Origin of the sequence: Nonomuraea sp. LP-02 (assembly GCF_036289125.1) — a bacterium.
Classification (GTDB): domain Bacteria; phylum Actinomycetota; class Actinomycetes; order Streptosporangiales; family Streptosporangiaceae; genus Nonomuraea; species Nonomuraea bangladeshensis.
In genome coordinates this window covers 2,982,108-3,039,304 of record NZ_JAXCLK010000001.1, presented here as the reverse complement: position 1 = coordinate 3,039,304, position 57,197 = coordinate 2,982,108, and the positions used below count along the sequence as shown (strand labels likewise).

Sequence of the window (57,197 nt, the reverse complement as noted above, 5' to 3'; positions counted from 1 at the left end):
AGGAGGCCCGCGGCGTCGCCGTACGGCTGATCGAGGAGATCGCGGGGGAGGAGGGCCTGACCGTCCTCGGCTGGCGTGAGACGCCGGTCGACCGTGCGCTCCCCGGCCCGAGCGCCCGCGCGGTCATGCCGCACTTCGCCCAGCTGTTCGTCGCGAGCCCCGAGGGCCTTGAGGGGCTGGAGCTGGACCGGCTGGCGTTCTGCCTGCGCAAGCGGGCCGAGCACGAGGCGGACGTCTACTTCCCCTCGCTGTCGGCGCGCACGATCGTCTACAAGGGGATGCTCACCCCCGACCAGGTCGAGCCGTTCTTCCCCGACCTGTCCGACGAGCGCTACGAGAGCGCGATCGCCCTGGTGCACTCGCGTTTCTCCACCAACACGTTCCCGAGCTGGCCGCTCGCCCACCCCTACCGCTACATCGCCCACAACGGCGAGATCAACACGGTCAAGGGCAACCGCAACTGGATGCGCGCCCGCGAGGCGATGCTGGCCTCCCCGCACATCCCGGGCGACATCTCCCGCCTGTTCCCGATCTGCGACCCCGACGGCAGCGACACCGCGAGCTTCGACGAGGCCCTGGAGCTGCTGCACCTCGGCGGGCGGAGCCTGCCGCACGCGGTCCTCATGATGATCCCGGAGGCGTGGGAGAACCACACCGAGATGGACCCGGCCCGCCGGGCCTTCTACGAGTTCCACTCCTCGATGATGGAGGCCTGGGACGGCCCCGCCTCGATCACCTTCACCGACGGCACCCTCGCCGGCGCCGTGCTCGACCGCAACGGCCTGCGCCCCGGCCGCTTCTGGGTGACCGCGGACGGCCTGGTCGTGCTGGCCTCCGAGGCCGGCGTGCTCGACATCAGGCCCGAGGACGTCGTACGCAAGGGCCGCCTGCAGCCCGGCCGGATGTTCCTCATCGACACCGCCCGCGGCAAGATCATCGAGGACGACGAGATCAAGGCCGAGCTGGCCGCCGAGCTCCCCTACGCCGACTGGCTGCACGCCGGCCTGGTCCGCTTCGAGGAGCTGCCGTCCCGCGAGCGCGAGACCATCACCCACGAGGCGCTGGTCAAGCGGCAGCAGACCTTCGGCTACACCGAGGAGGAGCTGCGCATCATCCTGGCGCCGATGGCGAAGGCGGGCCAGGAGCCGATCGGCTCCATGGGCACCGACACGCCGGTGGCGGTCCTGAGCGAGAAGCCGCGGCTGCTGTTCGACTACTTCACGCAGCTGTTCGCCCAGGTCACCAACCCGCCGCTGGACGCCATCCGCGAGGAGCTGGTCACCTCGCTGGCCAGCACCATCGGCCCCGAGGGCAACCTGCTCGACCCGGGCCCGGCCTCGTGCCGGCAGCTCGTGCTGCCGTACCCGGTGATCGACAACGACGAGCTCGCCAAGATCATCCACATCAACGACGAGCACGACCTGCCCGGCTTCCAGCCGCGCGTCATCAGCGGCCTGTACGAGGTCGCCGGCGGCGGCCAGGCCCTGCTGCGCCGCCTGGAGGAGATCCGGGCCGAGGCGTCCCAGGCGATCGCCGACGGCGCGCGCATCCTCGTGCTGACCGACCGCGGCTCGTCCGACGCCCTCGCCCCGATCCCGTCGCTGCTGCTGACCGGCGCGGTGCACCACCACCTGATCCAGGAGAAGACCCGCACCAAGATCGGCCTGGTCGTGGAGACCGGCGAGGCCCGCGAGTGCCACCACATGGCGCTGCTCATCGGCTACGGCGCGGGCGCGATCAACCCCTACCTCGCGATCGAGACCGTCGAGGACCTCGTCGACACCGGCGCCCTGCCGCTCGACAAGCACAAGGCCGTACGCAACCTCATCAAGGCCTACGGCAAGGGCGTCATCAAGGTCATGTCCAAGATGGGCGTGTCCACCGTGGCCTCCTACACCGGCGCGCAGATCTTCGAGGCGCTCGGCCTGAGCCAGGAGGTCATCGACTCCTGCTTCACCGGCACCACCTCGCGCCTCGGCGGCGTCGGCTTCGACGTGCTGGCCGAGGAGGTCGCGCAGCGGCACCGCCACGCCTACCCGCGGGCCGAGAACGCCCACCGCAGGCTCCAGGTCGGCGGTGAATACCAGTGGCGGCGCGAGGGCGAGCCCCACCTGTTCAACCCCGAGACGGTCTTCAAGCTGCAGCACGCCACCAGGACGCGCCGCTACGAGATCTTCAAGGAGTACACGAACCTCGTGGACTCCCAGGCCGAGCGGCTGATGACGCTGCGCGGCCTGTTCAAGCTGCGCAAGGGCCGGCCGATCCCGATCGAGGAGGTCGAGCCGGTCTCGGAGATCGTCAAGCGCTTCTCCACCGGCGCGATGTCGTACGGCTCCATCTCCATGGAGGCGCACGAGACCCTCGCCATCGCCATGAACCGGCTGGGCGGCAAGTCCAACACCGGCGAGGGCGGCGAGGACCCCGAGCGGCTCTACGACCCGGCCCGCCGCTCGGCGATCAAGCAGGTGGCCTCCGGCCGCTTCGGCGTCACCAGCGAATACCTGGTCAACGCCGACGACCTGCAGATCAAGATGGCCCAGGGCGCCAAGCCCGGCGAGGGCGGCCAGCTCCCCGGCCACAAGGTCTACCCGTGGATCGCCAAGACCCGGCACTCCACGCCCGGCGTCGGCCTCATCTCGCCGCCGCCGCACCACGACATCTACTCGATCGAGGACCTCGCCCAGCTCATCCACGACCTGAAGAACTCCAACCCGGAGGCGCGGGTCCACGTGAAGCTGGTGGCCGAGGTCGGCGTCGGCACGGTGGCGGCGGGCGTGTCCAAGGCGCACGCCGACGTGGTGCTCATCTCCGGCCACGACGGCGGCACCGGCGCGTCCCCGCTGACGTCGCTGAAGCACGCCGGCGCGCCGTGGGAGCTCGGCCTTGCCGAGACCCAGCAGACGCTGCTGCTCAACGACCTGCGCGACCGCATCGTGGTCCAGGTCGACGGCCAGCTCAAGACCGGCCGCGACGTCGTCATCGCCGCGCTGCTCGGCGCCGAGGAGTACGGCTTCGCCACCGCGCCCCTCGTCGTCAGCGGCTGCGTCATGATGCGGGTCTGCCACCTCGACACCTGCCCCGTGGGCGTCGCCACGCAGAACCCCGAGCTGCGCAAGCGCTTCTCCGGCAAGCCGGAGTTCGTGGTCAACTTCTTCGAGTTCATCGCCGAGGAGATCCGCGAATACCTGGCCGAGCTGGGTTTCCGCTCGCTCGACGAGGCGATCGGGCACGTCGAGCTGCTCGACACCACGGCCGCCGAGGAGCACTGGAAGGCGAGCGGCCTGGACCTGTCGCCGATCCTGCACCGGCCGGAGCTGCCCGCGGGCACGCCGCTGCGCCGGGTCATCGGCCAGGACCACGGTCTGGCGCACGCGCTGGACAACACCCTGATCCAGCTCGCGGAGGGCGCGCTCGACAACGGCACCCCGGTCACGCTGGAGCTGCCCATCCGCAACGTCAACCGCACGGTCGGCACCATGCTCGGCTACCAGGTCACCAAGCGCTACGGCGGCCAGGGCCTGCCCGACAACACGATCGACATTGGCTTCACCGGCTCGGCGGGCAACTCCTTCGGCGCCTTCATGCCGCGCGGGATCACGCTCCGGCTGACCGGCGACGCCAACGACTACCTCGGCAAGGGCCTGTCCGGCGGCCGGATCACCCTCCGGCCGCACGAGGAGGCCCCGCTGGACGGCGACATCATCGCCGGCAACGTCGCGCTCTACGGGGCGACGTCCGGCGAGGTGTTCATCCGCGGCGTCGTCGGCGAGCGGTTCTGCGTGCGCAACTCCGGCGCCACGGCCGTCGTCGAAGGCGTGGGCGACCACGGCTGCGAGTACATGACCGGCGGCCGGGCCGTCGTGCTCGGCCCGACCGGGCGCAACTTCGCGGCCGGCATGTCGGGCGGCATCGCCTACCTGCTGGACCTCAAGCCGGAGCGGGTCAACCGCGAGATGGTCGCGGTCGAGGAGCTGTCCGCGGCGGACGCCGAGTTCCTCAAGGAGGTCGTCGAGAAGCACTTCGCGGAGACCGGCTCGCCGGTGGCCAAGGAGCTGCTGGCCGACTGGGAGGCGGCGCTCGGCAGGTTCGGCAAGATCATGCCGACCGACTACAAGCGGGTGCTGGCCGCCGCCGAGGCCGCCCGCATCGAAGGCAGGAACGTCGACGAGGCGGTCATGGCCGCCGCGGTTCAGGGTTAAGGGAGGCGTACCGAATGGCTGACCCGAAGGGTTTCCTCACGCACGACCGGGAGCTGCCTGCGCGCCGCCCCGTGGACGTCCGCATCAGCGACTGGCGCGAGGTCTATGAAGACTTCTCCCAGGAGAAGCTGACCAAGCAGGCGTCCCGCTGCATGGACTGCGGCATCCCGTTCTGTCACAACGGCTGCCCGCTCGGCAACCTCATCCCCGAGTGGAACGACCTCGTCCACCGCACCGACTGGCGGGAGGCCATCGAGCGGCTGCACGCCACCAACAACTTCCCCGAGTTCACCGGCAGGCTCTGCCCGGCTCCGTGCGAGGCGGCGTGCGTGCTCGGCATCAACGCGGACCCGGTGGCGATCAAGCGGGTCGAGGTCGAGATCATCGACCGGGCGTTCGCCGAGGGCTGGGTCACCCCGCGGCCCCCGGCGGCGCGGACCGGCAAGCGGGTCGCGGTCGTCGGCTCCGGGCCCGCGGGCCTCGCCGCCGCCCAGCAGCTCACCCGGGCCGGGCACGACGTGGTGGTGTTCGAGCGCGCCGACCGCGTCGGCGGCCTGCTGCGCTACGGCATCCCCGAGTTCAAGATGGAGAAGCGCCACATCGAGCGCCGCCTGGAGCAGATGCGGGCGGAGGGCACCGAGTTCCGCACCGGCGTGAACGTCGGCGTGGACATCACCGCGGCCGAGCTGCGCGAGCAGTTCGACGCCGTGGTGCTGTCCGGCGGCGCCACCCAGTGGCGCGACCTGCCGGTGCCCGGGCGCGAGCTCAAGGGCGTCTACCAGGCGATGGAGTACCTCCCGCTGTCCAACAAGGTCCAGGAGGGCGACTACGCGGTCTCGCCCGTCTCGGCCGAGGGCAAGCACGTGGTGGTGATCGGCGGCGGCGACACCGGCGCCGACTGCATCGGCACCGCGATCAGGCAGGGCGCGGCGTCGGTCACCCAGCTGGAGATCATGCCGGTCCCGCCGCGGGAGCGGCCGGCCGGGCAGCCGTGGCCCACCTTCCCGATCCTGTTCAAGATGGAGAGCGCCCACGAGGAGCTCGCCGACCGCGGCGGAGAGCGCGTGTACGCGGTCTCCACCACGGAGTTCGTCGGCGACGCCGACGGCAACGTGCGGGCGCTGCGCCTGGTCGAGGTCGAGGGGCCGCAGGCCGGTTTCAAGCCGATCCCCGGCACCGAGCGGGAGATCCCCGCCGAGCTGGTCACGCTGTCCATGGGCTTCCTCGGGCCGGAGAAGGGCGGGCTGCTGACCGACCTCGCCGAGGTCGCCGGCGGTGACGACTTCTTCGACAGGCGGGGCAACGTCGCTCGCGACAAGACGTACATGTCCAAGGTGGACGGCGTCTTCGTGGCTGGCGACATGGGCCGCGGGCAGTCGCTCATCGTGTGGGCGATCGCCGAGGGCCGCGCCGCCGCCTCCGGCGTCGACCGCTACCTGAGCGGGGAGACGGCGCTGCCGTACCCGATCCTGCCGACCGCGCGCCCGCTGGTCTGACCGCGGTTCCACCGCCTCGCGGAGCGGGCTCCCTCCGGGGAGCCCGCTCCGTCGCGTGTAGCCCTAATTTGGCTAGTTGGTGGCATCGACGGTTGACTGTCGGAAAGATGAGCATTCTTCGAGAGGCGGGCGGATGGAGGGAACGATGCGGCGAGTCGCCTCAGGGATGACGGCACTGGCCCTCCTCGGGCTCGCCGCCTGCGCCCCCGCCACCCCCGCCCAGCAGCGCCCCCAGAGCTCTCAGGCGCAGGCCGGCGGCCCGCAGGCCGACTACCTGGTCTTCTACGCCGAAGGCCGGCAGCGGCAGGCCCTGGACGCCGTCACGCGCGCCGGCGGCGCCAAGGTGAGCGAGGACACCAGGCTCGGCTACATCCTGGCCAAGGGCGGCCGCGACGGCTTCGCCGAGGCCGTGGGCGGCGACGCCGCCGTCGCCGGCGTCTCCCAGGACCGCAGCATCGGCCACGCCACCGCCGAGCCCGTCCGCTCCTTCCCCGACGCGGGGGTGCTCAAGAGCGGGCGCGCGGCGGGCGAGCCGCTCGCCGGCCGCCAGTGGGACATGCGCATGATCGGCGCCGACCGCGCCAACGCCAAGAACCCCGGCAGCAAGGACGTGCTGGTCGCCGTCATCGACACCGGCATCGACGGCAAGCACCCCGACATCGCCCCCAACTTCGACCGCGAGCTCAGCCGCAACTTCGTCACCGACAAGCCCAAGGACGAGAACGGCGAGACCCTCGACGGCCCCTGCGAGGTGGCCGGCTGCAAGGACCCCGTGGACCAGGACGACGACGGCCACGGCACCCACGTGGCCAGCACGATCGCCTCCCCGATCAACGGCATCGGCATCGCCGGCGTCGCGCCCGGCGTGCGGCTGGTCAACGTACGGGCCGGCCAGGACTCCGGTTTCTTCTTCCTCAAGCCGAGCCTCGACGCGCTCGCCTACGCCGGCGACATCGGCGTGGACGTGGCCAACCTCAGCTACTACGTCGATCCCTGGCTGTACAACTGCGCCCGCAACCCGGCCGACACCCGCAAGGAGCAGCTGGAGCAGCAGGCCATCGTCACCGGCATGCAGCGCGCCATCGACTACGCCCGCAAGAAGGGCGTCACGATCGTCTCGGCGCTCGGCAACGGCTCCACCGACCTCGGACGTCCCGCGGTCGACGACAAGAGCCCCGGCTACCCGGAGGGCAGCGAGAAGGTCCGCAAGGTGGACAACACCTGCCTCAACGTGCCCGCCGAGTCCGACGGCGTCATCTCCGTCTCCGCGCTCGGCCCGTCCGGGCGCAAGGCCGTCTACAGCGACTACGGGGTCGAGCAGACCGACGTGGCCGCGCCGGGCGGCGACACCACGGACGGCAAGGGCGCCAAGGCCACCCGCTCCATCCTGGCCGCCGCCCCCGGGCGCGCGCTGCGCGCCGCCGGCCGCATCGGCGCCGACGGCGCTCCCAAGGGCGCCGACGTCGTACGCGACTGCACCCGCGGCGCCTGCTCCTACTACCAGTATCTCGACGGCACCTCGATGGCCGCCCCGCACGCGACCGGCGTCGCCGCCCTGCTCGTGAGCCGCTTCGGCAAGCCCGCGCCCGGCGGCGGCCTGACGCTCGACCCGGCCACCGTCGAGAAGCTGCTCTACGCGAGCGCCGACCCCAAACCCTGCCCGACCCCCCGCCAGCACGTCTACCAGATCTACGGCCAGTCCCAGACGCACGTCTGCGAGGGCGACACGGCCGACAACGGCTTCTACGGCCACGGCCTGGTGGACGCCTGGAAGGCCGTCACCTTCGAGCCGTGATCCGCGGCGCGGGCTGCCGCCTCCGGGCCTCGGCGGCCAGTACATTGAAGGCGTCGTTGAACCGGAGCGGCACACGAACTTGACGCTTTCTGGGGCCGCCGTTCTCGTGCTGTTCTCCTTCGCGGGCTACCTTCTCCGTCGTCGGTGACTGCCAAGTGGTCTGTACCAATTAAGGTAGGACTCGTGACTCGTCGCGCGAAAATCGTCTGCACCCTAGGTCCGGCCACCTCCTCCGAGGAGCGTCTCCGTGAGCTCATCGCCGCGGGGATGGACGTGGCCCGGTTCAACCTCAGCCACGGAAACCACGATCTGCACCGGGAGGTCTACGACCGGGTGAGGCGGGTGGCGGCCGACCTCGGCCGCGGTGTAGGCGTGCTCGCCGACCTGCAGGGCCCCAAGATCCGCGTCGGCACGTTCGAGGAGGGCCCGGTCCGGCTGGGCTTCGGCGACGTCTTCGCCATCACCACCGAGGACGTCCCCGGCGACCGCGAGCAGGTCTCCACGACCTACAAGGGCCTGCCGAAGGACGTGCGGCCCGGCGACACGATCCTCGTCGACGACGGCCGGCTCGTGCTGGAGGCGACCAGGGTCGACGGCGACCGCATCATCACCCGCGTCGTCATCGGCGGCATGATCTCCGACAACAAGGGCCTCAACCTGCCCGGCGTCAACGTCAGCGCGCCCGCGCTCACCGACAAGGACGAATCCGACCTGCGCTGGGCGCTGCGCACCGGCTTCGACATGATCGCCCTGTCGTTCGTGCGCCGCCCGTCCGACGCCGACGTGGTGCGCAACATCATGGAGCAGGAGGCCGTGCGCCTGCCGCTGCTCGCCAAGATCGAGAAGCCGCAGGCCGTCGACCGGCTGCCCGAGATCGTCGAGGCGTTCGACGGCATCATGGTCGCCCGCGGCGACCTCGGCGTGGAGCTGCCGCTGGAGCAGGTGCCGATCGTGCAGCGGCGCATCATCGAGCTGTGCCGCGAGAAGGCCCGCCCGGTCATCGTCGCCACGCAGATGCTCGACTCCATGATGAACGCGCCCCGCCCGACCAGGGCCGAGGCCTCCGACGTGGCCTACGCCGTCATGGACGGCGCCGACGCGGTCATGCTGTCCGGCGAGACGTCTGTCGGCAACTACCCGATCGAGTCCGTCTCCACGATGGACCGCATCGCCTGCGCCGCCGAGAAGTCGTCCCTGCACGCCACCCACACGCTGGAGCGCATGCCCGAGACCACGGGCGGCGCCATCGCGCGGGCCGCGGCCGAGGTCGGCGCGATCGTGGGCGCCAAGGCGCTGGTGGCGTTCACCATGTCCGGCGAGACGGCGCGGCGGCTGGCCCGCTACCGCTCGCCGATCCCGCTGCTCGCCTTCACCTCGGCGCCGCACGTGCGCGGCCAGCTCTCGCTGACGTGGGGGGTGGAGACCTTCCACGTGCCGTTCGTGCACCACACCGACGACATGGTGCGGCAGGTCGAGGCGTCGCTGCTGTCGCTGGGGCGGCTGGAGAAGGGCGACAAGGTGGTCATCGTGGCGGGGTCGCCTCCCGGCACCCCCGGCTCCACCAACGCCCTGCGCGTCCACACCATCGGCTCGGCCGTCTCGCACGCCAACTGACCCCGTACGGCGCAGCCCCGGCCCCGCCACAGCGCGAGCCGGGGCGCCGGGGCGCTCAGTTGGCGTGCAGGGCGGCGTTGAGCTCGATGCCGGTGCCCGTGCGCGGCACCGCCTCGACCGCGCCCGTCCGCGAGTTGCGGCGCAGCAGGATGCCGTCGGCGCCCGACAGCTCGGCCGCCTTGACGACCTTCCCGTCCGGGAGGGCGACCTTGGTGCCCGCCGTCACGTAGAGGCCGGCCTCGACCACGCAGTCGTCGCCGAGCGAGATGCCGATGCCGGCGTTCGCGCCCAGCAGGCAGCGCTCGCCGACGGAGATGACGTGCTTGCCGCCGCCCGACAGCGTGCCCATGATCGAGGCGCCGCCGCCGACATCGGAGCCGTCGCCGACGACGACGCCGGCCGAGATCCGGCCCTCGACCATCGACGAGCCCAAAGTGCCGGCGTTGTAGTTGACGAAGCCCTCGTGCATGACCGTGGTGCCGCTCGCCAGGTGGGCGCCGAGGCGGACGCGGTCGGCGTCGGCGACGCGCACCCCGGACGGCAGCACGTAGTCGACCATGCGCGGAAACTTGTCCACCCCGTACACCGTGACCGGGCCACGGGCGCGCAGCCGCAGCCGGGTCCGCTCGAAGTCCGGCACCGGGCACGGGCCGTAGTTGGTCCACACGACGTTGGCCAGCAGGCCGAAGATGCCGTCCAGGTTGGCCCCGTGCGGCCGGATCAGGCGGCCGGACAGCAGGTGCAGGCGCAGGTAGACGTCGTGGGCGTCGGCCGGGGCCTCGGAGAGCTTGGCGATGCCGGTGCGCACCGCCACCACCTCCACGCCGCGCGCCGGGTCGGGGCCCGTCAGCGAGGCCAGTTCGCCGGCCTCGTCGTCGGACAGCCGCTCGGTGCCCGAGAACGGCGCCTCGCCCAGCGCGGGGGAGGGGAACCAGGTGTCGAGTACGGTGCCGTCGGCGGCGATGGTCGCGAGGCCGACGCCGTGGGCGCCGGTCGAGGTGGGATCGATAGCAGTCACAGGGCCAAAAATACCGGTTGGGCGGGCCGCGGGGCGGAGCCGCCTCAGGCGAGCGCCCCCAGGTCGGCCGCGAGCCAGCGCTCGGGCCGCATCCGGAACGTCACCAGCGCGTGCAGGTCGGAGCCGTGCACGTAGCCCGTCACGGCTTCGGGCGGCAGGTAGCGGGCCGAGATGCGGGTCAGGTCCTCCAGCGTGGACGGGCTGGACAGCACGATCGGGCCCTCGACGGAGACGTAGCGGTAGGTGGGGCTGCCGCGCTGCACCAGGAGGGAGAAGCGGCCCGCCTTCGCGATGAGCTTGGCCTTGACCGACTCGCCGTCGGTCAGGAAGCGGACGTCGCCTCCGGGGACGTAGTCGTACCAGACGGGGACCGTCAGCGGCGCCCGGCCCTCGCCCGCCTCGACGGCCAGGCTCGCGATGTGCGCCTCCGCCAGGAACTCCTCCCGTGCCGCCACGCTCAACGACATGTCGCCCACCCCCGTGCTGATCGTTCGTGCAACGGCTATTCCCGCCGCACGCCGCCGCGAATCAGGGGTGGGCGGGTCAGGGCAGTCGCGTCTGGGGTAGGCGTGGTGCCCGGGTGAGGGGCTGGCCCGGGGAGGGTGCCGGAAGCGGGATTCGAACCCGCACGCCCTTTCGAGCAGACGCTTTTGAGGCGTCCATGTCTGCCATTCCATCATTCCGGCCGAAAAATCCGGACTTGTCCGGATCGACGGTACATCCTACCGCCACAAGTTGATCAGCAGCAGGGGTGCCAGCGTGGATCTAATCTACCGGACGTCGGTACTCTTCTGCTCGTGAGTACGCAGCGGCGAGTAGTGATCGCGGAAGACGAGGCCCTGATCCGCCTCGACCTCAAGGAGATGCTCCAGGAGGACGGCTACGTCGTCGTGGGCGAGGCCGGCGACGGCGAGCAGGCGATCCGGCTGGCCGCCGAGCTGAAACCCGACCTGGTGATCCTCGACGTCAAGATGCCGGTGCTCGACGGCATCTCCGCGGCCGAGCGCATCGTCTCCGAGCGCATCGCGCCGTGCCTGATCCTGACCGCCTTCTCCCAGCGCGACCTGGTCGAGCGGGCCCGCGACGCGGGCGCGATGGCCTACCTGGTCAAGCCCTTCACCAAGGCCGACCTGGTGCCGGCCATCGAGATGGCGGTCAGCAGGCACGAGGAGATGGTGGCGCTGAGCGCCGAGGTCTCCAGCCTGTCCGAGCGCCTGGAGACCAGGAAGCTGGTGGAGCGGGCCAAGGGCCAGCTCATGGCGCAGCACGGCTGGACCGAGCCGCAGGCGTTCCGGTGGATCCAGAAGGCGTCGATGGACCGGCGGCTGAGCATGCGCGAGGTCGCCCAGATCGTCATCGACGACGCCGAGAAGCGCTGAACCGCGGAGCCCGCGAGTCACGCCTGACAGGAGCCGAAAGGGAACTCCCGACTTCCGGCCGTCCCCGGTTGCAACGTTTCGGACATCACAACTCTGCATAAAAGCCGCGTGAAAACTGCGCGAAGCGCCCAATCCGGGCATGCTGAGCTTGCAAAACGTCAACGGGGGACAAACCCCGCCGGCGCATACAGGGAGTACCTTTACATGATCCGCATCGCTCCAGCAGGCCGCGTCCTGGCCGTCGCGGCCGCGGCGAGCCTGGCCCTGACGGCTTGTGGCGGCGGCGGCGCCGACGACACCGCCGCGTCCCAGCAGACCGCGTCCTCGTCCGCGCCGGCGTCCTCGGCGCCGGCCGCCGCACAGGGCGACGGCACGCTGACGCTCGGCACCGTGCTGCCGCAGACCGGTTCACTCGCCTTCCTCGGCCCGCCCGAGTTCGCCGCGGTGGATCTGGCCGTCAAGGAGATCAACGAGGCCGGTGGCGTGCTCGGCAAGCCGGTGACGGCGATCCACACCGACTCCGGCGACACCACCACGAACATCGCCTCGCAGTCGGTGGACAAGCTGCTGGGCCAGAAGGCCGACGCCATCATCGGCGCCGCGTCGTCCTCGGTGTCGGAGTCGATCATCGACAAGATCACCGGCGCGGGCGTGGTGCAGTTCTCGCCCGCCAACACCTCCGACAAGTTCACCACGATCAACGACAACGGCCTGTACTTCCGCACCGCGCCCCCGGACAAGCTCCAGGGCCGCGTGCTCGGCGACCTCGTCGTGGCCGACGGCAGCGACACCGTGGGCATCCTCGCCATGCAGGACTCCTACGGCTCGGGCCTCGCCGACCAGATCGCCAAGACCGCCGAGGAGGGCGGCGCGACGGTCGTCGAGCGGGTGGACTACGACCCGAAGGCCGCCGACTTCTCGGCCGAGGTCGCCAAGATCAAGGCCAAGGGGCCCAAGGCCATCGTCCTGATCGGCTTCGAGGAGACCTCCAAGGTCGTCCAGGAGCTCGTCAAGCAGGGCCTGACGGCCGACAAGCACAAGTGGTACATGGTGGACGGCAACATGTCGAACACCAACTACCTGAAGATGCCCAAGGGCACCCTCAAGGGCGTCAAGGGCACCATCCCCGGCGCCGAGGCCCCGGACGCGTTCCGGGAGCGGCTCCTCACGGTCGACAAGGAGCTGGAGGACTACACCTACGCCGCGGAGTCGTACGACGCCGCCGTCCTCATCGCCCTGGCCGCCGAGGCAGCCAAGGACGACAGCGGCCGCTCCATCGCCGCCAAGCTGGCCGAGGTCAGCAAGGGCGGCGAGAAGTGCAAGAGCTTCAAGGAGTGCGCCGAGCTGCTGAAGGCGGGCAAGGACATCGACTACGACGGTCTCAGCGGACCGATCGAGTTCGACGACAACGGCGACCCCGCCGTGGCCACCATCGGCGTCTACCAGTACGGCGACGACAACAAGTACCCGGGCAAGGCCGAGGAGTACCGCACCGGCAACATCGCCGGCTGACGGTTACGAGCCGCCGCCCAGGCCGCACGTCTCGCGCGCCCACCGCGTGAGACGCTCCTGCAGCGGCTCGGGCGGCACCACGATGATCACGCGGGCCTCGCCACCGTCGAGCGAGGCCCGCACGGGGAACAGGAACGCCTTCTTGGCCTCGGCGAAGGCGTGCGGGTCGCAGCGGCCGGGCGAGAGGGTCACCCGCACCTCCAGCCGCGACGCGCCCGGCTCCAGCGTCCCCAGCGGCCGGTGCTCCGGTGTGACGATGTAGTGGGTCGTGCCGCCCATGTCGGTCAGCGTCACCTTGCCGGCGCCGCGCCGCGTGACCACGACGCTGCCGCGCATGGTCCCGTCCGACTCCGTCCACTCCGGGCCGAACGCGAGCTCGGCGACCTGCTTGATCAGGAACTCCGAGCACTCGTCGCGCAGCAGCCTGGCCAGCAGCGGGTCCGGGTGCGGCAGCGGGAAGACGACCGTGCGCAGCGGGCCGCCGCCGGTGCTGAGCCGCGCCACGACGGTCGCCGGCCGCACCTGGGGGAGCCCCTGGGGCGGGCAGTTGGCGGCGCCGTACGGGGCAGGCAGGTCCGTCCGTTCCGTACGGCCGAGCGTGGTGTCGGCCCTGGCCGGCGCCAAAGTCTTGAACGACGGCGTGACGAGCTGCACGTCGGCGAAGTGGACGGGCGTGTCCGTGGTGTTACGGACCGCGATCTGCAGCCGGTGCGCCGGCTCGTCGGACCGCCACTGGCCCAGCGACACCGACACCCCGGGGGGAGGTGTGGTGTCGGGTCGCGCCGGGGAGCCGCAGGCGGTCAGGGAGACCGCCAGAGCGAGGGAGAGCGTAATGCGCTTCACCTGCCGCACCTAAACACGCCTGACCAGCTTCGTAAGTTGAGGACTGATTACGACTCCGCATCCAAGTGCCGACAGTTGTTCGGCGCATCTGGTTCCGGCATGCGGCGGTTTTGTACGTTTCCAACATTCGATCGGGAACGCTCGGCCTGCTGACGAATCCCGGCCTGGAAATGAAGGAGACACTTCATGATCCGCATTGCTCCCGTGGGGCGGGCGCTGGCTGTCCTGGCTGCCACCAGCCTGACCCTGACAGCCTGCGGCGGTGGCGGCGGTGACACCGCCTCGGAGACCTCGCCGTCCTCGGCCGCTCCCGCCGCCTCGTCGTCTGCCCCGGCCGCGACGAAGGGTGACGGTACGCTGACGATCGGGACCCTGCTGCCCCAGACCGGGAACCTCGCGTTCCTCGGCCCGCCCGAGTTCGCGGGTGTCGATCTCGCCATCAAGGAGATCAACGAGGCGGGCGGCGTGCTGGGCAAGCCGGTCGCCAAGATCGACACCGACTCGGGCGACACGACGACCAACATCGCCTCGCAGTCGGTGGACAAGCTGCTGGCGCAGAAGGCCGACGCGATCGTCGGCGCCGCCTCCTCCTCGGTGTCGGAGTCGGTGGTCGACAAGATCACGGGTGCCGGCGTGGTGCAGTTCTCGCCCGCCAACACCTCTGACAAGTTCACCACGCTGAACGACCAGGGTCTGTACTTCCGCACCGCGCCCCCGGACAAGCTCCAGGGTCGCGTGCTCGGTGACCTGATCGTGGCCGACGGCAGCGACACGGTCGCCATCTTCGCCATGCAGGACTCCTACGGCACGGGTCTGGCCGACCAGGTCCAGAAGACCGTCACCGACGGCGGCGCCGAAGTGGTCGAGCGGGTGGACTACGACCCGAAGGCCGCCGACTTCTCGGCCGAGGTCACCAAGATCAAGGCCAAGAGTCCCAAGGCCATCGTCCTGATCGGCTTCGAGGAGACCTCCAAGGTCATCCAGGAGCTCGTCAAGCAGGGCCTGCCGGCCAGCAAGCACAAGTGGTACATGGTGGACGGCAACACGTCCAACACGAACTACCTGAAGATGCCCAAGGGCACCCTCAAGGGCGTCAAGGGCACCATCCCCGGCGCGGCCGCTCCCGAGGAGTTCCAGAAGAAGCTGCTCGAGGTCGACAAGGAGCTCGAGGACTTCAGCTACGCCCCCGAGTCCTACGACGCGGCGAACCTGATCGCGCTGGCCGCCGAGGCCGCCAAGAGCGACGCGGGTGTCGACATCGCCGCCAAGCTGGCCGAGGTCAGCAAGGGCGGCGAGAAGTGCAAGAGCTTCAAGGAGTGCGTCGACCTGCTGAAGGCCGGCAAGGACATCGACTACGACGGCGTCAGCGGCCCGGTCGAGTTCAACGACGCCGGTGACCCGGCCGTCGCCACGATCGGCATCTACGAGTACGGCGACGACAACAAGTACGGCAGCAAGGCGATCGAGTACCGCACCGGCAACATCGCCGGCTGATCACCAGCGCTGAGACGAAGGGCCCGGCCGCCACGGCCGGGCCCTTCCGCGTCCCTGGAGCCGCCCGTGAAGGGCGTCACCGGCAGCCGGCGACGATCCGGTCGGCCGCCGCGCGGTACTCCCTCAGCAGCGCAACCTGCCGCTCCCGCGGCACGTCGTTCCTGGCGAGCCCCGCGGTGGCCGACTCCAGCGCCGCCACGTCGCCCTTGAGCGAGGCGGGCAGCCGGGCGCCGAACTGCAGGGTGATGCCGCGGGCCTCGGCCAGGCGGCCGATCACGGCGTCCTCGAAGTGCTGCCGGTCCTCCTGGCCCTTCGGCTCCAGCAGCAGGCCGGCGTACCCGATGGCGGAGACCACGCGGGCGCAGGGGCTGTCGGTGGGGTCGCCGCCGGTGCTGTACTTCGGCGCCGAGGAGGCGTCGTCCTGGCAGCCCAGGAGCAGGACGGGCAGCATGAGCGCGACTGTCGCTAAGCGTTTCACACCGCCCATTAAAAAACGGCTGAGGGGCTCCGTGGGAGCTCCTCAGCCGTTCGGGGCGAATTACGCCTTGGCGAGCGTGCCGAGGTACAGCTCGATCACCTTCGGGTCGTTCGCGAGCTCCCTGCCGGTGCCGCTGTAGGCGTTGCGGCCCTGGTCCAGCACGTAGCCGCGGTGACAGATCTGCAGGCAGCGGCGGGCGTTCTGCTCGACCATGATGACCGTGACGCCGGCCTTGTTGATCTGCTGGGCCTGGATGAAGACCAGGTCCTGCAGCTTGGGCGACAGACCGGCCGACGGCTCGTCCAGCAGCAGCACCGACGGCTCGGTCATCAGGGCCCGCGCCATCGCCACCATCTGCCGCTCACCGCCGGACAGCGAGCCCGCGCGCTGCTTGCGCCGCTCCTTCAGCGCGGGGAACAGCTCGGCCACGAACTCGAAGCGCTCCTTGAACTTCCCCGGCACCTGGAAGGCGCCCATCTCCAGGTTCTCCTCGATGGTGAGGCTGGGGAAGACGTTGTTGGTCTGCGGGACGTAGCCGACGCCGCGCGAGACCAGCGCGTGCGCCTTCATGTTCGTGATGTCCTCGCCCTTCAGCAGCACCGTGCCGCTGCGGATGTTGACCAGCCCGAACATGGCCTTGAGCAGCGTCGACTTGCCGGCGCCGTTGGGGCCGATGATGCCGATGAGCTCGCCCTCACCCACGTAGAGGTCGGCGCCGTTGAGGATGTTGACGCCCGGCAGGTAGCCGGCGATCAGCTCGTCGCAGCGCAGGAGGGCGTTCTCGGCGCCCTCCAGGTGCGCGCCGCGGTCGGTGATGGCCGCCTTGGACTCGGCCGGCTCCGGGACGGCGTTCACTTCTGCGTCTCCTCTTCGATCTCGGCCTCCAGCTCAGCCTCGGCCTCGTGGAGCTGGGCCTGGAGCTCGGTGTCCGACAGCGGGGCGTCGTGGTGCGCGCCGAGGTAGGCGTCGATCACCCGCTCGTCCGACATGATCGTCGAGGGCGGGCCCTCGGCGATCACCGCGCCCTGGGCCATGACGATCACCCAGTCGCTGATGTCGCGGACCATGTCCATGTCGTGCTCGACGAACAGCACCGTCATGCCCTGCTCGCGCAGGTCCTTGACGTGGCCGAGCAGCGACTGCGTCAGCGCCGGGTTCACGCCCGCCATGGGCTCGTCCAGCATGACCAGCTCGGGGCCCACCATGAGCGCCCTCGCCATCTCCAGCAGCTTGCGCTGGCCGCCGGAGAGCGAGCCGGCGAAGTCGTCGCGCTTGGCGTCGAGCTTGAAGCGGACCAGCAGTTCCTCGGCCCGCTCGGTGATCTCCTGCTCCTGGGAGCGCCAGAAGCCGGGCACGAGGGCCCGCCAGAAGCTCTCGCCCTTCTGCTGCTGGGCGCCGAGGCGCATGTTCTCCATGACGGTCAGCCGGGAGAGCGCCTTGGTGAGCTGGAACGTGCGCACCATGCCGGCGCGGGCCACCTTGTGGGCGGGCACGCCGCTCATCGCGCGGCCGTTGAACGTCCAGCTGCCGGCGTCGGCGGTGTCGAACCCGGTGAGCTGGTTGAAGAACGTGGTCTTGCCCGCGCCGTTGGGGCCGATCAGCGCGGTGATGGAGCCGCGCTGGACCTCCACGTGCTCGACGTCGACCGCCGTGAGGCCGCCGAAGCGGCGCACGACCTTGTCCACGACGAGGATGGGGTCGGGCTTGGGCACGCCCGGTTCGCGGGCCATGTCCTTGAACGCCTCCAGGGCCGCGGCCTTGCGGCTGGCGGTCACGGCGCCGTCCTTGGACTCGTCAGTCGTCTCATCCATGGTGTCATCGCGCATTGATCGCGATCTCCCTCTTGTCACCGAAGATGCCCTGCGGCCGGACGATCAGCAACAGGATGAAGCCCAGACCGACCAGGGCGTAACGGATCGGGCCCACCTGGATGCTGGTCATGAACGGGATGTAGCCGTTGGCGACCAGCTCGGCGAGCAGGTTGCCGATGAAGACGAACAGCACCCAGAAGATCATCGCGCCGACGACCGGGCCGAAGACGCGGGCGGCGCCGCCGAGGATGACGATCGTGTAGGCGAAGAACGTCATCTCGGTGCCGAAGACGTCGGGCTGCACGGCGCCGTTGTAGAGGCCGTAGAAGAAGCCGCCGAAGCAGCCGATGACGCCGCCGAGCACCAGCGACTGCATCTTGTACGCGAAGACGTTCTTGCCGAGCGCGCGCACGGCGTCCTCGTCCTCGCGGATGGCCTTGAGCACGCGGCCCCACGGGCTCTTCATGAGCAGGTAGACCAGCCCGCAGGCGAGCAGCACGACGATCCAGCCGACCGTCAGCAGCCACAGCGTACGCTCGTCGAAGACGATCGGGCCGATGCCGTAGCGGCCCTCGGGATAGGGGTTCATGGCGTAGAAGTCGCCGTTGAAGCCGCGCCGGCCGTCAGAGCCGCCGAAGACCTCCTTGAACTGCACCGAACGGAAGATCAGCCGGATGATCTCGGCCGCGGCGATGGTGACGATCGCCAGGTAGTCGGCGCGCAGTTGCAGCGTCGGGATGCCCATGAGGAGCGCCAGGAGCACCGCGGCCCCCAGGCCGACGAAGATGCCGACCCAGAAGGGCAGGTCGAGCACCGTGACGGTGACGGCCAGGCCGTACCCGGCCACGGCCATGAACGCCGCCTGGCCGAAGTTGAGCAGGCCGGTGTAGCCGAAGTGGATGTTGACGCCGATCGCGGCCAGACCGTAGACGACGGTCTCCCAGCCGATGGCGGCGTGGACGGTGGTGGTGAAAATCGTGAGCCAGTCCATGTGTTACCCCCGTCACCCGATCCGCTCGCGTCGGCCGAGGATGCCCTGCGGCCGGAAGAGAAGCACGACGATGAGCACCACCAGCGCGCCGACGGACTTCAGCTCCGGCGGCACCCACAGCGTGGACACCTGGATGAACACACCGACCACGATCGAGCCGACCAGCGCGCCGAAGGCGGTGCCGAGCCCGCCGAGCGTGACGCCGGCGAAGATGAGCAGCAGGATGTCCTGGCCCATGGTGAACTTCAGCGACTGCGACAGGCCGAGCATGACGCCGGCCAGCGCGGCGATGGCGCCGCCGCCGGTCCAGATGATGCGGATGACGCGGTCGACGTTGATGCCGGAGGAGGCGGCGAGCGCCGGGTTGTCGGCGACGGCGCGGGCGGCCTTGCCGGTGCGGGTCTTCATCAGGGCGAGGCCCACGACGATGAGCACCGCGAGCTCGATGCCCATGGCCCACAGGTTCTTGGGGGCGGCGCTGATCGGGCCGAGCTGGAGACCGGCCTGGGTGTTGTAGTCGGTGTAGGTCTCCGTCTGCGGCCCGAAGAAGAACTGGATGAGGTTGCGCAGCAGGATCGCGACACCGATCGAGATGATCATCATGGCGATCGTGCCGGTGCCGCGTTTGCGGAGCTGCCCCCAGAAGAAGCGGTCCTGTCCGTAGCCCAGCGCGCCCGCCACCACGACGGCGAGGATCGCCGCCGGGATGAGCTGGATGCTGAACCCGACGTTGAACGCGTACGCGAGGACCGCGCCCAGGGTGACGAGCTCACCGTGGGCGAAGTTGGTCAGGCCGGTCGTCCCGTAGATGAGGGAGAGTCCGAGCGCCCCCAGGGCGATGATGAGGCCGAGGTTGAGCCCCTCGAACGCGAGCTGCGCGGCCTGGGCCCAGAAGGAGCTCTCGCCGGTGGCCTCCTGGTCGGGGCCGGCGGCGGCGCCCTTGGCCTCCAGCGCGAACAGCACGGTGGAGCAGTTGCCCTCGTAGACGGTCGGCGTGCGGACGTTGTTGCCGCCGCGGACCTGGCTGTTCTGAGGAAGCGAGCCGGGGTCCAGAGTGACCTTGTACTTGCCCGGCTTGTCGACCTGAACGTCCCAAATGCCTTGAGCGTTCGAGGTAACCTCCTGGACGGGTTGTCCGCCCTCGGTGGTCACCGAGATTTTGGCGCCGTTCACTGGCTGGCCTTGGAGTTTGAGTGTCCCCTTCAGCCCCTGGCAGTCGGCGGGGCCCGCGTGTGCGGGCCCGGCCAGCAGGAAGACGAGTCCACCCAGGAAGGCCGTGAACGCGATCACGGCTCTGCGCAATGGTGCTCCCTCAAGTAGGTCAAGGCGGGGTGGTGCCCCTCCATCTCGACACGCGCGCATCGCAGGCACAACTGGGATGCAATGGCGGGAGCCTATTGCCGTGACGCCCGTTTCAGTATCGTTCGTCACCAATTAGTGACAACACGGTGTCACTCACGTGAGGAATCAAGTTGGCAGGTCAGGGGCTAAATGGGGGAAGACACCTGGCGGCCGGAAGGAACGGAACGATAACGAAATCGCGGGAAGTATGGACGAGCCCGCGGGGGCGGCCTTTGGGGCCGTGCAGGGCATCGCCGGCCGTGCACGTTATCTACCGGGCCTCCCCGCGGGCTCGCGTTCGGACCACCGTAGCGACCCGCGGGGGCGATGCGCAAAGAATCGGGCGAAGTGGCCGCTGGGCAAAAATACGGCAAAAGCCTCAGCGGTCGCGCAGCATGCAGGTGAGGCGGGAGGTGCACACCCGCCGGCCCTCCTCGTCGGTGATCTCGATGTCGTACGTCGCCAGCGTCCGCCCCGCGTGCAACCGCGTCGCCACGCCCGTGACGTGCCCCGAGCGGGCCGAACGGTGGTGCGTGGCGTTGATCTCGACGCCCACCGCGATGCGCTCGGGCCCGGCGTGGATCGCCGCGGCCACGGAGCCGAGGCTCTCGGCCAGCACCACGGACGCGCCGCCGTGCAGCAGCCCGTACGGCTGCGTGTTGCCCTCCACAGGCATCCGGCCCACCACCCGGTCGGGGCCCGCCTCCAGGAACTCGATGCCCATGCGGGTCGCCAGCGTGCCGGCGTGCATGCCGTTCAGCAGCGGGAGATCAAGCGGGTTGGTCTGCGTCAAGGGGTCGCCTCCACTCTTCCGAGCTCAGGTTTTCTGTCGCAGGGGCAGACTAGGCTGCGTACGTGCCGAAGAGTGAAGTGACCCCCAGCCGTCCGTGCCTGCTGCTGCTTGACGGGCATTCCCTGGCTTATCGCGCCTTCTACGCGCTCAAGGACGCCAACCTCATGACCTCCGACGGTCAGCACACCGAGGCGGTCTACGGGTTCACCTCGATGCTGACCAACGTCCTGCGCGACGAGCAGCCGAGCCACGTCGCCGTGGCCTTCGACCGGTCCGAGCCGACGTTCCGGCACGAGGAATACGCCGACTACAAGGCCAACAGGAGCGAGACGCCGGAGGACTTCCGCGGCCAGATGCAGCTCATCTTCGAGCTGCTCGACACGCTGCGCATCCCGCGCCTGTCCAAGGCGGGCTTCGAGGCCGACGACATCATCGCCACGCTCGCCACCCGCGCGTCCGAGCAGGGGATGAGCGTGCTCATCGTCACCGGCGACCGCGACGCGCTGCAGCTCGTCAACGAGCACGTCACCGTCCTGATGACCCGGCGCGGCATCAGCGACATGACCAGGTTCACGCCCGAGGCCGTCGAGGAGAAATACGGCCTCACCCCGGTCCAATACCCCGACTTCGCGGCGCTGCGCGGCGACCCCAGCGACAACCTCCTGAGCATCCCCGGCGTGGGCGAGAAGACCGCCGCCAAGTGGGTGCGCGAGTTCGGCACGCTGACCGCGCTCGTCGACCGGGTCGACGAGGTCAAGGGCAAGGTCGGCGACAAGCTGCGCGACCACGTTGCCCAGGTGCTGATGAACCGCCGGCTCACCGAGCTGCTGCGCGACGTGCCGGTCGAGGCCGAGCTCGGCGAGCTCAGGCAGGGCGTGTGGGAGCGCGAGGAGGTCAACAAGCTCTTCGACACCCTGCAGATCCGCGGCGAGCTGCGCGAGCGGGTGTTCAAGGTGCTCGGCACCGGCGAGCAGGAGCCCGACCAGGGCTTCGAGGTCGAGACCGTGATCCTCGGCCCCGACCGGGTGGCCGGCTGGCTGGCCGCCATGCCGGAGGGCCGGGCCGGGCTCGCCGTCAAGGGCGTCTACGGCAGCGGCACCGGCCGCATCGACGCCATCGCCGTGGCCTCGCCCGACGGCACGGCCGCCCACATCGACCCGGTCAAGCTCACCGAGGCCGACGAGGCGGCCCTGCGGGCCTGGCTGGCCGACGAGGGGCGGCCCAAGGCCGTCCACGACGCCAAGGGCCCGTTGCTGGCCCTGTGGGCGCAGGGCATGGACCTGCGCGGCCTGAGCTGCGACACCGCGCTGGCCGCCTACCTCGCCATGCCGGGCCAGCGCACCTTCGCCCTGGAGGACCTCGCCCGCCGCTACCTCAACCGCGACCTGCGCGCCGAGGAGGAGTCCGACGGGCAGGCCGCGCTGTTCGGCGACGACGAGGACGCCCCCGCCAAGGATCTCGCGCTGCGCGCCCACGTCGTGCGCGAGCTGGCCGAGGCGCTGGAGCGTTTCCTGGCCGGGCGCGGCGGCACCCAGCTCCTCGACGACGTCGAGCTGCCGCTGCTCACCGTGCTGGCCGGGATGGAGCGCGCGGGCATCGCGGTCGACAGCGCCTACTTCACGGGGCTGGAGGCCGAGTTCGGCTCGGCCGTCAAGCACGCCGTGGAGGAGGCGCACCGCTCCGTGGGCGAGCAGTTCAACCTGGGCTCGCCCAAGCAGCTCCAGGAGATCCTGTTCGTCCGGCTCAACCTGCCCAAGACGAAGAAGATCAAGACCGGCTACAGCACCGACGCCGACCAGCTCGCCTGGCTCGCCACGCAGACCGAGCACGAGCTGCCGACGATCATGCTGCGCCACCGCGACCAGCAGAAGCTGCGCACCACGGTCGAGGGCCTGATCAAGGAGATCGCCGACGACGGGCGCATCCACACGACGTTCAACCAGATCATCGCCGCGACCGGCCGGCTCTCCTCCGAGAAGCCCAACCTCCAGAACATCCCGATCCGCACCGCCGAGGGCCGCCGCATCCGGCAGGGCTTCACCGTCGGCGAGGGCTACGAGACGCTGCTCACGGCCGACTACAGCCAGATCGAGCTGCGCATCATGGCCCATCTGTCGGGCGACGAGTCGCTGATCGCCGCGTTCGAGTCCGGCCACGACTTCCACAAGGCCACCGCGGCCCGGGTGTTCGACCTGCCGCCCGAGCAGATCGACGGCGAGCTGCGGGCGCGCATCAAGGCCATGAACTACGGCCTCGCCTACGGACTGTCCGACTTCGGGCTGTCCGGGCAGCTCAACATCCCGGTGGCCGAGGCGCGGGCGCTCAAGGAGGAATACTTCCAGGAGTTCGGCGGCGTGCGCGACTTCCTGCAGGCCATCGTGGCCCAGGCGCGCGCCGACGGCTACACCGAGACGATCATGGGCCGCCGCCGCTACCTGCCCGACCTCACCAGCGACAACCGGCAGCGGCGCGAGATGGCCGAGCGGATGGCGCTCAACGCGCCGATCCAGGGCTCGGCGGCCGACATCATCAAGGTCGCCATGCTCCACGTGCACCAGGCCATCCAGGAGGAGGGGCTGGCCTCGCGGATGCTGCTGCAGGTCCACGACGAGCTCGTGTTCGAGGTGGCGCCGGGCGAGCTGGAGGCGCTCAGGCAGCTCGTGTGCGACCAGATGAACGCCGCCTACCACCTGCGGGTGCCGCTGGAGGTCTCCGTGGGCGTCGGGCGCACCTGGGAGGACGCGGGGCACTGACCCGCGGTCCGGGAGCCCCCGGGGGGCGGCATGTCGCCCGGGGTCCCCGGTTTCCGTACAGATCTGGACTAGGGTGGAGTGTCGGCTTCCCCTAGCGGCACGGGAGTTCTGTGCGGTTACCAGCGTCCTCCACGAAGATCATCGGCCTCGCGAACGTCGTCGTGGTCACCGTGGCGGTCATCGGGCTCAGTCTCATACCGGCGCAGGAGCTCCCGCACGCCGGCCCGGCCTCCGCCGGGAAGGTCGAGGAGAGCCCGCCGTCCGCGGCGCCCGCCGAGACCGTGGCGACCCCGCCCGGGCAGCCGCCCGGAGTGGTGGCCACGCCCGAGTTCGCCCGGCAGGTACGCGCCAACGAGGCGGGGCTGGTGCCGGTCCTCATGTACCACCGCATCGTGCGCAAGCGGCTCGCCTCCATCGACCGCACCCCCGACCAGCTCAGGAAGGAGCTGGAACGGCTGGCCCGCGCGGGCTACGTGCCGATCACCGCGGCCGAGTTCGCCACCGGCGACATCCGCGTGCCCGCGGGCCGCTACCCGGTCGTGCTGACCTTCGACGACGGGCATCCGAGCCACTTCGCGCTGGACGCGAACGGCAACCCGGCCCCCGGCACCGCGGTGGCCATCATCCAGGAGGTGGCCGCCCGCTACCCGTCGTTCCGGCCGACCGCCACGTTCTGGGTCAACCACGAGCCGTTCGGCCTGCGCGACGAGGCCGGGCAGGCGGCCGCCCTGCGCTGGCTGACCGAGCACGGCTACGAGGTGGCCAACCACACCTGGAGCCACCCCAACCTGCGGGCCCTGCGCAAGCGCAAGGTCCGCGAGCAGATCGGCCGGATCGAGCGGCTGCTGAAGAAGCTCGGCGCGCCGCCGTCCCGCACCATGGCGCTGCCGTACGGGTCGATGCCCCACGCCAAGAAGGTCGCCAGGACCGGATCATGGGACGGGACCCGTTATGATTTCGCCGGCGTGTTCCTCGCCGGAGCCGAGCCCTCGGTTTCGCCCTACGCGAAAAGTTTCGACCGGGGCGCGATCCAGCGCATCCAGAGCAACGGCAAGAAGGGCGAGTGCCGCAAATGGTGCTCGCAGTACTGGCTGGAGTGGCTGGACAAGCATCCCGGCAAGCGCTACGTCTCCGACGGGGACCCGGAGCGGATCTCCATCCCCCGGGCGGCGAAGGGTAATATCATCGCCAAGCGGGGGCTCCAGGTCGTCGCCTACTGACCTCGCCCTGGATTGACCCCGTGGGTTTGGTCTCATATGCTGATCGCTGCGCTGTGGGCTCGCGCGCGCCTCAGACGGAGCGGGCTCGCGCTCGGTCACGTCGATGTCGTAATTCCTCGGCTTGATGCGGAAGAGGGCCTGCCGCGCGTCCGCCACATCGACATCCTGTCCGCGTTCGGAGCAATTCCACACATGACGTCCAGCACTGAGGCCACCTCGAGCACCCCGCAGGTAGCGGTCAACGACATCGGGTCCGAGGAAGCCTTCCTCGCCGCGATCGACGAGACCATCAAGTACTTCAACGACGGCGACATCGTCGAGGGCACCGTCGTCAAGGTCGATCGAGACGAGGTCCTTCTCGATATCGGCTACAAGACCGAGGGTGTCATCCCCTCGCGCGAGCTTTCGATCAAGCACGATGTCGACCCTGCTGACGTCGTGGAGGTCGGCGAACACGTCGAGGCCCTGGTTCTCCAGAAGGAGGACAAGGAGGGCCGCCTGATCCTGTCCAAGAAGCGCGCCCAGTACGAGCGCGCCTGGGGCACGATCGAGAAGATCAAGGACGAGGACGGCATCGTCACCGGCACCGTCATCGAGGTCGTCAAGGGTGGTCTCATCCTCGACATCGGCCTCCGTGGCTTCCTCCCGGCGTCCCTGGTCGAGATGCGACGGGTCCGCGACCTGCAGCCGTACGTCGGCCGCGAGCTCGAGGCGAAGATCATCGAGCTCGACAAGAACCGCAACAACGTGGTCCTGTCGCGCCGCGCCTGGCTCGAGCAGACGCAGTCGGAGGTCCGCCAGACCTTCCTCAACACCCTGCAGAAGGGTCAGGTCCGCAAGGGCGTCGTCTCCTCGATCGTCAACTTCGGCGCGTTCGTGGACCTCGGCGGCGTCGACGGTCTGGTCCACGTGTCCGAGCTTTCCTGGAAGCACATCGACCACCCCTCCGAGGTCGTCGAGGTCGGCCAGGAGGTCACGGTCGAGGTCCTCGACGTCGACATGGAGCGCGAGCGCGTCTCCCTGTCGCTCAAGGCCACCCAGGAAGACCCGTGGCAGCAGTTCGCCCGCACCCACCAGATCGGCCAGGTCGTGCCGGGCCGCGTCACCAAGCTGGTGCCGTTCGGCGCGTTCGTCCGGGTCGAGGAGGGCATCGAGGGCCTGGTCCACATCTCCGAGCTGGCCGAGCGCCACGTGGAGATCCCGGAGCAGGTCGTCCAGGTCGGCGACGAGATCTTCGTCAAGATCATCGACATCGACCTCGACCGTCGTCGCATCAGCCTCTCGCTGAAGCAGGCCAACGAGGGCGTGGGCGCCGAGGTCGAGTTCGACCCGACGCTCTACGGCATGGCCGCGACCTACGACGACCAGGGCAACTACATCTACCCCGAGGGCTTCGACCCGGAGACGGGCGAGTGGCTCGAGGGCTTCGACAAGCAGCGTGAGGAGTGGGAGCGGCAGTACGCCGAGGCCCAGCAGCGCTTCGAGGCCCACCGCAAGCAGATCGAGGAGGCCCGCAAGGCCGAGGCCGAGGCCGGCGAGGGCGCTCCGACGTCCTACGGCGGCGAGACCCAGGCTCAGCAGAGCTCCTCGTCGTCCGCTCCGGCGGCCGGCGCGCTCGCCTCGGACGAGGCGCTCGCGGCTCTGCGCGAGAAGCTCGCGGGCGGCCAGAGCTGAGGCTCTAGCTCCCTGGAGTAGGCGGTAACGGAAAGCCCCGCACGGGTTCGTGCGGGGCTTTTCGCATGTCCGGGCACCGATCTTCTCGCGTGATTGCGGAAAGAACCTTGCCGCATGTGCTCCTACTGTTCCTTCCATGACCGAAACGATCACGCCGTTCCGTATCCACATCCCCCAAGCCGACCTCGACGACCTGCGCGAGCGGCTGCGGCGCACCCGCTGGGCCCGGCAGCTGCCCGGCGGCTGGGACCGCGGCGTGCCCGTCGCCCACCTGCGGGAGCTGGCCGAACACTGGGCCGAGACCTTCGACTGGCGGGCCCAGGAGGCCAGGCTCAACGCCTTCCCGCAGTTCACGACCGACATCGACGGGCAGCGGGTGCACTTCCTGCACGTACGCTCGCCGGAGCCGCACGCGCTGCCGCTGATCATCACGCACAGCTGGCCGAGCACGGTCGCCGAGCTGCTCGACGTGCTCGGCCCGCTCACCGACCCGCGCGCCCACGGGCTCGACCCCGCCCTCGCCTTCCACGTCGTCGCGCCGTCCCTGCCCGGCTTCGCCTTCTCGCCGTTCCCCGAGCCCGCCGACGAGCGGCCGTGGAGCGTCGACCGGGTCGCCCGCACCTGGACCGAGCTGATGCGCCGCCTCGGCCACGACCGCTACGGAGCCCACGGCAACGACGCCGGGGCGCTGGTCACGGCGCGGCTCGCCGCCCTCGACCCCGAGCACGTGACCGGGGCGGTCATCACCTCCGGCCTCGGCATCCCCACCGGCGACCCCGCCGAGCTGGAAGGGGCGAGCGCGGAGGAGCTGGGCTGGCTGAAGACGCTGGGGGAGCGGATGGCCGGCGGCAGCGGGTACGGCCCCTACCTGGCGAGTCGGCCCCAGACGCTCGCCCACGGGTTCGCCGACTCGCCGGTGGCGCAACTGGCGTACCTGGTGGAGCGGTTCAAGGAGTTCGACGGCTGGCCCGAGCGGAACGGCCCCGTCGCCGAGCCGATCGGCCGTGACCTGCTGCTGACCACCGCCAGCCTGTACTGGTTCACCGGCACCGGCGGATCGTCCTCCTGGACGTACTACGAGGGCGCCGCCGGCATGCCTGTCGACCAGCGGGCCGTGCCCACCGGAGCCACGCACGGCGGACCCGGCCTGCTGCGCCGCATCGCCGAGCGCGGCAACGACGTCGTGTACTGGGGTGACGGGGAGAGCCCGAGCCACATGGTGGCGATGGCCGCGCCCGGGTCGGTCGTGACCGGCGTACGGGAGTTCTTCCAGGTCCTCCTCCGGCCGTGAGCGCCCGGGCGGTAGGGTGACGGCGTGATGATCGAACGGGCGGTGCCGGCGGACGCCGGGGAGATCCTCACCCTGCAACGGGCGGCCTACGTGAGCGAGGCCCAGCTCTACGGCGACCCCTACATCCCGCCGCTCGTCGAGTCGCTGGAGCAGCTGCGCAAGGCCATCGAGGGAGCCGTCGTGCTCAAGGCGCTCGACGGTGGCCGCCGCATCGTCGGCGCCGTACGCGGGCAGCTCTCCGGCACCACCTGCGTGGTCGGGCGGCTGGTCGTCGCCCCCGACCTGCAGGGGCAGGGCCTCGGCACGGCGCTGCTGCGGACGCTGCACGAGCAGATGCCGGAGGCGACCGCGTTCGACCTGTTCACCGGGCACCTGTCGGCGGGCAACCTCAAGCTCTACCGGCGTCTGGGCTACCGGGAGACGCACCGCGAGCGGATGGACGACCACCTGACGATGGTCCACCTGCGCCGGGAGGCGGAACCGTCCGGTCGTGCGCCGTCCGGCCATCGTGGATAGGCTTCAGCGGTGCTGAAGATTGGGCTCACCGGCGGCATCGGATCCGGCAAGAGTGAGGTGTCCAGGCGGCTCGCGGCTCACGGAGCGGTCGTGATCGACGCCGACAAGATCGCACGCGAGGTCGTCGAACCCGGCACGGCCGGGCTGGCACGGGTGGTCGCGGCCTTCGGCGAGGAGGTGCTCCGCCCCGACGGGGCGCTCGACCGCGAGAAGCTGGGCTCGATCGTCTTCGCCGACTCCCAGAAGCTGGCCGTGCTCAACGGCATCGTGCATCCGCTCGTGGGGGAGCGGGTGGCGCAGCTGCAGGCGGACGCGCCCGGCGACGCCGTCGTGGTCTACGACGTGCCGCTGCTGGTCGAGAACAAACTCGCCCCCATGTACGACGTCGTGATCGTCGTGGACGCGGCCGACGAGGTGCGCATCCGGCGGCTCGCCGAGCACCGCGGCATGGCGGAGACCGACGCCAAGGCGCGCATCGCCGCCCAGGCCAGCCGGGAGGACCGGCTGGCGGTCGCCGACATCGTCATCGCCAACGAAGGGGCGCTGGAGGAGCTGGACGCGCGGGTGGCCGAGGTCTGGGCCGAGCTGCTGCGGCGGGGCGCGCGCGGCTGACCGGTCCGTGAACCGGTCAGCGGGCTGTCCGCCGGACCGGTCCGTGGGCTGGTCTCCGGGATGATCACGAGGTTTCGCCGGCTGCCTGGCCCTTGAGGCGGCCCGGAACCTGCGGGGCCGGGGTGAGGGTGGCCGTGGTGTCCTGGGGCTTGGTGGTGGCCGTGGGGGCTGGGGTCCCTGAGTCCTCGCTGGTGCCCATGACAACCGCGCTTCGTCTCGGGCGTACCGGCTGAGGGCGGATGGCGCGCGGGCGGGTGGTGCGGGCGCGCGGGTTGCGGGCCGCCTGCGGTCGTACGATGCCCGGCGTGGTCGGGTAGGTCGTGGTCGCGACCGGTTGCGACGACGGCCGCGACGGAGGCGGCGCGGAGGACGTGGCGGGCGCGGGGGGCGTCGTGACGGGTGCGGCGTTCACGGCCGGCGGCGTGATGGCCGACGCGGGTGCGGTGGCGGCGGGGCTGCGGCGCAGTGCGGCGGCGGGCGGCGTCGGAGGCACCGAGCCCGGGTAGGGCACGGGGTCCAGCGTCGTGCGGAACGCCGGGATGCCGATCAGCACCCCGGCCAGGGTCAGCAGCACCACGCCCACGGCCACGGCGGCCGTCTTGGCGGCGTGCGAGCGGCCCTCGCCCTCCCGCGCCGGGCCGGTGCCCGAGTGCCGCGTCCATGGCATCGGTACGGCGGCCCGCTTGGGCATGACCTCCCGCCTGCTCGGCAGCCCGCCCGCTGCCGCGAGAAGGCCCGCCTCGCCCGGCCCGTCCTGATCCGGCCCGTCCTGGCGCGGTCCGGTCGTCTGGTCAGGCCCGTCCTGGCGCAGCGGCGCGCCGCCCGGCTCGTCCTGGTGTGGCCCGGTCTGAGGCGGACCGGTCTGTGGTGATTCCGCCTTGCCTGGTCCGGCGTGGTCGCGTGCGGCGGTCACGAGCCCAGCCTCCGGCAGGTAACCATCGTCCATCCCCTTCGCGATGCTCCGCGCCACCGAAACGATCTAGCCCAGGATCCTCCCACAGTCCGGCGGCCGGACGCGGCAATCGCGGCAAATGGGGCGTTCAGTCGAGGAGGTGGCGGGTCAGGTCGTAAAGGCGGCGGGCGGCGGCCGGGTCGAGCGTCGGGATCGACGGGTCCACCGGGGTAAGGCGGTCGTAGGCGAGCAGCCGCCCGGCGGGCGGCTCCGCCATCAGCGCGATGATCGGCTCGATGGCCTTCTCCACGGGCTGCCCGGCGACCTTGGCGAGGAGCCGGACGAGCGTCCGCGTGGGCTGGGGAAGGCTGCCGGTGCCGCTGTCGGTGAAGCCCGGATGGTGCAGCAGGAAGCGGGTGCGCCCGCCGGGATGGACGTCTGGGTACGCGACGCCCAGCAGGTCCGTGGCCCGCCCGCCCTGCAGCATCGCCTTGATGCCGCTGTAGCCGCGGCCGAGCGACAGGTCGTCCCAGTGGATCCGGCCCTTCGTGACGCCGACGCCGCACACGTTCACGATGATCGGCTGGTCCCCCTTCTCCAGCAGGTCCGTGAGGCCGTGGCTGAGCAGGAGGCGGCTGACGTAGTAGAGGGCGAAGGTGGCCTCGAAGCCGTCCGGGGTGAGCGTGCGGCTCCCGAAGTGCCGGAGGGCGGTGAGGATGAGCCCGTCGAGGGCGTCGTGCCGGGCCCTGACCTCCTCGATCACCCGGCGGTTCTCCGCGACCGAGGTCAGGTCGGCCCGTACGAACGCGGCCCGCTCCCCGGCCCCCAGCCGCTCCGCCTCGGCGAGGAAGGCACGCCCCCTGCCCGGATCGCTGCCGACCACCGTCACCCGGTCGCCGGCCCGCAGGTGGTGCAGCGCCAGGCCGCGCCCCATCCCGGTCGTGCCGCCCGCCACCACGTACGTTCCCATGTCACGCTCCCGTCCACTAAGTCATCGTTCGATGACTTGAAGGACCGTAACATGCCCGGCCGATAGGATGTCAACAGTCGATGACCAGGAGGGGCGATGGCGAAGAGAGACCGGGAGGCCACGAGGGCCCGGCTGCTGGAGGCCGCCCGGCTGCGCTTCGCCCGCGACGGCTACGACGCCACCAGCGTCCGCGACGTCGCCGCCGACGCCGGCGTGGACGCCACCCTGATCTTCCGCTACTTCGGCTCCAAGAAGGCCCTGTTCGACGAGGTCACCGCCGACCTACCGGCCGGCCTTCCCGGGGACGGCCCGCCGGAGGAGCTGGTCGCCCGCATGGTCGGCGCGGTCGTCTTCCAGGACTGGACCGGCTACGGCGGCGAGCACCCGCTGGTGGCCATGCTCCGCTCCTCGGCCCACGAGGACGCCCGCCTGCGGATGCGCGAGGAGGTCTGCGCCACCTACGTACGGGCCCTCGCCGACCTGGCCGAGGGCGAGGACGCCGAGCTGCGCGCCGAGCTGCTCAGCGCCTGGCTGGTCGGCATCGGCATCCTGCGCTCGGTCGTCGGCACCCCGGCGCTGACCGGGGCGGCCACCGCCGACCTCGCCCCGCACATCGAGAGCGTGGCGACCGCCCTGCTCGGCCGCCCCATGCGCGGCACGTCAGAAGGGTGAGTCCAGCGGCACCTGCCGCACCCCGGGCAGGTACGGATCCAGCTCGCCCAGCTCGAACCGCGACATCCCGATCACGTGCCAGAACTGCCCGCCCGGCTCGCCGTGCAGTTTGTACCGGCCGTCGGGGGCCAGCGCCGCCCACCCCTCGGGCAGCCCGAGCAGCGTCGCCCGCCGCTCGCCGCCCGCCCACAGGATGACCACGCCGTCGTCGCCCGCGCTGGCCAGCAGGTCGTCGCCGGCCGGGCTGAAGGCGACCGACCAGACCCGCCGGGTGTGCCCGGCCAGCGCGTGGAGCTGCCGCCCGGTCGCGGCGTCCCAGACCCGGACGAGCCGGTCGTCGCCGCAGGTCGCCAGGCGCGCGCCGGCGGCGTCGAACGCCACGCTCCACCACCGTCCGCCGTCGCCGCCGAGCGTGCGCGCGAGCCGCGGCTGCCAGGGCTGGCCGGGCAGCAGCTCCCACACCAGGGCACGCCCGTCGTTCCCGGCGCTCGCCAGCAGCCGCCCGTCGGGGGAGAAGGCCACGGAGTAGACGCGGTCGGTGTGGCCTTCGAGGGTGGCGATCCGGCCGCCCGAGGCCACGTGCCAGATCCGGACGAGCTTGTCGTCGCAGCCGGTGGCCACGTACGAGCCGTCGGGGCTGAACGCGATCGAGCGCACCCGCCCCCGGTGGTCGAGCAGGTTGGCCGTCAGCCGCCCGGTCGGGCGGTACCAGATGCGTACGCTGTCGTCGTCGTTCGCCGTGGCCAGCAGGTCGCCGTCGGGGCTGAACGCCTCGGCCCACACGTGGTCGGTCTCGGCGTGCAGCTCGCGCTCGTAGTCGCCGGTGACGGCGTTCCACAGGTGCACGCCGCCGTCGTTGCTGGAGGTGGCCAGCACCGGCCCGGCGGGGGAGAACAGCGCGGAGATCAGCCGGTCGGAGGTGCCGCTGAACTCGCGCAGCCGCCGCCCGGTGCGCGGCTCCCACAGCCGTACGACGCCGTCGTTGCCGCTGGTGGCCAGCATCGTGCCGTCGGCGCTGAAGCGCACCGACGAGATGCGCCGCCCGTGGCCGCGCAGCACCCGCTGGCACTGGCCGGTGTGGGGGTCCCACAGCCGCACGGTGCCGTCATTGCTGCTGGTCGCGATCTGCTGCCCGTCCGGCCGGTACGCGAACGGCCACACCGAGCTGCGGTGCCCGGTCAGCTCCACCCGCGGCCCGCCGCCCACGGGCTGGAGGCGTACGAGCCCGGCGGAGTCGCCGGAGGCGAGCACGGCGCCGTCGGGGCTGAAGACGATCTGGTAGACCGGCGTCGCGTGCGTCGTGTGCACGCCGAGCGCCCGCCCCGACGGGTCCCAGAGGCGTACGCCGCCCACGGTGTCGCCGCTGGCCAGCAGCGAGCCGTCCGGCGCGAACGCCATGCAGTAGATGCTGCCCGCGTGCCCGGTGAGGGTGTGCAGCAACCGCCAGGAGGCGGTGTCCCAGAGCCGGACCGTGCCCGCCTCGTCGCCGGTGGCGAGCAGCGCGCCGTCGGGGCTGAGCACGGTGCGGTAGACCTTGCCGCGGTGGCCGTCGAGGGTGTGCCGCACCTGCCCGCTCTCCAGGTCCCAGACCCGTACGGCCGCCGCCGCGTCACCGGTCACCAGCACCGAGCGGCTGAAGGCCATCGTGTAGACCGGCGCCCGGTGCCCGGCCAGCTCGTGCACCGTGCGTCCGGTCGCGCTCTCCCACACGTGGACGACGCCGTCGCCGCCCCCGGCCGCCACCAGGTCGCCGCCGGGGCTGAGGCTCACCGGCCAGACGCCGTCGGCGTGGCCGGTGAGCGTGCGCAGCCGTTCGCCGGTGAGGGCGTCCCACAGGATGACCTGGCCGTCGCTCGCGCCCGTGGCCAGCAGGTCGCCGGCGAAGGAGACGGCGTAGACGCGGCCCCGGTGCCCCTGGAGGGTGCGCACCGGCGCGCCGCCCGCGCACAGCAGCACGCCGCCGTCCTCGTCGCCGATCGCGACCGTGGCGCCGTCGGGGCTGTAGGCGATCGGCTCGGGCAGGCGGCTGGTCTGGAAGTGGTAGCCGTACGGGACGCCGATGCCGGCGGGGGCGAACTCCACCTCGACCGGCTGCCCGGGCACCACGGCCGCGCCGGGCAGGTGCGGCAGCGTGCCGGTGACGTTGATGAGCGCGGCCCGGTGCCAGCGGGCGCCCGCCACGGTCACGTCGCTGAGGTCGGTCTGCGCGAGCCGCGCCCCCGACAGGTCGGCGTCGGTCAGGTCGGCCCCGGCGAGCGTCGCGCCGTCGAGCCGTGCGCCCGCCAGCCGGGCCCCGCGCAGGACGGCCCGCGACAGGTTGGTGCCCGCCAGCGTGGCCTCCGACAGGTCGGCGCCGGTGAGGTCGACCTCGCGCAGGTCGCGGGCCGACAGATCCTCGCCCTTGAGGTTGGCGCCGCGCAGGTCGGCGCGGGCCGGGGTGCGCAGCCGGGCGGCGATCTTGACGGCGTTGGCGCTCGAGACGTCGCCGGGGGGCGGATCGGCCACCCAGGCGCGCAGCGCCCGCACGTCCGCGAGGTCGCACAGGAACTCCACGGTGAGCGCCGACAGCGGGAGGCGGGCCAGCAGGGCGAGGTCGCCCGTGGCGAGGTGCCGGGCGATCAGCCACTCCATGACCGAGACGTGGATGAAGCCGAACATGCCCTCCTCGGTGCGTACGAGCAGGCTGCCCGAACCCATCGCGTGCGCCGCGTGGGCGGCCGAGAGCTGGCCGCCCGCCAGGTCGGTGAGCGTCTCGCCGATCTCGGTCAGCTCGTCCACGCCGAGCAGCGACTCGCCCGTCTCCCACAGCCGCAGCGCCAGCGCCGTCACCACCTGCCACAGCTCGCCGGTGGTCAGGGCCATCGCCGAGCCGGGCACCCGGGCCCGCCGCTCCTCGAAGGCCAGCCACGAGCCGAGGATCTCCTCGTACAGCAGGGCCGGGCTGACCGTGTGGCGGGCCCGCGCCACGGTGCGCAGCCGGTCGGCGTCGAGGTCGGCGATGAAGGAGAGCATGCGCGGGTTCTGCGCGAGCGCCAGCAGGTCCGTGAGCTCGCCCATGAGCGACATGCGGGCGTGCGCCTCGTCGCCGTCCTCGAACCGGTTGTCCAGGTAGGAGCGGATCTGGTCGCGGGTGAAGTCCTCGACGCTGAGCACCCGCCGCTGCGGCAGCACCCCGACCATCTCGCCGAGCGAGGTGAGCACCTGGCTGTGCGACTTGAAGTGCTGGGTACGGCTGGCCACCACGACCTTCGCCTTGTCCTCGGCCGCCGCCAGCAGCGTCGCGAGGTGGTCGGCCGCCCGGTCGTAGGTCAGCCGCGTCACCAACTCGTCGAACCCGTCGAACAGCAGCACGATGCGCCCCTGCCGCAGCAGGTAGCGGAACGCCTTGAGATCGATGTACTCCTCGCCGTGGGAGGCCAGGTGGGCCGCCACCAGCGCGTCCACCGAGTGCGCCTTGTCCAGGGCGCGCAGCTCGATGAGGATCGGCGTCAGGTGCGGCAGCTCGGCGGGGATGCGCCGGGCCAGCTCGCGCAGCGCGAACGTCTTGCCGTGCCCGAAGTCGCCGAGCAGCAGCAGGAAGCGGCCGTGGTCGGTGGCCAGCAGCCGCATCATCTCGTCCGTCAGGCCATGCCTGACCTGGCCGCCGGGGCGGTCGAGCTCGCGGAAGCGCTGCGGGACGTACAGCTCGGGCGGGTAGCGGCGGTCGCCGACCAGCCGCGCGGTCTGCTCGCTGACGTAGCCCGTGAGGTCGAGCAGGCCCTGGAACTCGGTGAAGCTGCGCAGCCGCACCCCCTGCCGCATCAGGTCGTCGCGGATCCAGCGGGGCGCGGGCGGGCCCTGGTAGACCAGCTCGGCGGCCAGCCCGGCGGCGTGCGCCTGCCGGGCGAAGGTGTCGGCGGACTCCTCGGTCACCTCGCCGACGTGCGCGCCGATCATCAACTGCCGGACGAACCCGTCCTCGGGGTGGGTGACCACGAGATGGGCGGGGAAGCGCCGGATCCTGGCCCGTTCGTGCCGCGCCTCGCACACCTCGGCGATCCGGTCGAGCAGCAGCTCGACGGGGCTCGGCGCGCGTTCGTCCGGCTTGGGCCGCGGCGGCGGCACGTCCAGCGTGCGGCCGGTGAACGTCGCCTGCGCGCCCCGCCACCTGCCGGGAACCCGCTCGGGCACGCCCTCGTCCGGCAGCCACGTGCGCATGCCGTCGGGGGTGATCTCGACGACCTGGTGCCGCCCGGCGCGCGGCGCGGCCACCCGGCCCTCGCCGCCGTGCCCGGGGCCGCCGTGGAAGAGCAGGTGGAGGCGGTGTCCCAGCAGCCGCTCGAAGGTCGGCGCGTCCCGCAGCTCCGCCGGCGGATGGCCCATCGCGCCGAGGCGCAGCCAGCCAGCCTCCTCGTACGGCCGCAGCCGCTCGGCGAACCAGGCCGCCTGCGCCTCGCCCAGCAGCGCGTACGCGTCCCGTTCGAGATGGCTCATCGCCATCGTCGAGTTGAGCGCCGCCACGACCACCTTGAGATCGGGCACCTCGAACAGCGTCCAGGGCTGCCCGCCGTCGAACACCCGGTCGTCCAGCCCCTGGTAGACCTCGCCGAACAGCCCGGCGAAGTGCCGCCACTTCGGCCAGTAGGGAGGCTGCGGGCTCACGTCGTCGGCCTCGCACGTCATGAAGTAGGCGCTGGCCGCCGCCTTGGTCACGTCGCGCGGGCCCGGCAGCAGCACCAGCCGGTGCGGCTCCAGCCCGAGCAGCAGCCGCAGATCGGTGACGAACCTGGTGGCCTGCCCGAACTGCCGCAGACTGCCCGACTCGGTCAGGTCGCCGCTGACGACCATGAGGTCGGGACGGGGGGTGCCGCGGTCGTACATGGCGGTGAGGTCCGCCCAGATGCGCGCCTGCATGTCCTCGGGCGTGAACGGGTCCCCGGGATCGGGCAGCGCCCGGCCGAAGCGGGGGCCGCCGATGTGCAGCACGCTGACCGACTTCCGCCCGCCCACGGGGCCGGCCGCGGGCGGGAAGGCGGGCGCGGTCACCGGGGCGCGGCGCGTCCGCGCCCGCTCGGCCGGAGGCGGCAGCGTCGGCGCGGGCGCGGGCGCGCGACCGCCCCTGCCGGCGTCGGGGAAGGCGGGGGCGTACTCCGGCTTGGCCCGGCCCGCCAGCGCCTCGCCGACCCGGCCCAGCAGCAGCGCCCTGGCCTGTCCCGGGTCGGTGACGCCGAGCAGGTCGACCCAGGTGATCGTGGACAGCAGCCCTTCGAGCTGGACGTCCTCCAGGCGGATGGTGACGAGCTTGTTGGAGGGGTTGTCGGGGTCGGCCCGCATCGCCGCCTGCCACTCCATGCGGCCGTAGCGCGAGGTCAGGTAGTTGCGCGAGAGCACGGCGACGACGAGCTGGGCCTCGCTGACCCCGCGGTCCATGAAGTCGATGAAGTTGGTGCCGGGGACGAAGTCCCACGCCTGGATCATCGTCCGGTAGCCGGCCGCCTCGAGTTCCCAGGCGATCCACGTCGCCCACGCGGTGTCGGCCGGGGAGTAGCTGACGAAGATGTCGGTCGGCCTGCCGTCACGTGCCATGCCAGTCAGTATCCCCCGCGAGATCCCCGCGAGGGAGCGCTGCGAGGGAGCGCCGCCGCCTGGACTGAGGAACGAAGGGAGCGAAGCGACCGTAGTGACGAGGGAAGGCGGCGGATCTGAGCGACCGAGCCGCCCGCGCGGAGCGCGGGCCATGAGCACGGCGACCGAGCCGCCCGCGCGAAGCGCGGGCCATGAGCACGGCGCGGGCCATGAGCACCTTATGCGATCATCTTCTGCGTGTGGCGTCTCAGTCTGCTCGACTGGATCAGGATCGGCCTCCTGGTGCTCGGCCTGGTGTTCGTGGCGACCGGGCTGCTGCCGTGGGAGGCCGCCGCCGAGAGCCTGGACGAGATCTGGCCGTTGCTGATCTTCCTGGTGGCGGTCATCGTGCTGGCCGAGCTGACCAAGGAGGCCCAGGTCTTCGACGCCATCGCGGCGCGGATGGCGGTGCTGGGCCGCGGCAACTACGCCGCCCTGTTCCTCCTCTGTACGGCCTTCGCGTCGTTCGTCACGATCTTCCTGAACCTGGACACCACCGCCGTCCTGCTCACCCCCGTGATGCTGGCCCTCGCCCCGAAGGCCCGCATCGCCCCGCTGCCGCTGGCGATGACGACGATCTGGCTGGCCAACACCGCGAGCCTGCTGCTGCCGGTCTCCAACCTCACGAACCTCCTGGCCATGGACAAGCTCGGCCTCGACGCGCAGGAGTTCGCCGCCCGCATGTGGGCGCCGCAGATCGCCGCCATCCTGGTGACGATGGCGTTCCTGTGGGCGTTCTTCTGGCGGCGGGGGGAGCGGGGCGACCTGCGCTACAGTCCGCCGGTGCTGGAGCCGGTCGGCGACCGGGCGCTGTTCGGCGTGGCGTCGGCCGGCTGCCTGCTGTTCATCGTGCTGCTGCTGCTCAAGGCGCACGTGGCCGTGGCCGCGGGTGCGGCCGCCGCGCTCGTCCTGGTGGTGTTCCTGCTGCGCGCCCGGGAGCGCCTGTCCTGGCGGCTGTTCCCGTGGCAGCTCGTGGTGTTCGTGACCGGGCTGTTCCTGGTGGTGCCGACGCTCAGCCGGCACGGTCTCGCCGACCTGATGACCTGGATGATCGGCGCCGAGGGCGACCCCTACCGCACCGCCGCCGTGGGCGCGGGCCTGTCCAACGCGATCAACAACCTGCCCGCGTACAAGGCCGTCGAGGGTGTCATCCCGGCCGCCGACCAGGACCGGCTGCTGTCGCTGCTGGTGGGCACCAACGTCGGTCCGGTGGTGACGCCGTGGGCGTCGCTGGCGACGCTGCTGTGGTTCGAGTCGTGCCGCAGGCACGAGGTGCGGGTGCCGATGGGCCGCTTCCTGCTCACCGGCGCCGGGCTGGCCGTGGTGGGACTGGTGGCCACCGTCTGGGCGCTCTGAAGGTCACGCCGCCGTGAGCTGGTAGGCGTCGGCGACCGCGCCGAGCGCCCAGCGCATGCGCCGCGCGTACGCCTCGGGGTGGTCGCCGGCCTCCTGCGCCACCTGGCCCGCGCACCGGGCCGGGTCGCCGCCGCACGCGCACAGCCGCTCGTCCACGGCTTCGCGGATGGCGTACGGCGAGAGCGCGTCGGAGGGCTGCAGAGCGGTCGTGAAGAGCACCTGCGCGAGTTGGGCCGTGGTCATCATGTCGGGCTCCTCTTCCGTGTGCCGTCGTCTGATGAGACTCCGGGCGGGAGCGGAACTCATCGGCTTGCGACACACTTCTTCCGCGTACTTCTGCACAAAAGCTTCTGCACAAAAGCTTCTGCACAGAAGCGGATCAGCGGAGCAGCGCGAGCAGCCCGGGGATGGCGCGCGGATGGGCGGCGACGAAGCTGCGCCGCTCGGCGGGCGCGTCCATGCACGCCTCGAACGGCTCGCCGTCCAGCGTCCTGATGTCGAGCCCGGCCTCCACGGCCAGCAGCGCGCCCGCCGGCAGGTCGACGGCCTCGGCGCGGTAGCCGACGATGCCGTCGATGTCGCCGCGCGCCAGCATCGCCCACGACAGCAGCGGCGCCCACAGCTGCAGGACCCGGCGGGAGGCCCGCTCCATCGCCTGCTTGAGCGCGCTGCCCGTGGCGTCGTCCCTGGCGACGCCGTAGCCCTGGGTCCAGGCCAGGAGCGGGCCGTGCGGGCTCGGCGCGTACGGCGGCGCGAGGCGCGCCCCCGAGGAGGCCGTCGCCCCCCGCCCCCGCACGGCCGACCACGTCTGCCCGGACACCGGATCGTGCACCACGCCCAGCACCGGCCGTCCGTCCCTGCACAGCGCCACGCCCACCACGAACGCGGGCAGCCCGATCGCCACGTTGTTGGTGCCGTCGAGCGGGTCGACCAGCCACGTCCACTCGCCGCCCGCGGCCCCCACCAGCCCGGACTCCTCGGCGATCACCGAGTGGGACGGGAACGCCGTCAGGATGCGCTCCAGCAGCAGCTTCTCGGAGGCGAGGTCGAGGTCGGTGACGACGTCGCCGGCCACGCCCTTGGCCCGGACCCCGATCGTGCCCCGCGTGCCCTCCCTGAGCAGCTCTCCTGCGGCCTCGGCGGCCTCGACGGCGACCGTGCGAGCGTGGTCCAGGTCCATCGGCTACCCCTCAGGTCAGGTGCGCGGTGACGAGGCGGACGGCGAGTGCGGTCTCGCCGGGGTCCAGGGGCTGCCTGGACACGTGGTGCGGACCGGCGTCGAGCGGCCCGAGCGACAGGTCGTGGCTGCCCGGCCGGCCCCGGCCGAGCGCGATGGTGGCGGCCTCGCCGCCCTCGGGCACCACGCTGGAGTGGAAGCGGCCGGCCGGCAGCGTGTAGGTGTCGCCGGCGCCGAAGACCTCCACGAGGCCGGTGGCGTGCCGCACGGTGCGGCCTGTGGGCGAGATGCGGTCGCCCGAGGCGTCGCTGACCACCTCGAACACCCGGTGGGTGGCCTCCGCGCCGGCGTCCGCGACGGTGATGTGCACGTTGCGTATCTGCCCGTAGAGCACGTGGCTGAAAAGGTCCCAGCTGTGGCAGTGGATCTGCGAGGTGGTGCTCTCGGCGTGGGCGAGCGAGCCGGACCACAGGTGGACGCAGACGCCCTCGTCGCCGTCGCGCTCCAGGGGAAGGCAGACGAAGCCCAGGGGATGGCGTATGGCGCTCAGCGGCCGTTCCAGCGCCTCCAGGGCCCATTCCCGCGCCTGTCCCGCCGTCACCCTGCGGCGCGCCTCCTGGTAGCTCATGGCCCGTAGGGGTCGACGGCGCGCAGTGCCTTGCGCGCGATGTCCACCACGTCGCGGCCGTCGTACGACTTGGGCAGGGGCATGCCGATGTGCTCGAACAGCTCCTGCACCTCCTCGATCGTCGGCTCGTCGCTCAGCGGCACCTTCTTGTACTGCTCCAGCGGCACCCGCCGCGCCTGCTCGAAGCTGAGCCGCAGCTCGGTGTCGCAGTTCTCGTAGTAGAAGGTGCCGGCGAGCGCCGTCATCGCCATGTTGGGGTCCTCGACCGTCATGATCAGGCGGGTGCTCGACAGGTCCCACCTGAACGTGGTCATCGTGGCCGACAGGCCCACGGCGATGTCGAGCAGGCCGTAGCGCTGGCGGTGCCAGAAGGCGGCCAGGATCGTCGCGTACGACTCCTTCCTGACCCGGTCGGTCGTCCACGTCTCGCCGGTGGCGTCGGGCGACTCCGACAGCGAGCGGCGGTAGTGGGCGTAGGTCTCGCACACCTCGGCGTCGGCCGGGTCGAGCACCTCGACCCTGACGGTGAGGTGCCGTTTCTCCCTGCGCGCCGCCGCCACGCACAGCGGCAGCGTGACCGCCCGCAGGTAGGTGCCGGTGCCGCCCTTGAAGCTCCAGCGGGCGGTGTCCTTGCGCGCCTCGGCGTGCGACTGCGCGATCTCCTGGCGGCTGCCCAGGACCCGTACGAGCTGCAGGGCGTCGAGGGCGCGGCGGGTGCTGTGGGCGAGGCTCTCGATCTGCTCCATGCGCGCCAGGCGCACCGGCAGCTCGGCCAGCGCGCCCGAGGTGATCGTCCGCTCGACGGGGGCCTGGCGCAGCCGGTCGCGCAGCAGCGCGGTGGCCACCAGCGCGAGGATGACCAGCGTCGCGGCGTTGACGAGCTGGCGCTGGATGTCCTGGCCCTCCTTGCCGAACATCTCGTCCGGCATGATGCCGAGCACGCCCACGACGACGGCCAGGATGAGGGCGATGGCGCCGTCGGCGTTGCGCGCCGCCCACGGAGCGGCCCGCTTCATCGCCCACACGAACCGTGCCATCTTCGCCCCGCCGTCCGACGATCAGTCAGTCCCCGAGGTCATGGTAACGACCGCGCAAGGAGACCACCAGAGAACGATCACCTGGCGAAAGATGCCGGGAACTTCGCCCCGGGCGGCACCCTCCGCCCGGGACGGGGACCCGGCTCAGAACCAGCCGCGGTGGCGGGCCATCTGCTCCAGGCCGTGCTGCAGCGCCTGCTCCGCCGCGTGCGGCGGGCCGTCGTAGTGCACGGTGAAGCGGTTGTAGGCGTCGTGGCTGGAGGTCAGGAAGCCGCCGCGCTTGTCGGCCTCCAGGATGACGTCCATCTGCCGCGGCCCGGCGATGAACGTCAGCTCCAGCTCGTTGAAGTGGCGCCGCCACTGCCCGCCCGCGTAGTACTCGATCTCCTGGAAGAACGGCATCGTGGAGCCGTACAGCGTGCCGCGTTCCAGGTCGGCCTTCTTGAAGTGGAAGCCCATCCGGTCGAGCGCGGCGATGACGTACTCCTGGGCCGGCAGCGGGCTGACGAACAGCGGGTCGAGGTCGCCCTTGTCGAGCGCGCCCGCGAGGGCCAGCTCCGTCTGCACGCCCAGCTTCATCCCGTGCAGCGGGTGGCCGCCGATCGCGCTGATCGGCGTCTCCCACGGGATCGCGATCTGGAACGGCTGCTGGTGCTGAGCTCCGGCGGCGAGCTGGAACGTGCCCGCGACCTGCTGGCGCAGGAAGCTGTAGCTCGTCTTGTACTCGTTGTCGCCGGACTCCACCTCGACCACGGCGGTCAGGTCGATGTAGATGCCCTCGACCTTGTAGTCGTTGTTGCCGCCGCGGAAGTTCACCACGCCGTGCAGGGTCTCGCCCGGCCGCACGCCCGTGTTCGTGAGGACCGTGTCGACCTCGACGCCCGCGCCGAACGCGGCCATCAGTTTGCGGAACACCATGGGGTTCTTCTCCTGGTTACTGAGCGGAAGGGGAGTGGCCGTTCTGGCCCGAGAGCCGGGGGAGCAACTGGGCCAGGAGGAGAGTGGACAGCGCGGAGTCGCCCTGGCCCTGCTGGGTCCGTACGACCAGCGGCTGGGGGGCGTTCTCCGCCAGGCGGGCGCCGACGTCGAGCCGCCTTCTGGCCAGCTCGTACTGCAGCACGGCCCGGTTGTCGCGGTAGGACTCGGCCAGCCGGCGCAGCGCCTTGGCCTCGTTCTCGGCGGAGGTCAGCTCGGCCCTGCCGCGCGCCTCGATCTCCCACGTGACCCGCTGCGCCTCGGTCTCCTGCTCCTCCAGCATGCGCGCGACGTCCTTGCGCGCGGTGTTGTAGGCGGCCTTGACCTCGACCACGCGGGCGTCGCGGGTCTTCTTGGAGCGCTCGATCTCCATCAGCAGCGTGTCGATGCGGCGCTTGCGGGTCAGCTCCCACTCGCGCTCGTACGCCGACAGCTCCTTGGCGACCTTCTCCCGGGTGGCCAGGTGCTGCTGGTACTGGTCGGGGAGCTGGACGTCGGGGATGTTCGCGCCGGTGATGCGCACGCCGTAGCGGCCGAGCTGCCGGTTGAGCGCGTCCTGCATGTCGCCGACGTCGGAGCCGCGCAGGTCGTAGGCCCGCTCGGTGTTGACCCTGCGGCTGCGCTGGCGGATCGCGTCCTGCACGGCGCTGGACAGCACCAGGTCGAAGTTGCCCGCGCCGATCGTGCGGTGGAAGGCCACCGGGTCGACGATCCGGAACTTCAGGAAGAACTCGATCGACTTCAGCGGCACGTTCTCGGCCGTGGGGCAGGCCACGATGGGCGCCGAGTACGGGATCTCGGTGGAGGTGTCGACGACCGCGTCCACCCGGTCCCACGGCAGCCACAGGTAGTGCCGGCCCGGCGGCAGCGTGCCGGTGATGGCGCCCCAGCGGCTGCGTACGCCGGTGGTGCCCTCCTCGATCTCGATGATCGCCTTGCGCCACATCGTGACCAGCGCGAGCAGCAGGAACAGCAGCGCCAGCAGCGCGGCGGAGACCGTGAAGTCGGTCAGCGCGGCCATGCCGGCGAAGTACAGCGCCAGGAAGATCAGCGTCATCCAGGCGAAGCCGCGCCGGTCCTTCGGGATGACGACGGGCACGAGCTGGCCCTGCTCGCCGCCCCTCAGGAGCTGGCGGATGTCGCCCCAGGAGGCGACCGACTCCTTGATCTTGGAGAACTCGCGGCTCATCGGATCTCCCCCTTGCCGGGCAGCAGGCGTTCGACGGTGCGCTCCAGGTCCTGGTCGGGCTCGGGCGGCTCCTGGGGGCCGGCGACGTCCGCGGCGGCCTTCCTGAGCAGCGCCGCGATCTCGGCCTCGCGGTCGCGGACGCGGGCGCCGATCTCGTCGAGACGGGACCGGATGGCGGCCATGTCCTCGGCGGAGAAGAGCTGCGCCCCCTTGCCGCCCACGAGCTGCTGGGCGAGGGCGAGGAAGTCGATGTCGCTCTGCTCGCCGACCTGCACCACCTGGGGCAGCCGGGTGGCGACGGACTCCAGCTTGGCGAGCAGGTCCTGCTGGAAGCGGTAGTCGAGGATCTCGGGGGCCTCGGCGGCCGACAGCGCCCTGATGTCCAGCGCCTGCGCCTCCAGGAGCGCGGCGTTGGCGTTGGCCGTGGACTCGGCCTCCACCAGGCGCTGCCTGGCCTGCGCCGTGGCCTGGTGGGTCGCGCGCTCCAGCGCGGTGTCCATGCGGGCCTGGTAGCCGGCGATCTCCGCCTGGATGGCGCTCAGCGTCTCCTGGAGCCCGGCCAGCTCCTTGACCAGGTCGCCCTCGTTCTGCTCCTTGCGGAGCTGGAGCTCGTACTCGTAGGTGTACGCCTCCTTGGCGACCCGGACCATCTCGGGGGCGGCCAGGTCCATGCGGTACTCCTGGCTGGACGGCTCGGCGTGCGTGATGTTCACGTCCGTGAGCCGGACGGCCGGCAGGAACTGCTGGTTCAGGCTCTCCAGCATGCCGAGCGTGCTCTCGCCCACCAGGTCGTAGATGTCTTCGGCCCGCTGGGCGTAGATGAGGGAGCGGGTGACCTCGCTGATGGCGTTCTGCAGCTTGGACTGGAAGCCGCTGACCGAGCCGAGCACGAAGATGAACTCCGCCGGGTTCTCGATCCTGAACTGCAGGAACAGGTCCACGCTCGCCTTGACGCCCTGCTGCGTCGGCGCCTCGCGGATGGGGGCGTTGAACGGGTACTCGCGGGTGGTGTTGACGATGTAGCTGACCCGCTTCCACGGGTTGAACAGCGTCACCCGGCCCGGGTCGGCGATGTGCACCAGCTTGCCGAACTTGGTGATGAGCGCCTTGCAGCCCTCGGGGACCATCACCACGCTGCGCCGCCACCACAGGAACGCGGCCGCGAGGATCAGCGTCACCCAGTAGTGCGGCCCGAAGAACAGGTCGGTGTTCGGGATGACGTTGCCGAGCGCGCCGATGAGGCCGAGCACCACGAGAATGCCCAGGGGCACCAGGACCTTGGCGGTGCCGCTCTTGGGGATCACCACGGGCGAGATGACGTGCATGCCGTTCTCGGCGAAGCTGCGGTTGACGATCTCGCCGGCCTCGTTCAGCGAGGCGGTGCGCGCCTCGATGAGCGTGCCGACGGACGCGCCGCCGTCCCTGTCCGCGGCGAAGTCGTGCGGGTTCAGCGCGAAGCCGGGAGCCTGGCCCTGGTTGCCTCGCTGGCCTCCTGGGGCGCCGACTTGTCCGGCGAACTGGCCGGCGACCTGACCGACCGCCCCGCGTACGTCACCCCCTTGGGCCACCGCCTGGGCTATGCCCTGACCTGCCTGGATCAGTGCCTCTCTGGGTCGTGACATCAAACCTCTCTTTTCCACTACCGGCGCGAATCCGACCGTATCGGGTGCCACTTACTATTCACTTGCAAAGGGATGTCACAGGTCTATTGCGCCTTGTAGTAGACATGCCACCTATGTAGTAGATCTACGATTGAGGTGGGCCGGGCGCGGGGCTGAGAAGATACGCGGTGATGAGCGAGACCGTCTACAATCGCATCGCGCTGCTCCGGGCCGAGCGGAACGTGACCAGAAGACAACTGGCCGCCGCCCTCGGCGTGCACTACCAGACCGTCGGCTACCTGGAGCGCGGCGAGTACAGCCCCAGCCTTCACCTGGCCTTGAGGATCGCCGGCTACTTCGAGGTGCCCGTCGAGGTCGTCTTCTCCACCACGCCCTTCCCGCGCATCGGCGAGCGCTCCGCCTGAGGTCGGATTCTGTCGGTCGCGGCACCTACAGTGGCAGCATGCGTCCGGTCACAGATTTGCAGCGGAAGGTGGCGCCGTTCGAGGTCGTCACCGAGATGACTCCCTCGGGCGACCAGCCGACGGCCATCGCCGAGCTGGAGCGCCGCGTCAAGGCCGGCGAGAAGGACAGCGTCCTGCTCGGCGCCACCGGCACCGGCAAGACCGCCACGATCGCCTGGCTGATCGAGCGGCTGCAGCGGCCCGCCCTGGTGATGCAGCCCAACAAGACGCTCGCCGCGCAGTTCGCCAACGAGCTGCGGGAGATGCTGCCCAACAACGCGGTCGAATACTTCGTCTCCTACTACGACTACTACCAGCCCGAGGCATACGTCCCGCAGAGCGACACCTACATCGAGAAGGACTCCTCGATCAACGACGAGGTCGAGCGGCTGCGTCACTCGGCCACCAACTCGCTGCTCACCCGGCGCGACACCATCGTGGTCGCCTCGGTGTCGTGCATCTACGGCCTCGGCACCCCGCAGGAATACGTCGACCGCATGGCCCGCCTGCGCGTCGGCATGGACATCGACCGCGACCAGCTCCTGCGCCGCCTGGTCGACATGCAGTACACCCGCAACGACCTCGCCTTCACCCGCGGCACGTTCCGGGTGCGCGGCGACACCATCGAGATCATCCCGAAGTACGAAGAGCTCGCCGTCCGCATCGAGATGTTCGGCGACGAGATCGAGAAGCTGTCCACGATGCACCCGCTCACCGGCGAGGTCATCACCGAGGACGAAGAGCTCTACATCTTCCCCGCCTCCCACTACGTCGCCGGCGAGGAGCGCATGGCCGCGGCGGTCACGGGCATCGAGGCGGAGCTGGCCGAGCGGCTGTCGGAGCTGGAGCGGCAGGGCAAGCTGCTGGAGGCGCAGCGGCTGCGGATGCGCACGACGTACGACATCGAGATGATGCGCCAGATCGGCACCTGCTCCGGCATCGAGAACTACTCGCGCCACATGGACGGCCGGGCCCCCGGCAGCGCGCCCAACACGCTGCTCGACTACTTCCCCGAGGACTTCCTGCTGGTCCTCGACGAGTCGCACCAGACCGTGCCGCAGATCGGGGCGATGTACGAAGGCGACGCCTCGCGCAAGCGCACGCTGGTCGAGCACGGCTTCCGGCTGCCGTCGGCGCTGGACAACCGGCCGCTCAAGTGGGAGGAGTTCCTGGAGCGGATCGGGCAGACGGTCTACCTGTCGGCGACGCCCGGCCCTTATGAGCTGGGGCGGGCCAAGGGAGAGGTCGTCGAGCAGGTCATCCGCCCGACCGGCCTGGTCGACCCCGAGATCGTGGTCAAGCCCACCAAGGGGCAGATCGACGACCTGGTGCACGAGATCCGCGAGCGGGCCGAGCGCGACGAGCGCGTGCTCGTCACCACGCTGACCAAGAAGATGGCCGAAGACCTCACCGACTACCTCCTGGAGCTCGGCATCCGGGTCCGCTACCTCCACAGCGAGGTAGACACGCTGCGCCGCATCGAGCTGCTGCGCGAGCTGCGCACCGGCGAATACGACGTGCTCGTCGGCATCAACCTGCTGCGCGAGGGCCTCGACCTGCCCGAGGTGTCGCTGGTCGCCATCCTCGACGCCGACAAGGAGGGCTTCCTGCGCTCCGAGACGTCGCTGATCCAGACCATCGGCCGCGCCGCCCGTAACGTCTCGGGCCAGGTCCACATGTACGCCGACAAGGTCACCCCGTCCATGGAGCGGGCGATCGACGAGACCAACCGGCGCCGGGCCAAGCAGATCGCCTACAACGAGGCCAACGGCATCGACCCGCAGCCGCTGCGCAAGAAGATCGCCGACATCCTCGACTCGCTGCAGCGCGAGGACGCCGACACCGACAAGCTCCTCGGCGGAGGTGGCCGCCAGCAGTCGCGCGGCAAGGCCCCGGTCCCCGGCTTCGGCGGCCGCGCCGCCGGGCAGCACGCCAAGGCCATCGCCGGCGAGATGCCGCGGGCACAGATGGAGTCGCTCGTCGAGTCGCTGACCGAGCAGATGCACCAGGCGGCGGCCGACCTGCAGTTCGAGGTGGCGGCGCGGCTGCGCGACGAGATCAAGGAGCTCAAGCGCGAGCTCCGCGACATGCGCGAGGCCGGCGTCAAGTAGTCGTCGCTCGGCCGGGCGCGGCATGGACCCGGCGCCGATGGGCAGCGGACCTCCATGAACAAGACGCTCACGGGGGTCCTGGCCGGCGCCGCGCTGCTGACGGGAGGGTGCGGCGGGCAAGCCGCGCACGAAGCACAGGGGATCGAACGGCTGGCCGCCCAGCCGCCCAGCCCGACTGAGGGCGTGCCGAGCGCTCCGCCCACCGGCCCGATGGCGTCCACTCCCGCAACCGGCTCGCCCACCGCGGGCACGCCCGGCGCCGCCGGGGCGGACGACCTGAAGCGGGCCGCCCAGGCCGCGCTCGCCGCCGCGTCCGGCGCCGCGCTCGTCTCGATCGAGAGCGAGGAGAACAACCGCTGGGAGGTGCAGGTCGCCGACCGCGACGGCACCGAGCGCCGGCTGGACGTCGCCGACGGCAAGGTCGTCTCCGGCCCGAGCCTGGAGGACGACGATCCCGAGGACAAGGCCGAGCTCAAGAAGCTGCTGAGCGAGGTCAAGGTCGACTGGACCCAGGCCCTGGACAAGATCACCGCCACCGTCCCCGAGGGGCGCGTGACGGAGCTCAACCTGGACTCCGAGCACGGCAAGCCCGTCTGGGAGGCTGACGTCATCCTGCCGAACGGGACCAAGCACGAGGTCGCGATCGACGCCGTCACCGGCGAGGCGACCAGCCCCGGCAGCGCCACACCCGCCGAGACCGGCATGCCCACCGAGACCGGCACACCCACGACAACCGAAACACCCACAGGCTGACCCGCGCGGGGGCTCGCATCCGCGCCCGGGCTCGCATCCGCGCCCGGGCACATACCTCGCCCGGGTCCGCGCCCACGTCTGGGCTCGCACCTGCGCCCGGGTCCGCGCCCACGTTGGCGCCAGCATCCGCGCCCGAGCCCGCATCCGCACCCGCGCCTGCCCGCCTTCTCCTCCCGCCCTCCGGCCTGCCTGGCCGGAGGGAGGGGGTGTGGGGTCAGGGGAGGAGGTTGTTGAGGGTCCGGGCGAAGGCGTCCGGATTGTCGAGCATGATGTTGTGGCCCGTCTCCGGGATGGCGAGCACCTGGACCCCGGCCGCCCGCAGACCGTCGGCGTCGTCCGGGGCGTCGCCCTCCGGATGCAGGTACGTACGCGGCATCCGCAGCGACACGAGCAGCTCGCGCATCGTGGGATCGGTGCCCCGGGCGAGGCTGACGGCCGTGCGGTGGAGCCCGCGCAGGTCGGCCAGGCGCATCGTGGACCACCAGTGCGGCCCCACGCGGTCGCGCACCTCCTTCCACCCGCCTTCGACGAACTCCTCCTCCCCGTAGCTCGCGATGCCGCTGCCGCCGGGCGGCACCGGGGCCGGAGGGTGGGGGTCGAGGTTGGCGTCCACGAGGACCAGGTGGGAGACGAGCTCGGGATACCGGGCGGCCAGGACGACGGCCACGGCCCCGCCCATGCTGTGGGCGATGAGTGCCGCGTCGGCGACCCCCGCCTTCTCCAGGGCGGCGGCCAGCGCGCCCGCGTGGGCCTCCAGCGTGTACGCGAACTCCCGCGGCCGGTCGCTGATGCCGAAACCGAGCAGGTCGATCAGGAGGGAACGGCGGCGCGGCAGCAGCGGATGAGCGGCCACCTCCGCGTAGTAGGGGGCCGAGGTGGCGCCGAGCCCGTGGACGTAGACCCGGGCCGGATCCGGGCCAGGCAGCTCGACCCAGCGCATGCGGGCGCCGCTGGGATGGACGATGGCATCGTGCATGACGGCCTCCTCATACCTCGGGATCAATATATATCGACACCGAGGTATGCTCATCGTCATGTTGGAACTGGCGATACTCGGGTTCCTCAGCGACCATCCCCTGCACGGCTACGAGCTGCGTAAACGGGTGGCGGCCCTCATGGGGCACGTACGCCCGGTGGCCGACGGCACGCTCTACCCGGCCATCAAGCGTCTGGCCGCCGCCGGATGGGTGACGAGGAAGGACGAGCCGGGCGCCGCCGCCGCGCCCCGCCGCGTCCTCTACCTGACCGAGGACGGTCGCGCGGAGCTGGAGCGGCGCCTGCGCGAGCCCGCCGACCTCGACATCAGCGACGAGAACCGCTGGTTCACGCTGCTGGCGTTCCTGCGCCATCTGGACGAGCCGGGCGCGCAGGCGGCCGTGCTGCGCAGGCGGCTGACGTTCCTGGAGGAGCCGACCAGCTTCTTCTACGACGGCGAACGGCCGATGGCGGCCGAGGAGTTCGCGGACCCGTTCCGGCAGGGACTGCTCGTCATCGCTCAGGCCACCAGCCAGGCCGAGCTGACCTGGCTCAGGAACACGATCGCGGACCTGGAGAGCACCCCGGCGGCCGGATAACGGGATGCGCCGCGCCCGGGCGCATGCGTACGGTTCGGAACGTGAGGCGATGCGGGGAGTGCGGTCACTGGGAGCCCGCCGGGGCGCCCGGCTGTGAGCGGTGTGCGGCCCTGGTGGACGAGATCGTCGAGGAGGGCTGGCGGGCCTTCGTGGAGCGCGAGTTCGGCACGACGGACCCGCCCGGCGAACGCCTGATCGCCGAAATGGTCGTGGACGAGCCCGACCGGCACCCCTGGCGGGTGGTGGACGCCGCCTACGACCGGCTGACCTGCCCCGAGTGCGGCGACCGGCTCAGCCGGGGCCCGGCCGGCTGCGCCCCCTGCGACCTGGCGAACGGCTTCCGCTACTCCGCCGTCGAGATCGACCGCCCTGGTGTGCCGCCGGGCAACGAGCACGCGCTGCGGGTGAACGTGGCGGTGACCCGCCGCCCGTACGGCATCTCGGCCGCGGAGGTGCTGCTGCGCCGCCTGTCCCTGCCGATCCTGCTGGACGGCCTGCTGCCCACGACGGCCCAGGCCCAGGCCACCAAGGCGGCGGCGAACGCCGGCGCGACGGAGTCCGAACTGGCCGCCCTGGTCTACGGAGACTGGGGCCGCGGCCAGGGTCGGGAGGGCCCGTTGCCGAGGGCCCGTTTGAAGTCGGGGCATTCGACGAGCGGCTCGTGATCGCAGACGGCGGCGTGGCGGAGACTGTCACGCAGCCGGGTGAGCCGGCCGATCTGCTCATCGAGGCCGCCGGCCCTCGCGGCCATGCGGGCGCGCAGATCCGGGTCGCCGGGCCGGGCCACCAGGAACCGGCCGATCTCCGCGACCGAGAATCCGGCGTCACGCGCGCACGTGATCAGCTCCAGGCGGTCCAGTACGTCCGGATGGTACGTGCGGCGGAGCCCGTTGCGTCCGGCGGAGGCGATCAGTCCTTTCTTCTCGTAGAACCGCAGCGCCGAAGGCGCCAGCCCGGACCGCTGCGCCACCTCGGCGATGTCCAGCCAACCCTCGTCCATCGACCGCCCCTTGACTTGAACCGCGCTTCAAGTCGCAGTCTAGACGCCATGAAGATCCACCATCTGAACTGCGGGTCCGTCCGGACGATCGAGGCCACCTACGACGGTCCGCCGCCCGCGCCCGCGGTGAACCACTGTCTGCTGGTCGAAACCGATGCCGACGGCCTGGTACTGATCGAGACCGGACTCGGCCTCGGCGATGTCCGTGATCCTGGCGGCACGCTCGGGGTCGAATGGGTCGAGATGGCACAACCCATCCTGGATGAGGAGGAGACGGCCGTCCGTCAGATCGCCCGGCTCGGTCACACGCCGTCCGACGTCCGCCACATCATCGTGACCCATCTGGACGTGGACCACTGCGGCGGCCTGCCCGACTTCCCCGGCGCCCGGGTTCATGTGCTCGCCGCCGAGCTTGAGGCGGCCCTGGCCGAGGCGCCCAGCTTCCGCTACCGTCCCGCTCACTGGGCTCACGGCCCCGACTGGGTCACCTACCGTCCCGCACCGGGGGAGGAGTGGTTCGGCTTCACGGCGATCCAGCCGGAAGGGCTGCCGCCGGAGATCAAGCTGATCCCGCTCGGCGGGCACACCGCCGGACATGCCGGGGTCGCCGTGCGGGACGGCGACCGGTGGCTCCTGCACTGCGGCGACGCCTACTACTACCACCGTGAGCTGGAGGCGCTGAAGGAGCCGCACCCGCTGCTGGACCTCGTCCAGACCGGTTCAGAGGTAGATCGCGACCTGCGGCTCGGCACCCAGGCCCGGCTGCGCGAGCTCGTACGCGACCACGGGGACGAGGTCGAGCTGTTCTCCGCGCACGACCCGTGGGAGCTGGCCCGTTACCGCTGAGAGCGCGGCGGCTAGTCCGGCGGCCAGCTCAGCCGCAGGTCGAGGTCGACGTCGAAGCCGATGTCGAGCTGCAGTCTCTTGCGGTGGATGCCGGTGGGGACATAAGCCTTGACGGCCGGCTCCAGCTCGAAGGTGAAAACGACCGGCAGGCCGTCCTCCTGCTCGACCCGCCAGAAATGCCGGATGCCGGCGTTGGAGTATTTGATCGGCTTGGTGGTGCGGTCGCGGTCCATCGACTCCTCCGAGACGACCTCCACCACCAGGTGCACGTCCTCGGGCCGGAAGGAGGTGGTGCGCGGGGTGATCGCCGACTTCTCCACCAGGAGGATGTCGGGCTCCGGCCGCTGGCGCGCGCCCAGAGTGACCGTCATCTCGCGCACCACCGCGAGGTGCGCGGGCGGCTTGAGCCGGTTCTCGAACAGCCGGATCGTGTAGAGGTGGAACGCCGTCCGGGGCGGCATCACGATGAGTGCCCCGTCGATCAGCTCGACGTGCCGCGGCGCGCCGGGAGGAAGGTGGTCGAGCATGTCGGCGGTCCATCCGCCGGGCGGGCCGGGACGGAACCATTGGGGAAGGGCCGCGGTCATCGACGTGATCGTCAGGGACGGTCGCGGCGCTCGTCGAGGGAGCGGCGGTAGAGCTCGTCGATCTCTTCGAGGGGGTCCGGCGGGCGGCGGCGGGCCTCGATCTCCAGGTCCGTACGCGACGACAGGTCGGCGATCCCGGCGGAGGTGTGCTGGACCTGGTCGTCGAGGAGGTCGGCGCGGATGCGGGCGCACATGGCCGTCAGCGTGGCCTGGTGCTCGCGCAGCCGGCCGAGCGTGGCGTGGTCCACGTAGGGGGAGACGCGGCGCTGCTGGGCGTACATGCCGAGCTGGCCGTCGTGCACCCCGGCCTGGGCCTCCAGGTCGGCGAGGAGGCGGGGCAGGTCGCCGAGGCCCCAGCCCTGACGCTGGGCGTGCTCGAAGGCCTGGCGGGTGAGGGCGACCTCGCGGCGCAGGTCGAGGCGGAGGCGTTCGACCTCGGCGGCGTCGCCTGTGCCCATCGCGTTGACGTGCGTGGTCAGCCGGCCGGCGGCCTGCTTGGCGTGGCCCGCGGCCTTGCGGCCCAGCTTGACCAGCAGGTAGATGCCGACGCCTCCGAGCAGCAGGAGGAACGCCAGAATCACCAGGACGACGACGAGGAATTCGCCGATCTCCGTCACCCCCCTTGTCGGTGTCGTTGTCTTGAGGATAGTCGGCCCCGCCGGTCCTGGCGCGCCGCGCGCCCAGACCTCGAACGCCCGCCAAGCAAGCACTTGATCGAGGAGGGGAGTCGTGTTTGAGTGCACAAGGTCGGGGCTGGATCGCGGCGGAAGGGCGGCGGGCGTGCTGGACGGCAAGGTTGTGATCATCACCGGGGGAGCGCGCGGCATGGGCGCGGCCACCGCGCGGCGCTGCGCCGCGGGCGGGGCGCACGTCGTGCTCACCGACGTGCTGGAGGAGGAGGGGACCGCCACCGCCAAGGAGGTCGGCGGCCGGTTCCTGCCGCACGACGTGACCGACGAGGAGCGGTGGGCGGCGGTGGTCGCGCGCACGGTCGAGGAGTTCGGGCGGCTGGACGGCCTGGTCAACAACGCCGGCATCGCGACCGCCGTGACCATCGAGCAGCAGTCCTTGCCGGAGTTCGAACGGGTGCTGCGGATCAACCTGGTCGGGGTCTTCCTCGGGCTCAAGGCCGTCGCCGGGGCCATGCGGGCGTCGGGCGGCGGCGCGATCGTGAACCTGTCGTCCGTCGCGGGGCTCTTCGCGCTGCCGGGAACGGGCGGGTACGGCGCCTCCAAGTGGGGAGTGCGCGGGCTGACGAAGATCGCGGCGCTGGAGTTCGCGCGGGACCGGATCCGCGTCAACTCGGTGCATCCCGGGATGATCGTCACGCCGATGACCCGGCCGTTCGGCGCCGTCTCCGGCGAGGGGACCTTCCCCCTGGCCCCGGCCGGGCGATGGGGCGAGCCCGAGGAGGTCGCGGAGGCGATCGCGTTCCTGCTGTCGGACGCGGCGTCGTACGTGTCCGGCGCGGAGCTGGCCGTGGACGGCGGCTGGACGGCGGGCGAGGCCGCCCTCCTGGGCCCGCCCCCCACCCCGGCCCCCGGCGCGGGCGGGGTGGGCTGAGCGGTGCCGTACGCCGACGTGGCCGGCGACGTCCGGCTCTTCTACACCGACGACGGCACGGGCGAACGCCCGCCGCTGCTGCTCGTGCACGGCTGGGGCACCGACTCCCACCAGTGGTCCTGGCACATCGACGCCCTGACCGCCGCCGGTCACCGCGTGATCGCCCCCGACCTGCGCGGGCACGGCTACTCGTCGGTCCCGGAGACCGGCAACACGCCCCGCGCGATGGCCGCCGACCTCAAGGCGCTCCTCGACGTCCTCGGCATCCGCCAGGTGGTCGCGGTCGGCCACTCGATGGGCGCCCAGGTGGTCTCCGTCCTCGCCGTCGAGCATCCGGACCGGGTCCGCGCGCTCGTCGCCGTCGATCCCGGCTACGGCATGTCCGACGACATCGTGCGCGGCTTCCCCCGGATGGTCGCGGGCCTGCGCGGGCCGCGCCCGCACGAGGCCGCCGAGGCCATCGACGAGTGGTGCACGAACGCCGCCACCCCCGCCGTCGTCCGCCGCTGGCACAAGCGCCGCCTGCACGGCATGGCCCCGCACGTGCTGGCCGAGGCGATGGAGGCGATGTTCACCGCGCCGGACGCGATCGGGCCGCGGCCCGCGAGCGAGGAGTACCTGGCGCGGCGGACCTGCCCGGTGCTGTCGATCTGGTCCGACGCGGGGCGGGCGTCCTGGGAGGCGGGGCTGCTGAAGGACCCGGCGTCCAGGGTCGTGTGCTGGGAGGGCTCCAGCCACCGGCTGCACGAGGAGCGGCCCGCGGAGTTCGTCCACCTGGTGACGGGGTGGCTGCGTCGAGTGGCAGCGTGAGGGGCCCCGGCGGAGCACCGGGACCCCTCACCGCGTGGGCGCGGCAGGGTCGGGGGCCACGAGACGCCCACACGTCGCGTTCGCTACCGGGAAGGACTGTAGGGGGCGCCCGGGAACCGGCGGATCAGCCCGCAGGGTGACTGCGGATCATCCTGGAGGCTGACTCCGGGCGGCCCGCCTGCGGGCACGGAACCGCCGTACGCGCCGCAGGAGCCACCAGCTCAGCACGGCGAGCAGCACCAGCGCGACGATCACCAGCAGCGGGAGGAAGATCGCGATCAGGCTCATGCCGAGCGAGCCCGCGTCCTCGACGGTGCTCACGACGGGGGCGCCGGCCCCCGCCGTGCCCACGTTGACGAGGGGGCGGGCGGCCGCCTTCATGGCGTGCACGGCCAGCGCGACGCCGATGCCGAGCAGCCAGCCGACCCAGGGGTGCTCGGTCATCCAGGAGGACTGCTCCAGCTCGGCGGCGGCACTGGTGGCGGAGAAGACCACGCCGCCCGAGGCCGGGCGCACCACGGTCTGGATGGCGTCGTTGACGCTGTCGACGGCGGGCACCTTGTCGAGGACCACCTCGGCGGCCAGCAGCACCGCGATGACGGCGAGCACGCCCCAGTTCGACAGCCAGGCGTAGCCGTCGGGGAGTTTCACGGTGTCGGTGAAGTTCGACAGCACGCCAACGACCAGGAGCGGGATGTAGGCGTTGAGGCCGGCGGCCGTGGACAGGCCCAGGCCGGTCAGTGCGGCGAGCATTGCTCCAGTCTGCCCGGCTTCAGTCGGTCCGCGCGGCCTCGTCCATGAGATCCGTGAGCCCGCCGCCGGTGAACTCGGCCACGGCCCGCTCGTACTTCTCCATCCCCCAGGACCAGAAGTCGAAGTCGATGGTGTCGTTCGCGCCGTCCTGGATGGCGGCCCAGAGCGTCCAGCCGTACTTGGACATGAGGCCGAGCAGCCGGGCGCGGGCGATCTTGTGGCGCAGCCGCCGGCCGTAGTACGCGGTGACCAGCTCCTCCAGGTGGCCCGGCGGCAGGTCGGACTCGCTCCAGACGTTGCCGAGCTCGAAGCAGGGGTCGTTGTTGCCGGCGTACTCGTAGTCGATCAGCCACAGGCGCTCGCCGTCGTCGAGGATGTTGCCCGGCAGCAGGTCGTTGTTGCAGGGGACGGTGCCCTCGGCACGCACCGCCAGACATTTCCGGATTTTTGCCGTGTCGGGCATGAAATCCAGATATCTCGCCGGCAATCGGAAGCCCCGCTCCCGCACGATCTCCAAGTACCGCCGCTGCACCTCGAACATGTCGAAGTCCCGGGGGAACCGCGGCCCCGCGTGCAGCCGCCGGCACGCCTCGGCCACCCGCGGCAGGTTCGCCGGGTCCCGCAGGTCCGCCTCGGTGAAGGCGCGCGCGGGAAGGTACTCCACCACCAGCACCCCCAGCTCCGGCAGGTACGCGTGCACCGGCGCCCCCACCCCCGCGGCCGCCGCCGCGAGCGAGCTGGCGTGCTCGGCGTCCCTGTCGATGGCCAGCAGCGCGCCGTCGCTGGCCTGCACCCGCACGACGTACGCGCCGGCGGGCGTGACGACCTTGTAGTTGCGGTTGGTGAGCCCGCCGGGCAGCTCCTCGACCGAGCGCGGCCCGCCGCCCGGCAGGGGGACGCGGTCCAACAGGTCGAGCAGTTCGGACGGGACGGGCGCCTCGGGCACGGCCATGGTCGATGCTAGGCCGCCCGCCGCCGAACGGTCTAGACCTTTCAGAGTCCGGCGGTTAGCCTCCGGATCATGAGCGACTCGGCGCGCATCGTGATCACCGGCGGGGGCGTCGGCGGCACCTCCGTGGCCTACCACCTGACCCGGCTCGGCGAGCGCGACGTCGTCGTGCTGGAGCGGGACGAGCTGACCAGCGGCTCCACCTTCCACTCCGCGGGCCTGGTCGGCCAGCTCCGCGCCGACCCCACGCTGACCCGCATGAACCAGTACTCCGTCGAGCTTTACCGCACCCTCGACGCCGGCTGGACCGAGTGCGGCGGCATCAAGCTGGCCTCCACGCCGGAGCGCATGGAGGAGATCCGCCGCCAGATCGGCTGGGCGCGCGCGTCGGGGCTGCCGCTGGAGGAGATCTCGGTGGCCGAGGCCGTGGAGCTGTTCCCGCTCATGGACCCCGAGGGCGTCGTCGGGGCGGCGTACCTGCCGACGGACGGCCAGATCGACCCCTCCCAGCTCTGCTATGCCCTCGCCGCCGGGGCCCGCGAGGGCGGCGCGCGGATCAGGACCGGCGTCCGCGTCCTCGGCGTCAGGACGGCCGGCGGCCGGGTCACCGGCGTCGTCACCGACCACGGGGACATCGACTGCGAGATCGTGGTCAACTGCGGCGGCATGTTCGCCGCCGAGATCGGCCGCATGGCCGGGGTGCGCGTCCCGATCATCCCGATGTCGCACCAGTACGTCGTTACCGACGCCTGCCACGACCACCCCCGCCTGCCCACCCTGCGCGACCCCGACCTGCTCGTCTACTACCGGCAGGAGGTGCGGGGCCTGGTCATGGGCGGCTACGAGCGCACCTGCG

General features: G+C 71.3%; 49 protein-coding genes and 1 tRNA gene (2 of these 50 cut by a window edge). 24 read left to right on the top strand and 26 right to left on the bottom strand.

Annotated features, from left to right (window positions below; genetic code table 11):
* The 4 genes from gltB to pyk form a co-directional block, all read left to right on the top strand.
* Positions 1-4,199: the 3' portion of a glutamate synthase large subunit gene (gene gltB / locus SMD20_RS14115; RefSeq protein WP_329580272.1), read on the top strand. It extends 307 nt beyond the left edge of the window; only the last 4,199 of its 4,506 coding nucleotides appear in the window; its start codon lies off the left edge, out of view; it ends in the stop codon at positions 4,197-4,199.
* 14 nt (positions 4,200-4,213) lie between these two features.
* A complete protein-coding gene (locus SMD20_RS14110) occupies positions 4,214-5,695 on the top strand; it encodes a glutamate synthase subunit beta (RefSeq protein ID WP_329580269.1) in 1,482 nt (493 codons plus the stop codon).
* Between the two features lie 145 nt (positions 5,696-5,840).
* Positions 5,841-7,490, top strand: coding sequence for a S8 family peptidase (locus SMD20_RS14105; protein WP_329580266.1), 1,650 nt, complete (start codon positions 5,841-5,843; stop codon positions 7,488-7,490).
* A 183-nt stretch (positions 7,491-7,673) separates the two neighbouring features.
* Positions 7,674-9,104, top strand: a complete 1,431-nt coding sequence (gene pyk, locus SMD20_RS14100) for a pyruvate kinase (protein ID WP_329580263.1) — start codon at positions 7,674-7,676, stop codon at positions 9,102-9,104.
* Positions 9,105-9,159: 55 nt separating this feature from the next.
* Here pyk and dapD read toward each other — a convergent pair whose 3' ends face one another.
* From dapD to SMD20_RS14085, 3 genes are all read right to left on the bottom strand, one after another.
* Positions 9,160-10,122, bottom strand: coding sequence for a 2,3,4,5-tetrahydropyridine-2,6-dicarboxylate N-succinyltransferase (gene dapD / locus SMD20_RS14095; protein WP_329580260.1), 963 nt, complete (start codon positions 10,120-10,122; stop codon positions 9,160-9,162).
* A 44-nt stretch (positions 10,123-10,166) separates the two neighbouring features.
* Positions 10,167-10,589 carry a pyridoxamine 5'-phosphate oxidase family protein gene (locus SMD20_RS14090; RefSeq protein WP_329580257.1) on the bottom strand — a complete coding sequence of 141 codons (423 nt, stop codon included), beginning with the start codon at positions 10,587-10,589 and terminating at the stop codon, positions 10,167-10,169.
* Between the two features lie 136 nt (positions 10,590-10,725).
* A tRNA-Leu gene (locus SMD20_RS14085) sits at positions 10,726-10,808 on the bottom strand.
* A 111-nt stretch (positions 10,809-10,919) separates the two neighbouring features.
* Between SMD20_RS14085 and SMD20_RS14080 the strand changes: the two genes are divergently transcribed.
* Positions 10,920-11,501: an ANTAR domain-containing response regulator gene (locus SMD20_RS14080; RefSeq protein WP_157383121.1), complete on the top strand. Its 582-nt coding sequence runs from the start codon at positions 10,920-10,922 to the stop codon at positions 11,499-11,501.
* A gap of 204 nt (positions 11,502-11,705) precedes the next feature.
* A complete protein-coding gene (locus SMD20_RS14075) occupies positions 11,706-13,013 on the top strand; it encodes an ABC transporter substrate-binding protein (RefSeq protein WP_329580251.1) in 1,308 nt (435 codons plus the stop codon).
* Positions 13,014-13,016: 3 nt separating this feature from the next.
* Here SMD20_RS14075 and SMD20_RS14070 read toward each other — a convergent pair whose 3' ends face one another.
* Entirely contained in the window at positions 13,017-13,856 is an 840-nt protein-coding gene (locus SMD20_RS14070; RefSeq protein ID WP_329580248.1) for a hypothetical protein, read from the bottom strand.
* A 186-nt stretch (positions 13,857-14,042) separates the two neighbouring features.
* Between SMD20_RS14070 and SMD20_RS14065 the strand changes: the two genes are divergently transcribed.
* Entirely contained in the window at positions 14,043-15,350 is a 1,308-nt protein-coding gene (locus SMD20_RS14065; protein ID WP_329580245.1) for an ABC transporter substrate-binding protein, read from the top strand.
* 76 nt (positions 15,351-15,426) lie between these two features.
* Here the strand turns inward: SMD20_RS14065 and SMD20_RS14060 are convergent, their stop codons facing one another.
* The 6 genes from SMD20_RS14060 to SMD20_RS14035 all read right to left on the bottom strand — a co-directional run bounded on the left by SMD20_RS14060 (position 15,427) and on the right by SMD20_RS14035 (position 20,722).
* Complete coding sequence (locus SMD20_RS14060; protein ID WP_329580243.1) at positions 15,427-15,828, bottom strand: hypothetical protein; 402 nt, start codon at positions 15,826-15,828, stop codon at positions 15,427-15,429.
* A 60-nt stretch (positions 15,829-15,888) separates the two neighbouring features.
* Positions 15,889-16,683, bottom strand: coding sequence for an ABC transporter ATP-binding protein (locus SMD20_RS14055; protein WP_442942479.1), 795 nt, complete (start codon positions 16,681-16,683; stop codon positions 15,889-15,891).
* The gene (locus SMD20_RS14050; protein WP_329592537.1) at positions 16,680-17,558 is read right to left on the bottom strand and encodes an ABC transporter ATP-binding protein; all 879 of its coding nucleotides are present in this window, start codon (positions 17,556-17,558) and stop codon (positions 16,680-16,682) included. The genes SMD20_RS14055 and SMD20_RS14050 overlap by 4 nt, the downstream gene beginning before the upstream one ends.
* 85 nt (positions 17,559-17,643) lie before the next feature.
* Positions 17,644-18,630, bottom strand: coding sequence for a branched-chain amino acid ABC transporter permease (locus SMD20_RS14045; RefSeq protein ID WP_329580240.1), 987 nt, complete (start codon positions 18,628-18,630; stop codon positions 17,644-17,646).
* A 12-nt stretch (positions 18,631-18,642) separates the two neighbouring features.
* Positions 18,643-19,932 (bottom strand): branched-chain amino acid ABC transporter permease, encoded by a 1,290-nt coding sequence (locus tag SMD20_RS14040; protein WP_329580237.1) that lies wholly within the window; start codon positions 19,930-19,932, stop codon positions 18,643-18,645.
* A 418-nt stretch (positions 19,933-20,350) separates the two neighbouring features.
* The gene (locus SMD20_RS14035; RefSeq protein ID WP_329592535.1) at positions 20,351-20,722 is read right to left on the bottom strand and encodes a PaaI family thioesterase; all 372 of its coding nucleotides are present in this window, start codon (positions 20,720-20,722) and stop codon (positions 20,351-20,353) included.
* 104 nt (positions 20,723-20,826) lie between these two features.
* Here SMD20_RS14035 and polA point away from each other — a divergent pair, with 104 nt between their 5' ends.
* The 6 genes from polA (at position 20,827) to coaE (ending at position 28,830) form a co-directional block, all read left to right on the top strand.
* Entirely contained in the window at positions 20,827-23,517 is a 2,691-nt protein-coding gene (gene polA, locus SMD20_RS14030) for a DNA polymerase I (protein WP_329580234.1), read from the top strand.
* A 110-nt stretch (positions 23,518-23,627) separates the two neighbouring features.
* Positions 23,628-24,737 carry a polysaccharide deacetylase family protein gene (locus SMD20_RS14025; protein ID WP_329580232.1) on the top strand — a complete coding sequence of 370 codons (1,110 nt, stop codon included), beginning with the start codon at positions 23,628-23,630 and terminating at the stop codon, positions 24,735-24,737.
* 192 nt (positions 24,738-24,929) lie between these two features.
* Positions 24,930-26,411: a 30S ribosomal protein S1 gene (rpsA, locus tag SMD20_RS14020; protein WP_329580230.1), complete on the top strand. Its 1,482-nt coding sequence runs from the start codon at positions 24,930-24,932 to the stop codon at positions 26,409-26,411.
* 136 nt (positions 26,412-26,547) lie between these two features.
* Entirely contained in the window at positions 26,548-27,702 is a 1,155-nt protein-coding gene (locus tag SMD20_RS14015; protein WP_329580228.1) for an epoxide hydrolase family protein, read from the top strand.
* 27 nt (positions 27,703-27,729) lie between these two features.
* Complete coding sequence (locus tag SMD20_RS14010) at positions 27,730-28,218, top strand: GNAT family N-acetyltransferase (protein WP_329592533.1); 489 nt, start codon at positions 27,730-27,732, stop codon at positions 28,216-28,218.
* 9 nt (positions 28,219-28,227) lie between these two features.
* On the top strand, positions 28,228-28,830 hold the full coding sequence (gene coaE, locus SMD20_RS14005; RefSeq protein ID WP_329580227.1) for a dephospho-CoA kinase: 603 nt from the start codon (positions 28,228-28,230) through the stop codon (positions 28,828-28,830).
* A gap of 64 nt (positions 28,831-28,894) precedes the next feature.
* Here the strand turns inward: coaE and SMD20_RS14000 are convergent, their stop codons facing one another.
* Together SMD20_RS14000 and SMD20_RS13995 are read right to left on the bottom strand one after the other, a co-directional pair.
* Positions 28,895-29,743: a hypothetical protein gene (locus tag SMD20_RS14000; RefSeq protein ID WP_329580224.1), complete on the bottom strand. Its 849-nt coding sequence runs from the start codon at positions 29,741-29,743 to the stop codon at positions 28,895-28,897.
* Between the two features lie 127 nt (positions 29,744-29,870).
* Entirely contained in the window at positions 29,871-30,692 is an 822-nt protein-coding gene (locus tag SMD20_RS13995) for an SDR family NAD(P)-dependent oxidoreductase (RefSeq protein WP_329580221.1), read from the bottom strand.
* Between the two features lie 96 nt (positions 30,693-30,788).
* On the opposite strand from SMD20_RS13995, the gene SMD20_RS13990 reads away from it, so the two are divergent.
* A complete protein-coding gene (locus SMD20_RS13990) occupies positions 30,789-31,364 on the top strand; it encodes a TetR/AcrR family transcriptional regulator (protein ID WP_329580218.1) in 576 nt (191 codons plus the stop codon).
* On the opposite strand, the gene SMD20_RS13985 is transcribed toward SMD20_RS13990, so the two are convergent.
* The gene (locus tag SMD20_RS13985) at positions 31,353-36,929 is read right to left on the bottom strand and encodes a TIR domain-containing protein (RefSeq protein ID WP_329580215.1); all 5,577 of its coding nucleotides are present in this window, start codon (positions 36,927-36,929) and stop codon (positions 31,353-31,355) included. The two genes, SMD20_RS13990 and SMD20_RS13985, sit on opposite strands and share 12 nt — an antisense overlap.
* A 237-nt stretch (positions 36,930-37,166) precedes the next feature.
* Between SMD20_RS13985 and SMD20_RS13980 the strand changes: the two genes are divergently transcribed.
* On the top strand, positions 37,167-38,324 hold the full coding sequence (locus SMD20_RS13980) for an SLC13 family permease (protein WP_329580212.1): 1,158 nt from the start codon (positions 37,167-37,169) through the stop codon (positions 38,322-38,324).
* 3 nt (positions 38,325-38,327) lie between these two features.
* Here the strand turns inward: SMD20_RS13980 and SMD20_RS13975 are convergent, their stop codons facing one another.
* The 7 genes from SMD20_RS13975 to SMD20_RS13945 form a co-directional block, all read right to left on the bottom strand.
* Positions 38,328-38,570: a hypothetical protein gene (locus tag SMD20_RS13975; protein WP_329580210.1), complete on the bottom strand. Its 243-nt coding sequence runs from the start codon at positions 38,568-38,570 to the stop codon at positions 38,328-38,330.
* A 133-nt stretch (positions 38,571-38,703) separates the two neighbouring features.
* Positions 38,704-39,504 carry an inositol monophosphatase family protein gene (locus SMD20_RS13970; protein WP_329580207.1) on the bottom strand — a complete coding sequence of 267 codons (801 nt, stop codon included), beginning with the start codon at positions 39,502-39,504 and terminating at the stop codon, positions 38,704-38,706.
* A 10-nt stretch (positions 39,505-39,514) separates the two neighbouring features.
* Positions 39,515-40,129, bottom strand: coding sequence for a hypothetical protein (locus SMD20_RS13965; RefSeq protein ID WP_329580204.1), 615 nt, complete (start codon positions 40,127-40,129; stop codon positions 39,515-39,517).
* Positions 40,126-41,166, bottom strand: coding sequence for a hypothetical protein (locus SMD20_RS13960; protein WP_329580201.1), 1,041 nt, complete (start codon positions 41,164-41,166; stop codon positions 40,126-40,128). The genes SMD20_RS13965 and SMD20_RS13960 overlap by 4 nt, the downstream gene beginning before the upstream one ends.
* A 144-nt stretch (positions 41,167-41,310) precedes the next feature.
* Entirely contained in the window at positions 41,311-42,084 is a 774-nt protein-coding gene (locus tag SMD20_RS13955) for a sporulation protein (RefSeq protein ID WP_329580198.1), read from the bottom strand.
* Positions 42,085-42,100: 16 nt separating this feature from the next.
* Positions 42,101-43,330: an SPFH domain-containing protein gene (locus tag SMD20_RS13950; RefSeq protein ID WP_329580195.1), complete on the bottom strand. Its 1,230-nt coding sequence runs from the start codon at positions 43,328-43,330 to the stop codon at positions 42,101-42,103.
* The gene (locus SMD20_RS13945; RefSeq protein ID WP_329580192.1) at positions 43,327-44,952 is read right to left on the bottom strand and encodes an SPFH domain-containing protein; all 1,626 of its coding nucleotides are present in this window, start codon (positions 44,950-44,952) and stop codon (positions 43,327-43,329) included. Before SMD20_RS13945 ends, SMD20_RS13950 begins: the two co-directional genes overlap by 4 nt.
* 170 nt (positions 44,953-45,122) lie before the next feature.
* On the opposite strand from SMD20_RS13945, the gene SMD20_RS13940 reads away from it, so the two are divergent.
* Genes SMD20_RS13940 through SMD20_RS13930 form a run of 3 tightly spaced genes read left to right on the top strand, consistent with a single transcriptional unit; the run spans position 45,123 to position 48,259 of the window.
* Positions 45,123-45,356, top strand: coding sequence for a helix-turn-helix transcriptional regulator (locus SMD20_RS13940; protein WP_329580189.1), 234 nt, complete (start codon positions 45,123-45,125; stop codon positions 45,354-45,356).
* A 38-nt stretch (positions 45,357-45,394) separates the two neighbouring features.
* The gene (gene uvrB / locus SMD20_RS13935) at positions 45,395-47,506 is read left to right on the top strand and encodes an excinuclease ABC subunit UvrB (RefSeq protein WP_329580186.1); all 2,112 of its coding nucleotides are present in this window, start codon (positions 45,395-45,397) and stop codon (positions 47,504-47,506) included.
* A 54-nt stretch (positions 47,507-47,560) separates the two neighbouring features.
* The gene (locus SMD20_RS13930) at positions 47,561-48,259 is read left to right on the top strand and encodes a PepSY domain-containing protein (protein WP_329580183.1); all 699 of its coding nucleotides are present in this window, start codon (positions 47,561-47,563) and stop codon (positions 48,257-48,259) included.
* Between the two features lie 214 nt (positions 48,260-48,473).
* Here SMD20_RS13930 and SMD20_RS13925 read toward each other — a convergent pair whose 3' ends face one another.
* Entirely contained in the window at positions 48,474-49,235 is a 762-nt protein-coding gene (locus tag SMD20_RS13925) for an alpha/beta fold hydrolase (RefSeq protein ID WP_329580181.1), read from the bottom strand.
* Between the two features lie 58 nt (positions 49,236-49,293).
* Between SMD20_RS13925 and SMD20_RS13920 the strand changes: the two genes are divergently transcribed.
* Both SMD20_RS13920 and SMD20_RS13915 read left to right on the top strand, forming a co-directional pair.
* Entirely contained in the window at positions 49,294-49,833 is a 540-nt protein-coding gene (locus SMD20_RS13920; RefSeq protein WP_329580179.1) for a PadR family transcriptional regulator, read from the top strand.
* 41 nt (positions 49,834-49,874) lie between these two features.
* The gene (locus tag SMD20_RS13915; RefSeq protein ID WP_329580176.1) at positions 49,875-50,498 is read left to right on the top strand and encodes a hypothetical protein; all 624 of its coding nucleotides are present in this window, start codon (positions 49,875-49,877) and stop codon (positions 50,496-50,498) included.
* Here SMD20_RS13915 and SMD20_RS13910 read toward each other — a convergent pair.
* Positions 50,411-50,833, bottom strand: a complete 423-nt coding sequence (locus tag SMD20_RS13910; RefSeq protein ID WP_329580173.1) for a MerR family transcriptional regulator — start codon at positions 50,831-50,833, stop codon at positions 50,411-50,413. The genes SMD20_RS13915 and SMD20_RS13910 overlap by 88 nt on opposite strands.
* 48 nt (positions 50,834-50,881) lie before the next feature.
* Between SMD20_RS13910 and SMD20_RS13905 the strand changes: the two genes are divergently transcribed.
* Positions 50,882-51,679, top strand: a complete 798-nt coding sequence (locus tag SMD20_RS13905; RefSeq protein WP_329580170.1) for an MBL fold metallo-hydrolase — start codon at positions 50,882-50,884, stop codon at positions 51,677-51,679.
* Positions 51,680-51,690: 11 nt separating this feature from the next.
* On the opposite strand, the gene SMD20_RS13900 is transcribed toward SMD20_RS13905, so the two are convergent.
* Together SMD20_RS13900 and SMD20_RS13895 are read right to left on the bottom strand one after the other, a co-directional pair.
* A complete protein-coding gene (locus tag SMD20_RS13900) occupies positions 51,691-52,266 on the bottom strand; it encodes a Uma2 family endonuclease (protein WP_329580167.1) in 576 nt (191 codons plus the stop codon).
* Positions 52,267-52,277: 11 nt separating this feature from the next.
* On the bottom strand, positions 52,278-52,883 hold the full coding sequence (locus SMD20_RS13895; RefSeq protein WP_329580165.1) for a hypothetical protein: 606 nt from the start codon (positions 52,881-52,883) through the stop codon (positions 52,278-52,280).
* 112 nt (positions 52,884-52,995) lie between these two features.
* Here SMD20_RS13895 and SMD20_RS13890 point away from each other — a divergent pair, with 112 nt between their 5' ends.
* Together SMD20_RS13890 and SMD20_RS13885 are read left to right on the top strand one after the other, a co-directional pair.
* Positions 52,996-53,829, top strand: a complete 834-nt coding sequence (locus tag SMD20_RS13890) for a glucose 1-dehydrogenase (protein WP_329580164.1) — start codon at positions 52,996-52,998, stop codon at positions 53,827-53,829.
* Positions 53,830-53,832: 3 nt separating this feature from the next.
* A complete protein-coding gene (locus SMD20_RS13885; RefSeq protein ID WP_329580162.1) occupies positions 53,833-54,639 on the top strand; it encodes an alpha/beta fold hydrolase in 807 nt (268 codons plus the stop codon).
* A 147-nt stretch (positions 54,640-54,786) separates the two neighbouring features.
* Here the strand turns inward: SMD20_RS13885 and SMD20_RS13880 are convergent, their stop codons facing one another.
* Complete coding sequence (locus SMD20_RS13880; protein WP_329580159.1) at positions 54,787-55,392, bottom strand: DUF4126 domain-containing protein; 606 nt, start codon at positions 55,390-55,392, stop codon at positions 54,787-54,789.
* A gap of 19 nt (positions 55,393-55,411) precedes the next feature.
* A complete protein-coding gene (locus SMD20_RS13875; RefSeq protein ID WP_329580155.1) occupies positions 55,412-56,344 on the bottom strand; it encodes a phosphotransferase in 933 nt (310 codons plus the stop codon).
* A 69-nt stretch (positions 56,345-56,413) separates the two neighbouring features.
* Here SMD20_RS13875 and SMD20_RS13870 point away from each other — a divergent pair, with 69 nt between their 5' ends.
* A protein-coding gene (locus SMD20_RS13870) for a GcvT family protein (RefSeq protein WP_329580152.1) crosses the window boundary here: on the top strand, positions 56,414-57,197 show its start. It continues 1,580 nt past the right edge of the window; 784 of the gene's 2,364 nt are visible here — the first part of the coding sequence; the start codon lies at positions 56,414-56,416; its stop codon lies off the right edge, out of view.

What these genes read in the sequence shown, in the direction of transcription:
- SMD20_RS13920 (WP_329580179.1), top strand. Translation starts at nt 49,294, where the DNA reads ATGTTGGAACTGGCGATACTCGGGTTCCTCAGCGACCATCCCCTGCAC.
- SMD20_RS13945 (WP_329580192.1), bottom strand. Translation starts at nt 44,952, where the DNA reads ATGTCACGACCCAGAGAGGCACTGATCCAGGCAGGTCAGGGCATAGCC.
- SMD20_RS13950 (WP_329580195.1), bottom strand. Translation starts at nt 43,330, where the DNA reads ATGAGCCGCGAGTTCTCCAAGATCAAGGAGTCGGTCGCCTCCTGGGGC.
- uvrB (WP_329580186.1), top strand. Translation starts at nt 45,395, where the DNA reads ATGCGTCCGGTCACAGATTTGCAGCGGAAGGTGGCGCCGTTCGAGGTC.
- SMD20_RS13965 (WP_329580204.1), bottom strand. Translation starts at nt 40,129, where the DNA reads ATGAGCTACCAGGAGGCGCGCCGCAGGGTGACGGCGGGACAGGCGCGG.
- SMD20_RS14090 (WP_329580257.1), bottom strand. Translation starts at nt 10,589, where the DNA reads ATGTCGTTGAGCGTGGCGGCACGGGAGGAGTTCCTGGCGGAGGCGCAC.
- SMD20_RS14010 (WP_329592533.1), top strand. Translation starts at nt 27,730, where the DNA reads ATGATCGAACGGGCGGTGCCGGCGGACGCCGGGGAGATCCTCACCCTG.
- SMD20_RS14065 (WP_329580245.1), top strand. Translation starts at nt 14,043, where the DNA reads ATGATCCGCATTGCTCCCGTGGGGCGGGCGCTGGCTGTCCTGGCTGCC.
- SMD20_RS14105 (WP_329580266.1), top strand. Translation starts at nt 5,841, where the DNA reads ATGCGGCGAGTCGCCTCAGGGATGACGGCACTGGCCCTCCTCGGGCTC.
- SMD20_RS14075 (WP_329580251.1), top strand. Translation starts at nt 11,706, where the DNA reads ATGATCCGCATCGCTCCAGCAGGCCGCGTCCTGGCCGTCGCGGCCGCG.
- SMD20_RS14015 (WP_329580228.1), top strand. Translation starts at nt 26,548, where the DNA reads ATGACCGAAACGATCACGCCGTTCCGTATCCACATCCCCCAAGCCGAC.
- SMD20_RS13955 (WP_329580198.1), bottom strand. Translation starts at nt 42,084, where the DNA reads ATGGTGTTCCGCAAACTGATGGCCGCGTTCGGCGCGGGCGTCGAGGTC.
- SMD20_RS13925 (WP_329580181.1), bottom strand. Translation starts at nt 49,235, where the DNA reads ATGCACGATGCCATCGTCCATCCCAGCGGCGCCCGCATGCGCTGGGTC.
- SMD20_RS14035 (WP_329592535.1), bottom strand. Translation starts at nt 20,722, where the DNA reads ATGCACGCCGGCACGCTGGCGACCCGCATGGGCATCGAGTTCCTGGAG.
- SMD20_RS14050 (WP_329592537.1), bottom strand. Translation starts at nt 17,558, where the DNA reads ATGGCCCGCGAACCGGGCGTGCCCAAGCCCGACCCCATCCTCGTCGTG.
- SMD20_RS13940 (WP_329580189.1), top strand. Translation starts at nt 45,123, where the DNA reads ATGAGCGAGACCGTCTACAATCGCATCGCGCTGCTCCGGGCCGAGCGG.
- SMD20_RS13975 (WP_329580210.1), bottom strand. Translation starts at nt 38,570, where the DNA reads ATGATGACCACGGCCCAACTCGCGCAGGTGCTCTTCACGACCGCTCTG.
- SMD20_RS13995 (WP_329580221.1), bottom strand. Translation starts at nt 30,692, where the DNA reads ATGGGAACGTACGTGGTGGCGGGCGGCACGACCGGGATGGGGCGCGGC.
- rpsA (WP_329580230.1), top strand. Translation starts at nt 24,930, where the DNA reads ATGACGTCCAGCACTGAGGCCACCTCGAGCACCCCGCAGGTAGCGGTC.
- SMD20_RS13960 (WP_329580201.1), bottom strand. Translation starts at nt 41,166, where the DNA reads ATGGCACGGTTCGTGTGGGCGATGAAGCGGGCCGCTCCGTGGGCGGCG.
- SMD20_RS13990 (WP_329580218.1), top strand. Translation starts at nt 30,789, where the DNA reads ATGGCGAAGAGAGACCGGGAGGCCACGAGGGCCCGGCTGCTGGAGGCC.
- SMD20_RS14110 (WP_329580269.1), top strand. Translation starts at nt 4,214, where the DNA reads ATGGCTGACCCGAAGGGTTTCCTCACGCACGACCGGGAGCTGCCTGCG.
- SMD20_RS13905 (WP_329580170.1), top strand. Translation starts at nt 50,882, where the DNA reads ATGAAGATCCACCATCTGAACTGCGGGTCCGTCCGGACGATCGAGGCC.
- SMD20_RS13880 (WP_329580159.1), bottom strand. Translation starts at nt 55,392, where the DNA reads ATGCTCGCCGCACTGACCGGCCTGGGCCTGTCCACGGCCGCCGGCCTC.
- SMD20_RS13900 (WP_329580167.1), bottom strand. Translation starts at nt 52,266, where the DNA reads ATGACCGCGGCCCTTCCCCAATGGTTCCGTCCCGGCCCGCCCGGCGGA.
- SMD20_RS13970 (WP_329580207.1), bottom strand. Translation starts at nt 39,504, where the DNA reads ATGGACCTGGACCACGCTCGCACGGTCGCCGTCGAGGCCGCCGAGGCC.
- SMD20_RS13875 (WP_329580155.1), bottom strand. Translation starts at nt 56,344, where the DNA reads ATGGCCGTGCCCGAGGCGCCCGTCCCGTCCGAACTGCTCGACCTGTTG.
- SMD20_RS13985 (WP_329580215.1), bottom strand. Translation starts at nt 36,929, where the DNA reads ATGGCACGTGACGGCAGGCCGACCGACATCTTCGTCAGCTACTCCCCG.
- SMD20_RS14045 (WP_329580240.1), bottom strand. Translation starts at nt 18,630, where the DNA reads ATGGACTGGCTCACGATTTTCACCACCACCGTCCACGCCGCCATCGGC.
- SMD20_RS13930 (WP_329580183.1), top strand. Translation starts at nt 47,561, where the DNA reads ATGAACAAGACGCTCACGGGGGTCCTGGCCGGCGCCGCGCTGCTGACG.
- SMD20_RS13910 (WP_329580173.1), bottom strand. Translation starts at nt 50,833, where the DNA reads ATGGACGAGGGTTGGCTGGACATCGCCGAGGTGGCGCAGCGGTCCGGG.